This is a genomic window from Agrobacterium sp. 22094, from assembly GCF_052046015.1.
GTDB lineage: Bacteria > Pseudomonadota > Alphaproteobacteria > Rhizobiales > Rhizobiaceae > Agrobacterium > Agrobacterium cavarae.
In genome coordinates, this window is sequence record NZ_JBQEPX010000001.1 from 2,218,589 (window position 1) to 2,273,128 (window position 54,540).

The following is a 54,540-nucleotide window of genomic DNA, read 5'->3' on the forward strand; positions in this document are numbered from 1 at the left end:
CACGATCCCAGCGGCGAAGAAGGGGATGTCGGTATGAAGCCCCTCAGCTACCGACTTCCCATGCCGATCGTCGATATCGATCAACGCTTCAGCATGGTCTCCGACTTGGAGCATGCCTTGTCATCGCTCCACGAGCGCATGGTATGGTTCCTGTCCACGCGTTCCGGAGCGGAAATCGACGAGGAGTACAACGAACTCGCTGTCTACGTCTGGACTGTTAAACTCGACGGCGAGTACGTCACGCACGTTGAGCTTGCAGAGCGTCGCCACGCGTTGTCGCACTATCCAGAAGACGCTCTGTCGCTGTCCTTTGATGGGACGTGGGCACTTCGCCGCATCGAGGAAGCCGTCAAGTCCGATAACTGGATCGCTTCGTTCCTTACGCTCGGTGTTGATCAGTTTCTCGCGAAGTCCACAGAGGGGAGCATCCATTGAGCCGCAATCCAACACTTGATGCTGTACGCGCGGCAAACAGGGCGTTTCTGGCGCGACTGGAGGGCGATCCTACAGCCGACCCCGTTGAACTTCTCTCAAAGCCCTACGAAGTCGTTATTGAGTGCGCTTACGACAACGAAGCATGGACCGTGCACCGCGACGGCGGCAGTGAACTGCGTGAATGCACGGCGTATACGTCGCCGCTACCCGACAGCGTTCGGACACGCGGCGAACTCGTCAAATATCTGAAGAGCAGTGAGTGGAACTGGGTTCTTTTTACACTCCATCAGGACTTCGACGCTTTTCACGGCCCCAATCCGGTTAAACTCGACTGACCCCGAAGCCCCCTTAGCCGGGGGCTTTCATTTTTTCTTCGCGGTCGTCTCGAAGCTTGCAGACGACCAGGCAACGCTCCTTGTCAGACACCGATCTGAGAAGAGCGAATGCCCCCAAAACCTTCGACATCGAAAGCCAACCCCATGTCCTTCCCGGGCACGGTGAAGCGCGCGCTGTCGTCTGCTGACATCTCTTCTGTTCCGGTTTCGGTCAACGCAGAAACCGTAAGCTTTACGGTCGTCATGATCACCGGCACCCGGGTGCGCAGGATGATCGAAGACCCGCGCAATCCCGGCCAGAAGGTTCTGGTCGATGAGGTCATTGTCCCCGAGGGCGTGGATCTCTCTCGTGCGCAGCGCATGCCTATAATTGACGGCCATCGTACGGACGCTGGGATCGGAGCAATCCTCGGCAAGATCGACAACGTCAGACTAGAGAACGGCCAGATCATCGGCGAAGCGATGTTTGCCTCCGATCACGAGTACCGTCTGAAAGAAGTGCAGCGTGGATTCTACAGGCAGGGATCCATCTGCGCCGACATTCTGGAATGTCGAATGGATCGGCCGCGTTGACAACATCCCGCTCGTCTTGATCACGCGCTCCCTCGCGACTGACTACTCGCTGGTCGCTGTCGGAGCTGATCCCAATTCCATCATCCGCTCAGCGGCAACCAATGCGCCCCCCAAAGGTCACCGTCCGTGCGGCCGATCCGGCGACAACCCCATCACAGGAGACCCCTATGGAGACCGAAGAAATCGCCCGCGCTGCCGAAGCCGCCATCGCTGCCGCAGATGCTGCAGTTGCGGCGGAAGGCACAGCACCCGAGCTTGTTGAGCGTGTTCGCGCCCTCAAGACTTCGCGCGCAGCGGAAGACGAAGGCACTACTGCTGCAGATGCCGGCACCCCGGAGGCAGTCGAGCGCGCGGCCAAAGACGGCGAGTCCGAAGAGGACAAGGCTGAGACCGAGACCATTCGTACGGTCGCCCGCAGCTAAAGGTAGCCGATCAATGTTGACTTGGCTGTCCTCGTCGATCGGAAAACTGGTGGCCAAATGGGCGGCATTCGCTGCCGTGGCAATCGCCGTCTACTGGAACATCTATGCCGACGGCCGAGCTGACCAAGGTGCGAAGCAGGTCGCGGAGCAGATGCATGCTCCGGGAGAGCGGGAGAAGATCAATGACCAGGTTTCGAAGCTTCCTGCTGATCGCGTTCGTGACGAGCTCTATCGCTGGGTGCGCAACGACGGCTGATTGGTGCACATCCAATAGACCGATTAGACCGACGACCGAAGATGTAGCGACGATGTCTGACGGGACTGCCCGGCAGCTTCTCGAGCATAACGGGATGGGCGCGAAAGCCTGCGGATGGAAGCCATGAAGAAGGCCCCGAGGATCAACTCCTGGGGCCTTCTGCACTCTTGATCGAAGCTACCATTTCCGCAATTTGATCCGCAACTCAGCGGCTTCTTCTTCGCTCATAACTTGCCAAGGCTTTCTCGGCTCAGGCGCGGCAAAGACGATTTCATCAACATGGTCCTCTGGCTCTTCAGGAGCCAGAAGCTTTGCCGCCATCTCGCGCTCTCGTGCCTGCCGTTCTGCAATCTTCTTGCTGAAATGCTTTCTCCGGGTGTTATTGGTCACTGAAAAAGATCTTTCTGTCCGGCATTCTCGCGCTGCTCGATCTCGTCGATCGATCCCTCTCGATGATGGTTGCCGTCCGGTCGAGACATGTAGCCTTTCACACGTGATGTGCAGAGACACTCGTTTTCGTGATCCCAGCTATGCCAGACCCAGTCCGGCAGCGCTGCTCTTCGTTTGAGACGCATCGCCTCGTTGTAAGCAGCAACCTTGGCCGCTTCCTTCGCCGCTCTCGTCATCGTTCGTCCTCGTCTTCGTCGTCGCGGAGTTCGTCCATTCTCGCTTCATCGAGCTTCTCCAACGCGCTTACGATAGCCAGCCGATCGTCCGTGCTCAGTGCTCGTTTTGCGCCAACTGACCACGACTTCACGGCCGAGTTCCAGACAACGAAGCTATCCTCAAGCCACGAGGGGCCACATTCCTTAAATAGCTTTTTCGCGGTCGCGGCGACGGTCGCGTCCTTCATCACTCGCGTCATCAGAAATCCTCCAGGTCAGCCATCGCTCTCGCAACAGCGCTTTCGAATGGCTGGATCTCGTCCCCGCGCTCGATGTCGGCGACGGCCGCCTCAAGACGCTCGACTTGCGATCTGCTTAGTTCTGTTCTCCAAGGCCGATATTCCGTCGATAGAGTCCAGAGCGTGTAACGGCAGCAGTCCCCGATCTCGCAGAGAACGGAATCCGCATCGCGGCGACCGAGGCATTCAAATTGATCCCTAAGCTGCCAGACACCGATCCTCCACCTGCTTCTGAGGGCTGCCTCACCTTCGAGAGGCGGTACCGAAATGTGTGGATTGATCGCCCAGTAGACGCGCACGTGTCCGCCCAGCTTGTCTGCAACTTCTTGAGCACGCAGCGGGTGCGGATGTCGATCACGGACAAGTCCGGTGTCATCATGCGCGGTGTAGATCGGGGTCAGATGAGCGCGGTCTTCGCCGCCGATCTCAATCCGGTACGGATGCGCAGCAGCGCGCCAGTAAGCGTCGACCGCCATATCGCGGAGCCGATCGAGGGTGTCTACTGGGATGCGACGATGCGAGGCCGTTGCGATGCCCCGGCTATAGGCCTTGAGAGTGATCGCAGAGATGCCCAGTGCCGCCGAAGCCGCGTCCCGGTCGATGCCGTGCTGTGCGAGCAGAGCCTCGGCAGCGCGCACTGCGGAAGCCAGATCGCTGTCGTTCATGTGATAGAATGCGCATGATGTCGGCGCTTCGATTTCGATTTGTAGTTCCATTCGCTTTCTCCTCGTTGAAGCGTTCCCACGGCTGTTTTTGTTTTGGCTACCGCGACCCTCTGAGAGGGTTTCGCCGCCAGCCACGGCGGCATCGTCAGGCGGCTAGTCCGAGAAGCTGACGGAGCCGTCGGCGTATTCGCAGCCAACATCGTAGCCGTCTTCGAGCGAGAGCTGCGCGCGCACCTGTTCGGCATAGTGCGGATCCGTGTTTTCGAGCGGGATACGCCGCTCGTAGCGGCCGCTGGGGCCGGAGATGATGAGAGCGACTGCCAGGTCACGGGGATCGGTGTTGATTTGCATTTGTTCCTCCTCTTATGTGGGTTTGGTCGGAGCCAGGGCAGCCGTAGCTCCCCGTTCATCAGGCGGCGATAGGAAGCTCAACCTCGACGAAGTCGCGCATTGCTTGGAGAATCTGCTTGTGAACTTCATTTGACGGCCTGACGGCGCCACTTCCCTGTGCATCTTCGATGCCGCAGACACTCATGTGAGAATCTGCACTCGTGCAGATCTCATCTTCGTCGAGGTCATAATACTCAGACGCAATGTAGTTTCGGTCATCGATAGAGATGCGCGCGACGATCATCGTGTAAGAGTCTTCGTGAAGCCACCCAACCGACTGCACAGCGACCGTTTCGACGGCTTCGACTTCCAGATCAGACAGGAATTCGTCGGCGGTCTTTCCGAGCACAGCCGCAGCCTCGTCGAGGCTCGAGTAGCCAAGGTCGATTGCATAAGCGAGGACTGCTGCGTCTTCGTCGGTGCCTTGGTAGGTGCCCATTGGGGTGCCGTTCGCGGCGATCGAGAAAAGCTTGAGTGCGGTCATTGTAGTTCTCCTCTTGTGTCGGCAACACCTCGCTGCCGATGTCTAATGATGTGTCCACGGCGGGACACAACGCAAGAGTCTTTTTTAAAAAATTCATTGTCAACAATTAGTTAGCTTAATTTAGCGATCTTTGTTCACGTATTTTGTCGTGAGTTTTCTGCCGGCGTTGCGGCGAGTTGGTCGCTTTCGGCCGACGACCGGAAGCTCGGACATCACAACAAGGAGGTGTCACATGGAACCGAAGAGGAAATCATGGATGGATCTGTTCAATCCGTTCACATGGCTAGCCGCGCTATTGAGCCCGCTCTTGCGCTTTCTGGGACTACTGCCGCCCCCGAGAACAGATGGCTTCGAGAACATCAGCAAGGCCGATGTCGATGAAGCAGCCGAGGCGGCCAAGACAAGCGAAGAGGCTATCGATGCGATCATGCGCGATATGTCGCCCGCAGAAATCGTAAAGGCGTACGCCTCGGCAGCTCCGGAAGCGCGCGCAGAGATGGATCTGTCGGTGCTCGATTTCGATGCTCAAGCATGGCTGCTGAAACTGACTGACGACGAGTTGACGCTACTCGCGATGTCTACGACGGCCGGATGTGCGCGGAGCCTGGAAGCGAGAGAAGTGAAGCCAATCTTTCCGAAGAGGACGGCTGCAGAAACGGCTACAGCCGAGATCCTGAGGATCCCGGCCGAGGCCGATGAAGAGGAGCGAAAGCGTCTAGAGATAATGGAGCGTTTCCGGCAAGTCCGGAGAGAGCTTTGGCTAGCTCCGGGAGTGCCCAATCCGCAGCCGCGTCACATCCCGCGTACGCTGCACTGACACCCAGTCAGATTTAACACTGAAACCGCCCGATACTGCCCTCGCGCGGTTTTCGATTTCGAACGTCCGCAGCGCATCCCAAAGCTCGGGGATCTCGTGGAGAATGTCGCCCCAGCGCAGCGCCATGGCTTCGTCAGAGAGATCTGTTCGGGGATCCATCATGCGGCACCACGCTGGCGGTCGATGTGCGCCTGTCGCTGCTGCAGAGCGACCTTCAGACGACGGACTTCGGCTTCGAGAGACGCAACGTGGCGGACTGCGCGGATAGCAACGCGACCCAGCTCATCAGCGCGGCCCCGTGCCTCGACGAGTTCGCATGCGTATTTGTAAGCCGCGCGCTTTTCTTTCCGCTCTTCGGCTGCCTGACGACCTGCTGCGTGGGCACTAGCCATGGTCGCAGCGATGCCTGTCACCAGGAGCGTGAGTTCGCCTGCTGCTCGGCCTGCCGGATCGCGGGACGTGAAGATGGACATGGTGGCACTCCTGGCTGATGGATCGGAGCGCAATCGATACCGGGTCCAGGAATCGCTGTGAGCCCCAGATTTCCCGGGAAGGTTAAGAGAGTGCGATCGGAATCAGCGCGGCAGCTTGCGGAGCGAGAGCCGATGCCCGTGGCGGGTGCGGCAGACGGTGCACAGGAGCCTCGGTTCGATGTCGTCTAGGCACGCATCGTAGCCGAGAACGCGACCGACGTTCCGGCGCTCGATCTGACCATAACGTCGGCAGCGCTGGCACCAGCCCAAGAGCACATACCATTCCGGCAAGAGGTCTAGCCTCTGCTGATGAGGCTGCCCAGGTGACTGAGTCCCGCTTTCGAAAACGCGTGGGACAGCGAGCAGGTCGATGCTGCGCCGATGCTTCATTCAACGCGCTCGTACTTTGGCCTCCAGCCTCGGCTGATGCCCTTCGACATCAGCGAAGATGCGATATAGAGCTGGTCGCGAAGGAAATCGGCATCGTCGAGCAGAGACCGGATGGCAGCGAGTGCGTCACCGTTATGGGCGGTGAGTACGGACTCAGCCAGATCGACTTCCGAAGCCGACTGGGTGTCAGTTTCGGCTTCGTCGACTTCAGGGATATCGAGAGCGAGCTGTTCAGACATGAGAGACTCCGTAGGAACATTATCCGGTCGGCGGACAATGTTCCTATTTTGTTCTCGATCTGGAGTCAAGTCAGGAGTCGGAGACGGTAGCGACGACGCGACGATTAGTCAGAATGAGATCGCTAAGTTCGGCATCACCGTTCAGCGCTGACAAAAGCTGGCTCAGGCTTGGGCGTTCGAGATCATAAGCATATACATGTGACGGCGGCAGTTCCTTCACGTCGTCTTCCAAAACGATCTCAGCGCGCACTTTCCGAAGTGTTTTCTCTGCCGCTTTACGGTCGTTCGTAAACCCGGCCGCACGAGAGACACCAGGCTGTATCTCATATGCGAACACTTCGAATGTCAGGAGTTTCGATTCAGGCCACACCTTTCGGCCCATTCTCTCAACCCAGTGCGCTCGATAGCTGGACAGGTATACGTATGCACTGGCTTTCCCAGTGGGCATCTTCATCACGAATGCAAGCTGCTCATCGACATGCAGATCGAGAAACTGGCCGTAGTCGTATTCGAGCGCCGGATCGAAATTCTCATCATCCAGAGGAAGCGCTATAACGCGAAGGCGCTCCATCATCGCTTTCGCGTCGCGTTTGGTCATTTTCATTTCAGCAGTCCTGGTGTCTATCAGCACGATTAAACGAGCGCGCTTGTTAGCTCGCGATGATTTCGGCGTCGATCTCTAATCTTGCAGTCCGGCGTGTTGAGATGTCAGCGGTATAGAAAACGGTATGACCAAATACGACCAGTTTGTTTACAAACGCTGATACCGCCGCATGAAACCAAAAACGGTATGGAAACGGTATAAGTCGTATAAGGCATATGTAGCTAGAGCCGAATAGCTACCACAAAACCTTGTAAATATCTGTAATCGTTAAGGAAAAATGGTGCCCGGAGGCGGATTTGAACCACCGACACGCGGATTTTCAATCCGCTGCTCTACCAACTGAGCTATCCGGGCACTACAGGCTCTTGAAGAACCTTCGCTTTTTTGAAGCGCCGGGGAGTGTTCCGCCCCGGAAGTGAGCGGGGTTATAGCATCTTGTTCGGACATGGCAAGCGCCCGGACGAACTTTTTTGACAGTTTTTCTTCAGCCGGTTTCGAAGCTTCTGACGCTATGAAAAAGAGGGGAGCGAGGAACCACGTGTTCCTCGCCGCCGCTCCATAAAAGGCGTGCTCCGCAGGCTGATCAGAGGCTTATTGTTTCGATCCTGCGGTGAGGCCAAGTGCGAACGGAACGGCCGCTACGAGAAGGGCGATCATCGGCGACGAGGCGAAGATCCGGCTCGCGAGCGAAGTGATGGCGACGGATCGGACGACCGGGAGCCAGTTCGGGGTTTCGTATGAACTCGAGCGAGACGGCACATTTCGCGATGCGCTCAGCTTCTCGACCTCACGACGGACCTCGTCGAGATCACGGCGCAGTTCGGCGACCTGCGCGTGCAGCGATGCTTCTTCCGCGGGTTTTCTTCCGGGCTTTGGAGGGGCTGGACGACGATCGAGCGCTTTCGGTTTTTCGTCTGCCCGCTCTTCGTCCAGCTGAGCCAGTTCGTCTTCCAGGTCGGCCGGCTTGTCGAAACCGTGGGATCGTGCGGGCGCTCTCATTCACATCTCCTTTTGGAAAATCCTTGGGCTCCCGATCATGCTCGGGAGAACTCCTTCTCCAAACGCCGGAGGGGGCAAAAGGATGCAGTGTCGCCTGGAGGAAGCGCGCCGCGCTCGCACAAAAGAAAAAGGCGACCGGATGGCCGCCTTTTCGTTGTTGTGACCTGTTTCGCTCAAGCGGCCTGGGCAGCTTTGGCGTAGGGGTCGAAGCGACCGTAGAAGGTCTCGCCCTTGGCAGCCAGATCCTTCAACAGTGGCGTCGGGGCAAAGCGCGGGCCGTATTCAGCTTCGAGCTTTTCTGCCAGTGCCACGAAGTTAGAAACACCCATGCCGTCGATGTAGGACAGAGCGCCACCGGTATAGGGTGCGAAGCCGAAACCGAGGATGGAGCCGACATCGGCCTCACGCGGATCGGTCACAATGCCTTCTTCCACGGTGCGGGCCGCTTCCAGTGCGACGGTGACGAGGAAGCGCTGCTTCAGCACGTCCATGTCAACGTCCTCTGGCTTCTTCTGCGCGTAGAGGTCCTTCAGGCCGGGCCAGAGGGACTTCTTGGCGGGCTTTGGTGGATAGTCGTAGAAGCCCTTGGAGTTCTTGCGGCCGAAACGACCTTCGTCTTCCACCAGCTTCTTGACCAACTCCATGTGGCGCGGATCGACGGCCTTGTCTCCAAGGTCGGCAGCCGTGGCTTTCAGGATCTTGTAAGACAGATCGATCGCCACCTCATCGTTCAGCGCCAGCGGGCCCACCGGCATGCCGGCGAATTTTGCGGCGTTTTCGATCATCGTCGGCGGCACGCCTTCGATTAGCATTTCATAGCTTTCCGCCATATAGCGCAGCACGCAGCGGTTGACGAAGAAGCCGCGCGTGTCGTTGACGACTATCGGGGTCTTCTTGATCTTGGCGACGTAATCCAGCGCGACGGCGAGCGCCTTGTCACCGGTTTCCTTCCCGAGGATCACTTCGGTCAGCATCATCTTCTCGACGGGCGAGAAGAAGTGAATGCCGATGAAATCGACCGGGCGCCTGGAGTTCTTTGCAAGGCCGGTGATCGGCAGCGTCGAGGTATTGGAGGCAAAGATCGCGCCTTCCGGCAGAACCGCTTCCACCTGTTCGATGACGGCCTTCTTCACATCGCGGTCTTCGAAGACGGCCTCGATGACGAGGTTTGCGGTCTTCAGGGCGTTGTAATCCGACGTCGGGGTGATGCGCGCTAGAATGGCGGCACCCTCCTCCAGCGTCATCCGGCCCTTGTCGACGGAACCCTTGACCAGACCTTCACAGGTGGTCTTGCCCTTGGCTGCGGCTTCCTCATCGCGGTCGATCAGCGTGACGTCGAGGCCTGCGACAGCCGTGACATAGGCAATGGAGGCGCCCATGAAGCCGGCGCCGACAACACCGACATGCTTCAAGTCGCTCTTCGGTTGACCGGCAGGGCGGCGTGCGCCCTTGCCCAGTTCCTGCATGGAAATGAACAGCGAGCGGATCATCGCGAAGGCTTCCTTCGAGCGAAGGATCTCGGTGAAGTAGCGCTGCTCGACCTTCAGTGCGGTGTCGAAGGGCAATTGCAGGCCTTCATAGACACATTTCAGAATGGCGAGCGCGGCCGGATAGTTGCCGGCGCTTTCACGGCGCAGGATCGCCGGTGCGGCCGGCCAGAGTTGCGCGGCCGCCGGCGTCCAGATGCCGCCGCCGGGTGCCTTGAAGCCTCTTTCGTCCCATGGGGCGATGGGTTTCAAACCGTCCTTGATCATCTGCTTGGCAGCGGCAATCAACTGATCCGGCTCCACGACCTGATGCACGAGGTTCATCGCCTTGGCGCGCTGGGCAGTCAGAGACTGGCCGGTCGTCATCATCTGCAACGCCGACTGCGCATCGGTCAGACGCGAAACGCGCTGCGTGCCACCGGCGCCGGGGAAGATGCCAACCTTGACTTCCGGAAGCGCGATTTTGACGCTCTTTGCGCTCGAAGCCACGCGGCCATGGCAGGCGAGCGACAGTTCGAAGGCGCCGCCCATGCAGGTGCCGTTGATGGCGGAGACCCAGGGCTTGCCGTTGGTTTCGATCTTGCGGAAGAGACCATTCATCTTGCCAACGAGATCGAAGAGCTTCTGGGCTGCCTCATCCGGGTTCTTCGTCTTCTCTTCATGGTAGAAGGAGAACATCGACTTGATCATGGAAAGATCGGCGCCGCCAGAGAAGGTGCTCTTGCCGGAGGTGAAGACCACGCCTTTGACGGCTGCGTCCGCAACCGTCGCATCGACGATGGCGTTCAGCTCTTCCATCACCTCGGCGGTGAAAACATTCATGGATTTTTCCGGCATGTCCCAGGTCACGAGGGCAATGCCGTCTGCATCGGTTTCGATTTTGAAATTGGTGTAAGTGCTCATTGTGGGATTCCTCTTCCCTGACTCGTAATGGCCGCTTCGCTTTCCTCGTCATCCTCGGGCTTGACCCTAGGATCCAAGCGCCGGGGATGGATCCTCGGGTCAAGCCCGAGGATGACGGAGGGGCCGGCTAAGTTTCAGCCTCAGCCTATCAAACCCGCTCGATCACCGTCGCGGTGCCCATGCCTGCACCGATGCAGAGCGTGACCAGCGCGGTGTTGAGATCGCGGCGTTCCAGTTCGTCGAGAACCGTGCCGAGGATCATGGCGCCCGTGGCACCGAGCGGATGACCCATGGCGATGGCGCCGCCATTGACGTTCATCTTGTCGTGGCTGATGTCGAAGGCCTGCATGTAGCGCAGAACGACGGCAGCAAAGGCTTCGTTGAGTTCGAAGAGGTCGATGTCGGCAATCGACATGCCAGTCTTTTTCAGAAGCTTTTCCGTCACGTCCACGGGACCGGTCAGCATCAGGGCCGGATCGGACCCGATATTGGCAAAGTGCCGGATGCGCGCACGGGGCTTCAGACCCATGCTTTCGCCACCCGCCTTCGAACCGACCAGAACAGCGGCCGCACCATCGACGATGCCTGACGAGTTGCCGGCGTGGTGGACGTAGGTGATCCGCTCCACTTCGGGATGGGCCATGATGCCGACGGCTTCGAACCCGCCCATTTCACCTGGCATCTGGAAGGAGGCGTTGAGCGAGGCGAGCGCCTGCATATCTGTGCCGGGGCGCATATGTTCGTCACGGTCGAGAATGGTGATGCCGTTCTGATCCTTGACCGGAATGACGGAATTCTTGAAGTAGCCGTTTTTCCAGGCGTGCGCGGCACGCTTCTGGCTTTCCACCGCATAGGCATCCACGTCGTCACGCGAGAAGCCGTATTTGGTTGCGATCAAATCGGCCGAGACGCCCTGCGGCATGAAATAGGCCGGGAAATTGACCGACGGGTCCATGTACCAGGCACCGCCCGACATGCCCATTCCGACGCGAGACATGCTTTCCACGCCGCCTGCAATGACGATCTCGTCCGATCCTGCGGCAACCTTGCCGGCGGCGAAGTTGACGGCATCGAGACCCGACGCACAGAAGCGCGAGATCTGCATGCCCGGCGCCTTGGTGGAGTATCCCGCCTCGAAGGCAGCTGCCTTCGGGATCACCGCACCGGCATCCATGACCGGATCGACACAGCCCATGATGATGTCATCAACGGTCGCCGTATCGAGTCCATTACGGTCGCGGATCGCTTCAAGCGTCTTGGCGGCAAGACGAACAGACGGCACCTCGTGCAGGCTACCATCCTTCTTGCCGCGTCCGCGCGGGGTGCGGACGTGGTCATAAATAAAAACGTCGGTCATGTCTCATCTCCCTGTGGCAGGTGACTGCCTGAAAATTGTTGGAGGCCGCATGCAGCCTCCTGATCCGAGTCAGAACGCTTCGGCAGCGAGCTCCATCATCGTGTCGCTGCCAGCTTCGATGCGGGTCTTGCGCAGCGCCGTTTCCGGCATCAGGCGTTCCATGAAGAAGCGGGCCGTGACGAGCTTGGCCTTCAGGAATTCCTCGTCGGAAGAACCGGAGGCCAGCGAAGCGTGGGCCGCCTTCGCCATACGCGCATGCATGTAGCCGAGGACCACCAGACCGAAGAGATGCATATAGTCGGTGGAGCCGGCACCGGCATTGTCCGGCTTTGCCATGGCGTTCTGCATGAACCACATGGTTGCAGCCTGCAGATCGTTCAAGCCCTTCTTCAGGCCCTTGGTGTAGACGACCAGATTTTCGTCCGCGCGGTTTTCTTCGCAGAAATCGCCTATTTCCTTGAAGAGCGCCATAACGGCGCGACCACCATTGAGACCAAGCTTGCGACCAACGAGATCGAGCGCCTGGATGCCGTTGGCACCTTCGTAAATCATGGTAATGCGGGCATCGCGCACATACTGGCTCATGCCCCATTCTTCGATATAACCGTGACCGCCATAGACCTGTTGAGCAGCAACTGCGTGGTCGAAGCCCTTGTCGGTCAACACACCCTTGACGATAGGGGTGACGAGGCCGAGCAGATCGTCTGCCGCCTGGCGTGCCGCCTCGTCGGTCGAACGATGTGCAATGTCCGATTGCAGCGCGGTCCACAGCAGGAAAGCGCGGCCGGCTTCGTTATAGGCGCGGATCGTCAACAGCGAACGACGGATATCGGGGTGAACGATGATCGGGTCCGCCTTCTTGTCCGGATGCTTGGCGCCGGAGAGCGAACGGCCCTGAATGCGGTCGCGGGCGTAGTTTGCAGCGTTCTGGTAGGCGATCTCGCCGATCGAAAGACCCTGCAGACCGACGCCGAGGCGCGCCTCGTTCATCATCACGAACATCGCGGAAAGGCCCTTGTTCTCCGCGCCGATCAGGTAGCCGGTCGCATCGTCATAGTTCATGACGCAGGTGGCGTTGCCGTGGATGCCCATCTTGTGCTCGATCGCGCCACAGACTGCGCCATTGCGCTCGCCAAGCGAGCCATCGGCATTGACCAGAAACTTCGGCACGATGAAGAGCGAGATGCCCTTGGTGCCTTCCGGTGCGCCCTCGATACGGGCGAGCACCAGATGGACGATATTGTCCGTCATCGAATGTTCGCCGGCGGAGATGAAGATCTTCTGGCCGGAGATCTTGTAGGTGCCGTCACCCTGCGGCACGGCCTTGGTGCGCAGCAGGCCGAGATCGGTGCCGCAATGCGGCTCGGTCAGGTTCATGGTGCCGGACCATGTGCCAGCCACCATGTTGGGCAGATAGGTCTGCTTCTGTTCATCCGTGCCGTGAACGAGGATCGCGGCGATCGCGCCCTGCGTCAGGCCGGGATACATCATCAGCGACAGGTTGGCAGACGACATGAATTCGCCAACGGCGGCGTGCAGCGTGTAGGGAAGCCCCTGCCCGCCATACTCGGCAGGCACGGCCAGACCGCTCCAACCGCCTTCGCAGTAAGCGTCATAGGCCTGCTTGAAACCGTCCGGCACGGAGACCGTGCCATCTTCGGCGCGCTTGCAGCCTTGCTGGTCGCCGGAAAGATTGAGCGGGAAGAGTTGCTCTTCGGCAAGCTTTGCAGCCTCGCCGGTAATCGCCTCGATCATATCGGGCGTTGCGTCTTCGAAACCGGGCAGGTTGTTGTAGCGCTCCAGACCCAGAACGTCGTTGAGAATGAAAAGAGTGTCCTTAACAGGGGCCTTGTACACAGGCATTACCGATGTTCCTCCGCATCGTTCGCCGGACCTTATCCGGCCTCAAGATGAGCTCACAATATTTGACGTGCGCGTAAACGTCAAATGTCTTTGGCGAGAATTTTCCCCTCATCACCATTTGCAACAATATCGTGTATCCCGCATCAAGTTTCGCGCAAGGATAATCATGAAGAAAGTATTAAAGCAGTAAATTCTAATTAACTCTTAATTAACCATAGATAGGCAATTGTCCTGTTTTAAGGAGGTGCTTCGGAAACGACGCAGTTCCAGAGGAGACGAACGGCATACCCCTTTCCAGTCGGTGGAAGGGTCAAACGGCAAAGACGAAGCGAGCAGCAAGATGAGCGGATTGCGATCGAATTCCCGAGGACAGAGTGACAGATCGTCGCTGGACGCGCTCAATCGCACCATCGAAGGTCTGGAAGCACGGCTTGAAGACCTGCTGGGCGGCCCGATGGAAAGAAGCCGTCGCGAACCACCTGCCGAACGCCCGCCGGAGCGCGCGCCCGCACCGTCTCGTGCCCAGCGCGAACCAAGCTCTCGCCGATTCGATCCCGTCGATGAAATTCGCCGCCGTCAGCAAGCGCTCGATGACCGCTGGAGCCGCGACGCCTACGAAGCGCCGCAGCCTGCCCGCAGCGCGATGCAGCAGGAACAGCGCCGTTATGACGATCAGGATTACCGTGCCTCCACCGCCATTCCGGCCTATCGCACGCGACCGGTAGCCCCAGTAGAAGCGCCGCGTGTCGAGCGCAGCCGCCCTTCACGCGCACCAGCCGCCCCAGCACCGGCCTCGCAGGGCGATGCGGCGTTGCGCGAAGTGGCCGAGGCACTCGTCAACCTGCGACAGGAATTGAAGAACGAACTCTCCGAAGGCGTTGCGCGCGAGATGCAGGGTGTGCGCAGCGAATTGCGCAACATCCGCTCCTTTGCCGAAAACCAGGATTTCGCCGAAGATATTCGCGAAGACGTTGCCCGTCTTGCCGCGAGCATCGACCGCCTCAGCACGACGTCCGGACCGGAATCCCAGGCACTGCGCTCCGAGGTCGAGGAACTCCGCTCGCTGGTCGAGCAGATGGCGCGCCAGGACAGCATGCACAAGATGGAGCGTCGTTGGGACGAGGTCGAAGACACGCTACGCGGTTTCGACCAGACTGCGCTGAAGGAAGAGATCGTCGCGCTCGCCTATCGTCTTGACGACATCAAGAGCGACCTTGGCAATGCCAATAACAACCCGGCCATCCGCGCGCTGGAGGACAAGCTCATCACCATGGCGGGCTTCGTCGAGCAGTTGGGCCGCCGCATTCAGCCGAACGAGAATGTTCTCACCGAGCATTTTTCCGGTGTCGATCAGCGTCTGGACGAAATCAGCCGCGCGATCGCCGCGACCTCCAATCGTGCTCACCATTCGCCAGATGCCGCGTTGATGGAACGGCTTGAGACCCGCCTCAACGGTCTTTCGGGCCAGCTTGACCAGCTGAAGGACATGAGTGCTGAGAAGGACAAGCCGTCCGAGGCCCTGACGGGCCGTCTCGACGCGCTGGCAAACCGCATTGAGGAGCTGTCATCAGACCGCCACATCTCGAAGCTTACCGAGCAACTCGACCAACTCTCTGCCTATCTGGAGCAATCCAAGCGCACGCCGGCGCAGCCTGAACTGACGTCGTTCCTCACCGATATTTCCAAGAAGATCGATCTGCTCGGCAATGGTGCGGTGAATGACAAGCTGGCCGAGCGGCTGGACAAGATTGCCCGGCGTATCGACGATATCGATACGCGTCCGGCATCCGGCAAAAACGCGGCCTATGATTCTGCCTTCCTTCGCCTTGAAGACCGCCTCGGCAAGATCGCAGCCAAGCTCGACGAAACAACCCGCTCCAGCAATACCGATCCCGGCGCGCTTGCGAGCCTCGAGAGCCACATCGCCAATCTGTCCTCGATGCTAAACGAGCAGAGCCACGCCCAGCCCATGGGCATGCCGCCTGAGCTTGATGCGCGGATGAGCGCAATCGAAGACTATATGGCGTCCAATGACGAATATATCATCGAGGCTGCACGACAGGCAGCGGAAGCGGTGCTGGAAGCTCACACGCGCAACAACCTGGCGCAGACCGCGAGCCCAGCGGACATGGTGCTGCTTTCGGAACTGGCAAACGACCTTCGCAAACTCGAGGGCCTGAGCCGCAATACCGATGAACGCACCCACCGCACCTTCGAGGCTCTACACGAAACCCTGTTGCAGATCGCAAGCCGTCTGGATGCGCTGGATGATCGCCGCGCGCCCGAGCCTGCCTATGAGCAAGAGCATTCGGCCTCCAATTCTCCAATGCCTTTCGCCAGCTTCTCGGAGGAAAGTCTCTCCTCGCTGGCAGCTGCGACCGCCACATCTTCCTTCGATACGGATACGGCTACCGCCTTTGCGCCTCCCGCAGCGGCCAAACCTGTCGCCGAAGAAAAGCAGGGCCTCCTTGCCAGCCTGACCCGCCGGTTCAAATCGGGCGCAGCCAGATCCGAGGGTGACGCGTCTGCCCCTGCAAACGGGCGCACCAACGTCAACCCGGCGCCGGCTCTCGATCCGATCGATTTTCTCTCGTCCGACGATGAGAATGAGCTTCTGGAGCCCGGCACCGGCGCCCCGGACGTGAAGAAGATTCTGGAGCGGGTTCGCGCCAGCCAGAACGCTCAGCGTGCCGGCGACAAGGACGGCGACAACCGCGCCGATTTCATCGCAGCTGCACGTCGTGCGGCCCAGGCCGCCGCACTCGAAACCATGCCAGAAAGGGCGACAAACTCCGGGTCGGCAAAAAGTGGCCGCAGCCCCAAGGGCGCGTCCATGCTGGCGCGCTATCGTCGCCCACTTCTGCTCGGCATTGGCGCCATTCTTCTGGCGATGATGGCCATGCCCATGGTCAAATCGCTTGTTGGTTCCGACACACCGCCCGCTCAACGGGTGACGACGAGCACGAACGACGCTGAGCCCGGCGTTGTATCGTCCGCAATTCCGGACGTTACCAATCAGGCCGTTACAGAGCCCTCCACCGCCCCGGTTGACGAAACCGCTCAGGCGGCAGCCGACCGGATGCAGAGCGATGCCGACAGACAGGGGCATTTGATCGACACGCGGCCGATTGGCGGCGCACCTCTGCCGCAAGAGGCGCCTGCCATCAATGTCGCAGCACCTCACGGCGAGATGGCTGTGGCCGAGCAGCTAAAGCAAAGTGTGACACCACAGACCGACACCGTTGGCGCCCACTCCAGCGAGGCCGCACCGCAGACTGAAACGACCATTGCCGTCCCGGCGGGCCTCACGCCGGCTTCTCTGGCAGAGGCCGCAGGCAAAGGCGACGCGCTGGCGCTCTTCGAAATCGCAGTACGCTATACTGATGGCGTCGGCGTTCAGGCGGATCGCGCAGAGGCAGCCAAGTGGTACAAGCTTGCGGCGGACCGTGGCTTCGCACCGGCGCAATATCGTCTCGGCAACATGTATGAGAAGGCAAATGGCGTCGAACGCAATCTGCCGGAAGCCAAGCGCTATTACGAAATGGCCGCCAGCCAGGGCAATGCCGGCGCCATGCACAATCTCGCCGTCCTGCTGACATCCGACGCGGCAGGCCAGCCCGACTACAAGGCCGCTGCAGACTGGTTCATCAAAGCGTCCGATCTCGGCGTTCGCGACAGCCAGTTCAACCTCGCCATCCTGTACGCGCGCGGCAGCGGCGTTCAGCAGAGCCTGGAAGAGTCCTACAAGTGGTTCGCCATTGCTGCCCGCGATGGTGATGCCGATGCAGCCCAGAAGCGCGACGATGTGGCCAAGGCGATGAAGCCGGAGCAGCTTGCCAGCGCCAAGGCCAAAGTCGACGCCTGGAAAGTGACGCCGCTCGATGAAGACGCCAATTCGGTGAACCTTCCCGACGAGTGGACCAATGCCGGCGGCGTGAAGACCTCTTCGGTCGACATGCAGAAGGCAATCCGCAACATTCAGGCCATCCTCAACAATAACGGCTTCAAGGCCGGTGTGCCGGACGGAAAGCTTGGCAAGACCACGGTCGCGGCCATTCGGGATTTCCAGAAATCCGTCGGCCAGACTCCGGACGGTCGCATTACCGACGAACTGGTGACGGCGCTGCTCGCCCGCAACAAGTAATCGAACGAAAAACAGAGCTATTGGAAGGGCCGGGACGACAATGTCGCTCCGGCCCTTCTTCTTTTCAAATTATCAACGTATTTGCCGTTGAATGATTGACAGGTCGTGGCCTGCCGGGCATGACCAACGAAGGCCCTTAAAGCCTTCTTTCAGGACAGAGATTTGAATTGGCGGACAGGTGGCTTCGAGCCGACCGGGACGCCCGGAACCATTGCCAGAGGTCCGATTGTGACTGTCTATCTGCCCATCGCGGAATTGTCGGTGAATGTCTTCATCATCCTCGGCATGGGCGCGGCTGTGGGGTTTCTCTCCGGCATGTTCGGGGTGGGCGGCGGCTTCCTCATCACCCCGCTTCTGATCTTCTACAATATTCCTCCGGTTGTGGCGGTTGCCACGGGGGCAAACCAGGTCGTCGCTTCCTCGGTCTCCGGCTCCATTACCCATTTTCGCCGCGGCACGCTGGATGTGAAGCTCGGCTCCATGTTGCTGATCGGCGGCCTCTGCGGGGCGACCGTCGGTGTGTGGCTGTTCACTCTGTTGCGCAGTATCGGCCAGCTCGATCTGATCATTTCGCTTCTCTACGTCATTCTGCTGTCGACCGTCGGCGGGTTGATGCTGAAGGAGAGCATCTCTGCCATCCGCCGCACGGCGCGCAATGAAACCATTCCGCTGCGCCGTCCCGGCCACCATAACTGGGTGCATCGCCTGCCCTTGAAGATGCGCTTCAAGAAGTCGAAACTGTATCTCAGCGTCATCCCGATCATCGCGCTCGGCTTTGCCATCGGTATCCTGACATCGGTGATGGGTGTCGGCGGCGGCTTCATCATGGTGCCGGCGATGATCTATCTCCTGCGTATTCCGACCAACGTCGTTGTCGGCACATCGCTCTTCCAGATCATTTTCGTCACCGCCTATACGACGATCGTGCAGGCGGCGACGAACTATTCGGTCGATATCGTGCTGGCCTTCATTCTCATGCTGGCGGGTGTCATCGGCGCCCAATATGGCGTGCGTGTCGGGCAGAAGCTGCGCGGCGAGCAGCTGCGCGCACTTTTGGCGCTTCTGGTGCTGGCTGTCGGCATCCGCCTTGCCATCGGGCTTGTGGTGCGACCGGAAGATCTCTTTTCCGTTGCGGTCGGAGGGCTTGGCTATTGATGCGCGCTGCCCTCCTTGCATCATTGGTGGTTTTCTGCGCCGGTGCAGCTCTGGCGCAAACGCCCCCGCTCGCGGTCTCTCCAGACGCTCAGGGCAAGCCGCGGACGCTTCAAGAGAACATCGAGATCGGTGCATCGACGAATGAAATCTCGATCGCGTCGGATTTTCGCGGTGCGGATTTCACCATGTTCGGCGCGCTCAACAATGCCGACCAGTTGCTGCTTGCCATCGGGCAATACGACATCGTCGTCACGCTGGAGGGCCCGAACGAATATACGACCGTGCGTAAAAAGAGCCGGGTGGCGGGAATCTGGATCAATACCAGCGCCATCACATTCGCGCCCCTGCCGGAATCCTATTCCATGGCCAGCACCCGCAACATCAACGACATTGCCTCTCCCGGCACGTTGAAGGCCATGGGCCTCGGCGTCGAGCATCTTCCACTGAACAGCGCGGTATTTTCCGGCGTGCCGGACAATGTCTATGATTTTCAGGAGGCCTATCGCCGCCTGAAACTTGCCAGCGGCATCTATCGCAACGACACGACCGGGGTGCGGCTGGAGCGAACCGGCCTCTTCTGGGCAACGCTTCGCCTGCCCGCCAACGTGCCGAATGGCGTCCATACCGCCAGAGCCTACCTCTTCAAGAGCGGCATGCCTGTTGCCCAGCGAGAACTCAAGTTGCGCGTGGTAAAAACCGGCATGGAGCAGGCGATCACGAATGCTGCCCATCAGACGCCGGTCGTCTACGGTATTCTCTGCGTGCTGACGGCTGTGATCACCGGCTGGGGCGCAAGCCTGTTGTTCCGCAGGGACTGATTGCCACCTATCCCAGCAGGCTTCCAAACCGAACCGAATAGATCCGGTCGCGTCCCATCAGATGCGCAATCAGGTCCGCATGGTCAAAGAGGCCGCGCATGGCTTTATGGCGCAGATCGAGGCCGCCGCTCATGACGCCGAAGGCGGGCATCAGCAAGCGTGCGCCATCGGTGGCGAAGCATGGGCGGCGTACCGTCTTGTCGCGGCGGCGCACCGTGGCCGATGGATGAAGGTGGCCGGCGATTTCGCCTTTCGTGTCTATACCCTTCAGCTTCGGCTCATGGCGGAAGACAAGGTTGGCGTAGAACATCTCATCGACCGACGAGCCCGGCAGATCCACCGTTCCATCCGGATCATGGTTGCCGTTGATCCAGATCCATTCGCGGCCTCTTGCCATCTCCTTGATAATGTCGCGCAGCGGCAGCGGCAGATGTTCCGATCCCTTGCGGTCATGGAAATTGTCGCCGAGGCTGACGACAATCTTCGGATCGTAGCGGGCAATCAGCGAGGCGAAGATCTTCAATGTCGCGATCGTATCATAGGGCGGCAGCATCATACCGCGCCGCGCGAAGGCCGCACCCTTTTCCAGATGAAGGTCGGAGACGACGAGCAGCGACAGATCCGGCATGTAAAGGCCGCCCAGCGGATCGCACAGCGCCGCAACGCCATTGATGGCGGTTTCGGCTCCGAAGCATTCAAAGCCGGTGGACAATCTTTCACTCAAGGCAAGGCGGCTCAGCACGGCGTCTCGAATTCCCTGAGAGCAATCTTACTGCTCTCTCTTTTGTTTCCACGTATCTTCCGGCGCGGCCTTCGAAAGAAGCCTACGCCATCGCCTCGGCAATCAGCTCGTCGGCGGCTTCGGCCAGCACATCGTCTTGCGCCTGTCCCACAACCGTTTCGCGGCCGATTTCCAGCATAACGGGAACGGCAAGCGGGGAGACATGGTCCAGCGCACGGTGATGCGTGTGGCCTTTGATTCGCCTTAGCATATCGCCAAGTCGAGCAATGTCCAAAAGTCCGGCCGACGCATCGCGTCGCGTGGCTTCCAGCAGGATATGGTCCGGCTCATGGCTGCGAAGAACGTCATAAATAAGATCGGCCGACACCGTGACCTGCCGTCCGGTTTTCTCCTTGCCAGGATGACGGCGTTCGATCAGTCCTGCGATGACCGCACAATTGCGGAAGGTGCGTTTCAAAAGATAGGATTCATCCAGCCAGGCTTCGAGGTCGTCGCCCAGCATATCCTCATCCAGCAGGTCGGCAAGCGACAGCCGGCGCGATTGCAGGCGTTTGCCCATATCCTCCATCGCCCAGACGGCGAGTGAATAGTCGGTCGCCACAAATCCCATGGGCTTTGCCCCTGCCCGCTCCAGCCGGCGGGTCAGAAGCATGCCAAGCGTTTGATGCGCAAGCCGCCCCTCGAACGGATACATGACCATGAAGAAGCGCTTGCGAAACGGAAAGGTCTCGACCAGCAACTCGTCCCGCTTCGGGATGATCGACTTCTCCTTCTGGATCGCCAGCCAGTCGCGCACCTGATCGGGCAGCGTATGCCAACGCGAGGGGTCGGCGAGCATGGAGCGCACCTGATCTGCCAGATAGGTGGAGAGCGGAAACTTGCCCCCGGCATAGGAGGGGATCTTCGGGTCCATCGAAAATGCCTGGCTGACAAGGCATTCATTTTCTCGGATACCTTCGAAGCGCAGCACCTTGCCGGCAAAGAGAAACGTATCACCTTGGACCAGTTGCTCGAGGAAATGCTCTTCCACCTTGCCCAGCGACATGCCGCCACGGCCGACCGTGCCCTTGGCGTTGCGCTTCACCATCCGCACGTTCAGCTCTGCCGCCTCGACGATGGTGCCGAGGTTCAGGCGATATTGTTGCGCGACTTGCGGATTGGAGACACGCCAGCGCCCGTCCTTCATCTGGCGAATGCGGGCGTAGCGTTCATAGGTGCGCAGCGCATAACCGCCGGTTGCGGTGAAGTCGACCACGCGGTCGAACATCTCGCGTGACAGGTCGGCGTAGGGCGAGGCGCTGGTGACCTCGCGATAAAGCTCATCCGCATCGAAAGGCTCGGCGCAGGCCATGCCGAGCACGTGCTGCGCCAGCACATCCAGCGCGCCTTCTGCAATCGGGGGAGTATCCTGCGCGCCGATGTAATTCGCATCGAGCGCCGCGCGGCATTCCATCACCTCGAAGCGATTGGCAGGAACGAGGATCGCCTTGGAGGGCTCATCCATGCGGTGGTTGGCGCGGCCGATACGCTGTGCAAGGCGGCTTGCGCCCTTCGGAGCGCCGACATGCACGACGAGATCGACATCGCCCCAGTCGATGCCGAGATCGAGCGTGGAGGTGGCGACGACGGCGCGCAGCTTGTTTTCGGCCATCGCCTGTTCCACCTTGCGCCGCTGCCCGGCATCCAGCGAGCCGTGATGGAGCGCAATCGGCAGGTTGTCGTCGTTGATCGTCCAGAGTTCCTGGAAGATTCGCTCGGCCTGCGAGCGGGTATTGACGAAGATCAGCGTCGTCTGATGGTCTTTGATTTCAGGATACAAATCCTGCATGGCGTAGCGGGCCGAATGGCCCGACCATGGAATACGCTCCTCCGTCTGCAAAATCGCAATATTCGGTTTCGCGCCGCCCTCGACGGTGATCAGCCCCGCCGGTGGTTCGCCTTCCACCTGTGGTGCGAGATAGCGCTGTAAATCCATCGGATCTGCCACCGTTGCCGAAAGACCAATGGTGCGCATGGCAGGCGCATGGCGGCGGATGCGGGCGAGCGCCAGCGACAAGAGATGGCCGCGCTTGGAGGTGACGAGCGAGTGCAACTCGTCCAGCACCACATATTTCAGATCCTTGAAGAAGCGCTCTGCCTCTTTGTTGGCGAGCAGCAGCGAGACCTGTTCGGGCGTGGTCAGAAGAATATCCGGGGGTTTGAGCTTCTGTCGCTGGCGCTTGCCCTGAGGGGTATCACCGGTCCGGGTTTCCACCGTAATCGGCAGGCCCATTTCCGAGACCGGCTTCATCAAGTTGCGCTCGATATCGACGGCGAGCGCTTTCAGTGGCGAGATATAGAGCGTGTGGACGCCGACAAAGGCAGAGCCCGGTGGCACCTTGCCACGCTCGGCCAGATCGGTCAGCGATGCCATGAAACCGCCAAGCGTCTTGCCGGCACCGGTCGGCGCAATCAACAGCATGTTTTCCCCGCCCCGTGCCTGGGCGGACAATTCCAGCTGATGCGCACGCGGACTCCAGCCCTTCTCCGCAAACCATTTCTGGAAGGGCAAAGGCAGTGTTCCGGCGCTTTTCGCTAAGATTGGCGGATCGATGTGTTTCACCCCTCTAAGGTAGTGAAACTCTTCCAAAAAAGAAGAGCCTTTAGACGCCGCTTGACAGAGCCACATAATCGCGGATAAATAATATCCATGATTATGGAGGTGACCCGATGAAGATGAGCGATGGCGTCGAACAGGCCATCCACAGCGTTGCAATGCTTGCCTCGCTTTCGCCCGACGGCGTACTGTCAGCGGCGGCATTGGCAGAGTTTCATGGCGTCTCGACCAGCTACCTGCTGAAGCACCTTCAGTCGCTCTCAGGTGCTGGTATTCTTTCGACAGTGCCCGGGCCGAAAGGTGGCTACAGGCTGGCGAAAGAGCCCGAGGAGATAACGCTTCTCGATATCGTGCTTGCGGTGGAAGGCCCGGCACCGGCTTTTCGCTGCGCCGAAATCCGGCAACGAGGTCCAAACCCGCTGCCTGACCGCTATTTCAGCAAGCCATGCGGCATCAATGCCGCCATGCTGAAAGCGGAGAGAGCCTACCGGGCAGAGCTTGCCAAGACCACCGTTGCGGATATTCGTACTGACCTCGCCCGCGCAGACGATGGCGGCATTGCCGCACGCGGCTGCGCCTTTCTGGAGCTGAACGAGCGCAAGACGACGCGCTGAGACAAGCACTTCTTTCAATTCCATGACGGACAGGCCACCGCCTGTTCGAACGATGACGCATGACCAAAAGCAACTAAGGAGAAACGACTATGGAAACGAGACTGAATCACACCAAGGCATCCCCCGAATCCTACAAGGCTCTTCTGGCGCTCGAAACATTCGTGCAAAATTCCGGGCTGGAGCGCCGCTTCATTCACCTCATCAAACTGCGCGCCTCCATCATCAATGGCTGCGCCTATTGCGTGGACATGCATGTGAAGGAGAGCCGCCGCGACGGGCTTTCGGAGCAGTGGATCAACCTGATGAGCGTATGGCGGGAATCGACCGTCTACACCGCACAGGAAAGAGCCCTGCTCGGCTGGGTGGATGCGGTGACGAAGATTGCCGAGACTGGCGCGCCGGATGGTGATTTCGACGCGTTGAAAGCGCATTTCAGCGAAGAGGAGATCGTCAAGATCACGCTTGCCATCGGCACGATCAACACCTGGAACCGCATTGCCGTCGGCTTCAGGATGCAGCATCCGGTCGATGCCGCCGCCAAGGCCGCCTGACCCTCTCAATCGAAACGACTGCTACATGGCGATGTAGCGGTCGTTTCTGTGATTGATGGCGATGACCAGGTTCATCACCAACGCGCCAAGAACCGAGCAAAGAATGACGAAGGGCGTGGCGATGAAGAACGATGCCAGCAACACCATGCCATCGAAGGCCAGTTGGATGAAGCCCGCCCGCCAACCGAAACGATCCTGCAGATAGAGCGCCAGAATACCGAAACCGCCGAGGCTGGCGCGGTGGCGGAAAAGCGCCAGCATGCCTGCTGCGACCGTCAATCCGCCGAATAGCGCAGCGGCGATGGGATTGATCGATTGGAAGGCGAAGAGCCGCGGCATCATGTCGGACAGCACCGCCGTCAAGGCGATGGCGCTAAAGGTCTTGACCGTGAATGCAGGCCCAAGGCGACGAAAGGCAAGATAGTAGAAGGGCAGGTTGACCAGGAAGAAGACAAGACCGAAACGGATGTCCGTCGCATAGTGGACGAGGAACGCGAGGCCGACGGTTCCGCCTGTCAGCAGACCGGCGGCGGAAAACAGGGTGACGCCGAGAGACGCCAACATGGCTCCGGCAAGAACGCCCTGAACATCTTCCAGCAGAGAATGCCGGTCGGGTGTCGTGGCCCACAGCCTTGCACGGTTTTTCCAGATCATATCGCGCATTGCCACCCCCCCGATTTCGACAGCTTTCCTTGCGCCACGCCGGGCCAGATTTCAAGCGTCAGCGCACCACGATGTAGCGGTCGGACCGGTGATTGATGGCGAGGAACATGTTGAGGAAGAAGGCACCGACGATGGAGTAGAGCACCGTCTTCGGTTCGATGACCGCAAAGGCGGCGATCATCACACAGGTGTCGAAGGCAAGCTGGATCAGACCGGCACGGATGCCGAAACGATCCTGGATATAGATGGCCAGAATGCCGATGCCGCCCAGGCTGGCACGGTGGCGGTAAAGCGCAAGAAGACCGTAACCGAGGAGAAGCCCGCCAAGAATGGCAGCCCAAAGCGGATTGACGCTGTCGATCACCATCCAGCGCGATTCCAGTTCCGTCAGGACCGATACCAGCCCGATTGAGATGAACGTTTTCACCGAGAAGGCAAGGCCGAGGCGGCGGAACGAGAGGTAGTAGAACGGCAGATTGACGAGGAAGAATAAAAGGCCAAAGCTGATGCCAAAGGCGTAATGGATAAGAAACGCGACGCCTGCTGTGCCACCGGTCAGGAGGCCGACCTTGTTGAGGATGTAAAAGCCGAGCGCCGAGACAATACTCCCGGTGACGATGCCCTGGACGTCCTCGATCGGTGAATGCTTGGCCGGGTCCACACTCCACATGCCATAGACGCTTCTGGTGAATGCCATGCGAAATCCCCTCGACAGGACCTGATTTTGTTGATGGTCTCCATGTCGCTATCACAAAGTATCAGCGGCAGAGACGCGGCTATTTTGCACTGCAAAATGGCGCTCGACAACCGCCATATGTCAGCCTTCCTGACCAATCGATAAAATGGCAAGAAACGAAAAGCTTAGGCGGGTTTTGCGGCAAGAAACAGAATGCCGGAAAGTGGTTTTCCGGCATCCTTGCGAATGGTTGTTTTTTGGATTTGCAGGATCTCCATGCCGAAGGCGGCAAGGAGATTGCTCACATAGGTTTGTGAGTGCGCGTAGCGGAGCGACGGCTGAAGGACGAAACCCTCCTCCTCGCCCGCATCTTCGACCGAAAAGGCGAAAAGGCCGCCCCGCTCAAGCAGGGACAGAACCAGTGGCATGACCGTCTCGAGACTGCCGAGATACATCATCACGTCGGCAGCGGCGACGAGATCGGCGCGGCCCTTTTGAAGCCCATCGGCAAAGAGGCCGGATGTCTCCTCATCAAGAGAAAGATCGGCCTGCGAGAGATGGTGGTAGATGCCCTTCTCTTCCGCCTTTGCCAGCATGTTTGTGGAAATGTCGAAGCCTTCCAGGCGTTCGGTCCAGTCGCGGATTTCGACACCCAGCAATCCCGTGCCACAGCCGATATCGACCGCGCAGCGAAAGCGCTTGCCACTGGGGCGCGCCGTTTCGATGAGAGCCGCCAACTTCTCCGGCACGCTGTAATCGAGCTTCTTCACCAGCGAGGTTTCGAACCGGTCAGCATAGTCGTCGAAAAGGCCCTCCACATAGCGGCTCGGTGGCTGCTCCGGCGTTTCGGCTGCGCCCAGCACGGCAAGCTTGAGGGGTGCGGCGAATATCCCCTCCTCGTCAAGCTCGGCGACCTTTTCATAGGCCTTCACCGCATTGTCCTGCTGGCCCGCCTTTTCGCTGTACTCGCCCAGTCGAAACCAGCCTGCTGCCCAAAGTGGGGCGAGTTCCAGTGCCTGTTCGATCAATTCCGCGGCAGCCTGGTGGTCGCCGCTTTCTGCCAGCATGCGGGCGTAATCGGCACGACGATCAGCAATGACGTCGCCGGAGGAATGCTGGTTCTGGGCCATTCACGGATTTTTCCTGAAAGAGGTGGGCTCTCTTTCATCAAGCCATAAAAAAACTCAAGTCCTATTTCATCGCAAAACCCGGATCGACGGTGTAAACACCGCGATGCTTGCATCGAAGCGCCGCGCTTCATATGTCTTGATCAAGGTTTGAAGGTGTTTGTCATCCTCCCGCGGATGCGGGTTTGTTCGATGACAGGCTTTAGGAGATTTGCTGATGGCCGGTGAGGTCAACAAGGTGCTGGGTGACAGCGTTGGGCGCACGATCGTCAAGCTGCTGGTGATATCACTGATCGTCGGATTTCTGATGGCCGTCTTCGGGCTGACGCCGTGGAGCATCATCTATGGTGTGCGCGACTTCGTTCTGAACATCTGGTATTCGGGCTTCCACGCGCTTGGCAGCATCGGCGACTATCTTCTGGCGGGCGCGGTCATCGTCATCCCCGTCTTCATCGTCCTCAGACTTCTAAGCTTGCGTTGATATGACCGACCATTCCCTGACGAATTTTTCCCGGCGCGGCTTCGTGCTGCTGTCCGCTGGCTCGGTTTTATCGGCCTGCGTTTCCGTTCCCACCAACAAGGGCCTGCCACCCGGCACCCGCGACGAGACGGCCGCGGCGTTGCCGATGGTCAACGAACTTCGCCGCTCGAAAGGTCTCTCGACGCTTTCTGCCAACCCGGCGGCGCAGCAGGCGGCCATTTATCAGGCCAACCGCATGGTGAAGGCGCAGAAGATGGCGCATCTCATCGGCATCACCGACAGCTTTCTGATCCGCATGAAAAACGGCAACGTGCCCCTGCCTGCTGCAGAAAACGTCGCCGCAGGTCAAGACACAGTCGAGCGGGTGGTCAAAGCCTGGATCGGCTCACCGCATCACCTGGAAAACATGCTGGGTAATTATGGCGGGCTTGGCGTTGCTGTCGCCTATGACAGCGCGGCGAAGAACCGTCCCTATTGGGCGATGGTGCTTTGCGCCTGATAGAGGCGTGTTCGCGCTCTATGCGAGCTGACATTCATCACAGTCTCTGTCGTGATCCTTGCCATTGAAGCGAGGATGGCCACAGCGAAAGGGAGCGGGCCGTTTAAATGGACCGCGCCGCCCAGCTTTCCACTGAACTGTCGCGCAAATCCCGGATATTCCTGATCCCGTCCCGCTGCAGCCTCTCCGACAGGCCGCGGATAATCGTGCCGGGCAGGCCCGGCCCTTCGTAGACCATGCAGGAATAGAGCTGGACCAGGTCGGCCCCTGCCCTGATTTTTTCCAAAGCAGTCTCTGCCGACGACACACCGCCCACGCCGATGATCGGCAGATCCGGTCCGACGCGTTTGCGCATTTTTGCGAGTACCGTGGTGGAGCGTTCGAAGAGCGGCCTGCCGGAAAGGCCACCGGTCTCCTGGTTGTTGCTGCCCGGCGCCAGTCCGTCGCGGGAAAGTGTGGTGTTGGAGACGATCAGGCCGTCCAGCCGGTGCGACAGGACCTCGGCGGCAATGTCGTCGAGCCCTTCCTCGGTCAGATCAGGGGCAATCTTGAGGAAGACGGGGACGTGGCGCGACAGCTTTTCCGCCTCGCGATCGCGTTGCGCCAGCACCGCGGAAAGAAGTGCCGAAAGGCTTTCGCGTGCCTGAAGATCGCGAAGGCCTGGCGTGTTGGGAGAAGAGATGTTGGCCGTGAAATAGGAGGCAACGGTGGAGAAGGTTTCGATGCCCTTCACGTAATCGGCGATGCGGTCGTCGCTATCCTTGTTGGCGCCAATGTTCACACCGACGATGCCGCGCAGGCCAGCGGCAATCAGGCGCGAAAGTGCCGCCGCATGCCCTTCATTGTTGAAGCCAAGGCGGTTGATGACGGCCTCGTTTTCCACCAGTCGGAAGATGCGCGGCTTTGGGTTGCCCGCCTGCGCGCGCGGCGTCACAGTGCCGATCTCGGTAAATCCGAAGCCGAGCTTGAGAAGTGGGCCTGGAACTTCCGCATTCTTGTCGTAGCCCGCGGCCATGCCGAGCGGATTAGGGAAGACCAGTCCCGCCACCGTCTGCTGCAGGCGCGGATCATGCGGTACGTTGCAGGTGGGGATGAAGCCGCTACGCAAAGCTGTAATCGACATGCCATGCGCGACTTCGGGATCGAGCAGGAAGAGGCCCTTGCGTCCAAGGGAGGAAAACAATCCGCTCATGCTCAAACCTCCGGAAACTGGTGGGCGCCATCGTCGCCCAGCGTCAAAGGCGTTTCCCATAGCACGGCATTGAGCGGAAGCTCGCCATAGAGATGCGGAAAGAGATCGCCACCACGGGAGGGCTCGAAGACCAGCTTGTCGCCGAGAGCGCCACCATCAACCGCGATGAGAAGCAAGTCCTGCTGATCGGCGAAGTGACGGGCTGCCGTTTCCTTCACCTGTTCGGCCGTAGAGAAATGGATGTAGCCATCGGTCAGATCGATTGACGCCCCTTTGAAAACACCCTCGTGCTTTGCTGTCTGCCACAGGGCATCCGGCACGATCTTGTAGATGACAGGGGGTGTCTGGCTCATCGGGCATCTCCTTCACGTCAGGGCGGTTTGCCGCAAATGGTTCCCGTTGTCCATCGCTTCACACAGATTTTTATCCTCGACCGGGAGGTAGTGAGGCTTGGCTGCAATTGAAGACTTGTGTTGCTCACGATTTGGCGCAATCTTAACGGCGCAGTCGCCTGTCGGCCTGCGGGAGGAAGAGTCGCATGAAATGCTCTTGGGAGGGGGCGCGGCATGGCAGAACTCACGATTATCATTGCGGATGACCATCCGCTGTTTCGCGGCGCTCTGCGTCAGGCGGTGGCTGGTCTCGAAGGTAACAATAGCTTCATCGAAGCGGGCGATTTCGACGATGCGAGACGTTGCGCGGAAGAGCAGCCGGATGCTGATCTCATGCTGCTCGATCTTGCCATGCCGGGTGTCAGCGGCTTTTCCGGCCTGATGGCATTGCGGGCGGAATTTTCCAGCCTGCCGATCATCATCGTATCGGCCACCGACGACCCGGCCACCATGCGCCGTGCCATCGAGCTTGGCGCGTCCGGCTTCATTTCCAAGTCGTCCGGCATCGATGATATCCGCACCGCCATCCGCACCGTGCTGGAGGGCGACGTCTGGATCCCAGCCTCCTGTCAGTCCAGTCGCGATCAGGATGCCGACATGGCGGACCTGATCAACAGACTGAGGACGCTGACGCCGCAGCAAAGCCGCGTGCTCGGCATGCTTGGGGAAGGCTTGCTCAACAAGCAGATCGCCTATGAACTCAACGTCTCCGAAGCGACGATCAAGGCACACGTCTCGGCTATATTGCTGAAGCTCAATGTGGATAGTCGGACGCAGGCAGTGATTCAGCTATCCAAACTGAACCAACCTGCTCTCGTGGCATAACAGGCTGACACCGCCTTATTGACTGTCTGAAGTCAGAAAAGTCCGTAAGGGAAATAGCGTCGGTAGATTTCCTCGAGGCGCCCGTTGCGCGAGAGGGCTGCAAGCGCCTGGTCGAAGGCGGGTACGAGCTTGTTTTCGGGATCGACCGTCATGATCGAGAGCCCCTCGCCCAGGAATTTGTCCGACATATAGGGGCCATCGAACATGGCGCAGCAATTTTCCGAAGCGGTGCCGGCGACCCAGAAGGGCAGACGCAAACTGTCGGCAAAGACCGCATCAACCTTGCCGGTTTTCAGCGCCTCGTACATCGGCTCGTAGCCGGCAAAACCGGTAGGAACGACGTTCGGGAAGAACGATTTCAGCATTGCTTCATGGCGCGAATTGCTGACGACGCCGACCTTCTTGCCGGTCAGAGCAGTGGCCGCAGATTGTCCCTCCACCTTGGCAGCTTTCGACACGGCGAAACGCGCTGGCAGCAGCAGATAAGGCCGCGTGAAGCTGAAGCTTTTGCGCAGATCCGACGTCGAGGCAACGCCCGACATCACGGCCTCTCCCTCGCCGAGTTCCAGGGCCGCCTCCAACTCATCGAAGGGGAGCGCCTGGACCTGGCATTTGCTTTCGATCTTCAGCTGCGCGCAGATCTCGCGGGCGAGATCGACATGGAAACCCACCAGCCTGCCGTCCTGATCGGTGAAATTGAAGGGCGGGAAATCGACCGACATCAGAAACCGGACGCGGGGAATGGACGAGAGATCTGCCCCTGGCAGACGTTCCTGCTTGTCGAAGAGCACCGGCAGGTTCCCGCTTTCGGCACGTGCGACGCCACTTAACGCAAGTGCGGTCATGCACACAATGGAAGTTCGAAGACCGAGATTTTTCAATCGTGCCATCAAAGAGCGCATTCAGATGATCCGGCCCGGTATGAAGTGAAAGCGCCATCGCTCAAGGGCTGGCACGATGGTGCAGGTCAGTGCTTACACGTGTGATTATACATAAGATTCGCGCAAAGCCATGCCGTTGGGGCAAGAAATTGCAGAGCATCGATGTGCCTGCCGTAACAGCTCGGTGATGATCCCTTCGATGGTCGATGACGGTGCGGCCACGAAGACCCGTCATCCAATATTCAAGAAAACGTCCGCGACCTGTCATACAGCATTGTTAGGACGGCGCCGGTTTTGCTCGCCGGGCCGAAAAATTCCGCGACCAGGCCATCGTTTCTTTCCAACGAGGCTCCCCTCATGAAAACGTCGACCCTTTCTTCCTTCGTGGCATCGCTTGCTGTCGTCGCCGCGCTCGGCACCACGGCCGCTCGTGCTGAAAAGACAAAATTCGAGTTCTGGTACGGCCTCTCCGGCGATCTCGGCGAGCGTGTGCAGGACGCCTGCAAGAAGTTCAACGCGTCGCAGCCGGATTATGAAATCGTCTGCACCTCGCAAAACAGCTATGACGCAACGCTGCAGAACACGATTGCAGCTTACCGCGCCAAGAAGCACCCCGCCATCTCGCAGATTTATGATGCAGGCACGCTGGACATGATGTTGTCCAAGGCCTTCGTTCCGGCCAAGCAGCTGATGGCCGACAATGGCTACAAGATCGACTGGAGCAACTATTTCCCCGGCATTGCCAACTACTACGCAACGGCCGCTGGTGAGCTGAACTCCTTCCCGTTCAACTCCTCCACCGCCGTTTTCTATTATAACGTCAGCGCCTTTGAAAAGGCTGGCGTGACCGGCAAGCCGGAAACCTGGGAAGATGTTGCCGAGGCCGCCAAGAAGCTGAAGGCTGCCGGTTACGAATGCCCGCTGGCGTTCAACTTCGATACCTGGCCGCTAATCGAACAGTTTTCCGCCATCCACGACCAGCCGATTGCCACAGAGGGCAACGGCTATAAGGGCCTGAATGCGGAACTCGTCGTCAACAAGACCAAGGTCGTCGACGAATTGAAGTTCTTCAAGAAGATGCAGGACGAGAAGCTCTTCGTCGTCAAGACCAAGACGCTCGGCATGGACACGGTTCCCTCCTTCACCTCGCAGACCTGCCAGATGGTGATGAGCTCGATTGCCGACCACGGCACCGTCGGCAAGACGCTGCCGGAAGGCGTGAAGTGGGATGTTGCCATGCTGCCAGTCTTCAAGGGCACCGAGCGCAAGAAGTCGCTGGTTGGCGGCGCTTCGTTGTGGGTCATGGCTGGCCGTCCGGATGCTGAATACAAGGGCGCTGCGGCGTTCCTCAACTTCATTGCCCAGCCAGACATGGTCGAATGGTGGTCCACCGTCACCGGCTACATCCCGGTCACCAAGACCGGTTTCGAGAGCATGAAGAAGAACGGCTTCTACGACAAGGCGCCGTACAAGGGCCGTGAAGTCGCCATCGAAAGCCTGACGCTGACCGAGCCGACCGATACCACACGCGGTATCCGCCTCGGCAATTTCACGCAGATCCGCAAGGAACTCTCCACGGCACTTGAGGCGATCTACATGCAGAATGGCGACGTTCAGCAGGAACTCGACAAGGCCGTCGAGCGCTCCAATGTCGGCCTGCGCCGCTTCGAAAAGACCTTCTCGGGCGTCTCCATCAACTAAGCGCTCATACCAGTGCCACCCGTGAACGCGGGTGGCACGACAATCCAGACTGTCTATTGGAATTTCCATGGAAAAGCGCTCCGTCTTCAAGAGCACCTGGCTACCTCTGCTTTTTGCCCTGCCGCAGTTCGCTCTCATTGCCCTGTTCTTCTATTGGCCTGCCGTGGCGGTGGTGAACTGGGCCTTCACGCTGGAGCCGCCTTTCGGCGGAGCTGCGGAATTTGTCGGGCTTGCCAATTTCTACGAGACCTTCGCCGATCCGCTTTATTGGAACTCGGTGACCGTCAGCCTGATCTTCGCGATTGTCGGCCCGTTCTTCGCCATTCTCATCGGGCTCACGCTCGCGCTGGCGGTCGATCGGCAACTGCCGGGCTCCGGTTTCTTCCGCGTCCTCTACATCCTGCCCTTTGCGATTGCCGGTCCGGCAGCGGGCATGGCGTTTCGCTTCATCCTCTCGCCCGAGCGCGGCCTTGCCGCCTCGCTGAACGCGATCTATCCCGATATCTGGAATCCGGCCAAATTCGGCAGCCATGCGCTGGCGCTGGTCATCATCATCTTCATCTGGAAATGGGCGGGCTACACCTTCATCTTCCTGCTGGCCGGATTGCAATCGGTACCGCGCAGCCTAACGGAAGCGGCTGCGATGGACGGCTCCGGGCCGATCCGCCGCGCAATCGATATTCAGGTGCCGCTGCTTGCGCCCACGCTGTTCTTCCTGACCGTGACCATGATGACGGAAGGCTTTGTCGGCTCCGACACCTTCGGCATCGTCCATCACACGACCGGCGGCGGGCCGAACCATGCGACCGAGGTCATGGTGTTCCGCATCGTGCAGGAGGCGTTCCAGGGGCTCAACTATTCGGGTGCTTCGGCCCAGAGCATCATTCTGATCGGCCTGATCATGGTCTTCACCTTCATCCAGTTCCGCTTCATCGAGCGGCGCGTGCATTACAAGTGAGACGGCGATGATCCAGCGCACCCCTTACGCAGACGCCTTCACCTACGGCCTGATGATCATCGGTTTCCTGCTGCTGATCGGCCCCTTCATCGTCATCATTTCCGGTGCCAGCCAGTCGCTGCAGCAGATCAACAGCGTGCCCTTCAGCTTCATGCCAAGCGATCGCCTGTTCGAGAACATGCATGCGGCCTGGAACCGTGCCAATCTCGGCAATGCCATGCTCAACAGCTTCATCATGGCCTCGCTTGTTACCGTCGGAAAGGTGGCGCTGTCGGCCTGCACGGCCTTTGCCATCGTCTTCTTCCGCTCGCCGCTGCGACACCTGTTCTTCTGGACGGTGTTCATTACGCTGATGCTGCCGCTGGAAGTGCGCGTGGTGCCGACCTACGCCGTGGCCGCCGACATGTTCCATCCCTTCGCGCTCCTGATCAACGCCGTCTCCGGCATCGATATCAAGATCGAATGGAACCTGTTGAACTCCTATGCGGGCCTGACCTTGCCGCTGATCGCCACGGCCACCGGCACATTTCTCTACCGTCAGTTCTTCATGACGTTGCCGGACGAGCTGGCCGAGGCGGCGCGCATGGATGGCTCCGGACCGATGCGCTTCTTCGTCGATATGATCCTGCCGCTGTCACGCACCAACATGCTGGCGCTGACGACGATCATGTTCGTCTATGGCTGGAACCAATATCTGTGGCCGCTCCTGATGGTGACCGACCCGTCCTACAAGACGGTGATGATGTCGCTCTCCAGCCTTCTTCCTTCCGAAAACGGCACGCCTGACTGGAATGTCACGCTTGCCGGTTCCCTCATCATCATGTTGCCGCCGCTTCTCGTCGTCGGGCTTTTGCAGCGCTGGTTCGTGCGTGGCCTCGTCTCCACCGAGAAATGACAGTTATAGAACAGGAGTGCCAAACCATGGCGCAGATCGACATTCGTCAGGTGCATAAATCCTACGGCAAGACCAAGACGCTGCATGGTGTCGACCTCATCTTTCCGTCCGGAGAATTCGTCGTTATCCTTGGCCCTTCCGGCTGTGGCAAATCCACCCTGCTGCGCATGATTGCCGGACTGGAAGACATCACTGCCGGCGAAATCGCCATCGCCGGCAAGGTGGTGAACCGCCTGGAGCCGCGTGAACGCGGTTGCGCCATGGTGTTCCAGAATTATGCGCTCTATCCGCATATGACGGTTGCCGACAATATCGGCTACGCGCTGAAGGTCGCCGGCGTGGCCAAGGTAGAGCGCCGCCGCAGGATCGAGGAAACGGCGAAGATCGTCGGCCTCTCGGACTATCTGGAGCGCAAGCCTGCGGCGCTGTCCGGCGGTCAGCGCCAGCGCGTTGCCATGGCGCGCGCCATCATTCGCGAGCCGGATGTCTTTCTCTTCGACGAGCCGCTGTCCAACCTCGATGCCAAGCTCCGCGTCACCATGCGCGCTGAAATCCGCAGGCTGCACCAGCGCCTGTCCGCGACATCGGTCTTCGTCACCCATGATCAGGTGGAGGCCATGACGCTGGCGGATCGGCTGGTGATCATGAACAAGGGCAATGTCGAACAGGTGGGGCAGCCGCTCGACATCTATAACCGACCGGCCAGCACCTTTGTCGCATCCTTCATCGGCTCTCCCGCCATGAACCTCTTCAATGCCAAGGTGGATCGTGAGAGCGCTACGGTCAGCTTCGGCAACTGGTCCAGTCCAATGCCAGCGGAGATCGCGCGCACCCTATCGGGTGAGGACGTGATTGCCGGCATCCGGCCAGAGCAGTGCGTCGTCTCCCGTCAGGGCGACGGTATTTCCGCCGTGGTGGATTTTGTCGAGGAACTCGGCTCCGGTCGCATCGTCTATGCGGACATTCGCGGCCAGATCTTTGCTGCCGCGATTGGTGAGGATCTCACCGTCCGCCCCGGCGACAGGGTTATTCTGCAGTTCCCCGCAGCGCATCTGCACTTTTTCGATCCCATAACGGAACGGCGGATCGACTCAAGCCTCGCGTCAGCCGATCAAGCCGGCTTCACCAACCTGGATGTTCTGGCCCATAGTGCCTGAAGATCTCCCGCCTTCATTGACTGCATCAAGGAAACGCACATGACCTCCATCATTTCCGCCGTCGGCTTTTGCAATGCCACCGGGCGCGGCGATCTTTCCACCCTGGACTCGTCCCTGAAGATCATTGCCGATACCGGCGCAAGCGCCTGCGAAATCGGCATCTATGGCGAGGAGATCATCTCCGGCGGTCGCATCATCGAGGACCGCGCACAGCGCGTCCGCGATATCGTCAAGCAGTATGCGTTCAAGAAGCTCTCTCTGCATGGCCAGATCGTCTCCAACTTCATGGATCGCGAGCACCTGCATCTGCAGAAGAAGGTCGTGCATGCCATGCTCGAACTCTGTGACCGGCTGGGCGCTGGCGTGCTCGTCCACCACAGCGGCAATGCAATCCTCTCCGATGGCATGAGTGGCAGCGATCTCGACCAGATGGAGCGTGAGGCTCTTTTCGAAATGGCCGAGATTGCCAAATCCTATGGCGTGCGCATCGTTCTGGAAAACATCTTCACCACGGAAGACGGCCAGTACCGCCAGACGCCATCGCAAGTGGCAGAAACCGTGAAGGCCGTCGGCCACGACAATCTCGCCGCCCTGATCGACTTCAGCCACGCCTATATCGAATCCACCTTCAAGGGTCTGGATTTCCGCGAAGAACTGCGCGCCATGGCGCCGGTTACCGGCCATCTGCATGTGCATGACAGCTTCGGCCTGCCCTACACGATGAAGAAGTTCTACCACCCCGCAGAAGCCACCGCACTCGGCATCGGAGACCTTCACCTGCCGATCGGCTGGGGCGATATCGACTGGGAGGACATTTTCTCCGAACTCACCTTCCTGCCCGACACCACCCTCATCATGGAAATCGGCGCAGAACGCTTTGCCGACCAGCAGCCCGCTTGCCTGGAGCGGGCCTTGAAGCTGGCAGATGCTGTGAACAAGCGGTAACGGCCAATCAACAGAGCGAGGGGCCGCATGCGACGGCCCCCTGCTCCAACGATCCCTGCTGAGGCACGATGTCGTGACAGGATTGAAGTGCCGGTCCTCCCTTCATACCTAGACCGCCTGGACGGTGCCATAACCGGCACAGTCCTTGAACGACGCCGCGTCGCCTGCGGTCGTCTGGTCACTATGAAGGACATCGCCGTTATGAAGATTTTGGTGGTCATCGCCCATCCGCGGGAAAACTCCCTGACACATCAAGCGGCGCGCGCTTTTGCCGAGGCAGCGCAAGCGAACGGCCACGAGGTCGAGTTCGCCGATCTGGTGGCCGAGAATTTCGACCCGGTGCTCAAAGCCGAGGACGAGCCGGATTGGAGTGGACGAGATATAGACTTCGCTGAAGATGTTCGGAGAGAGATGGAGCGCGTGGAACGCAACGATGCCACTGTCCTCTTCTTTCCCGTGTGGTGGTGGTCCATGCCGGCGATCCTCAAAGGATGGATCGACCGCGTGTGGGCTCAGAACTGGGCCTTCGGAAGTAAGACCTATCCACATGCCAAGGTGCTGATGGTCGGCATCGCCGGTGCAACGGAGGATGACTACCGCAAGCGCGGCTATGACATCGCCTTTCGCACACAGCTGAAGGTGGGGATCCTCGATTATTGCAGTGTGAATGAAGGCAAGGTCGAGATTTTATATGGATCGCTGGAAGGCGAGGCCCAGGCGGCTGCGATTGTATCAAGCGCGAAAGATCTGGGAGCCAGGTTCTAGCGCGCCAGGAACGTTCATCGCCAATCTTCCAGTCGAAACGTTTGCTGGTTTCGCGTCATAAGGCACATGGTCGGTGAAGAGCTACAAGCATATGAACGCGACAACTCCCCTCCCATCACTGAAGGTGAAACGGCGCTCCTTATCGGAATAGGACCCCGCGCCAACGCCGCTCGATCCTTGGGAAAGAAAAGTGACGCAATCCCCCGAAAGCACAACCAAAAGACGAACATCGATAAATGTGAAAACTTTTCGTTGACTGCGGTGATGAACTCCCCTATAGATAGGTCATCGATCTTTTGCTTGCCGAGCTTTGTCTACCGCGCGATTGGCACCGCGCTCTAAGCGAACTTCTCTTTCAAAAATAGTCGGTTTTTATCCGCGTGGCATCCGTTACGCGGTCCTTCACTCTATGCTTTGAAAGGGTTTATTATGACCACTGGCACAGTTAAATGGTTCAATTCCACAAAAGGCTTCGGCTTCATTCAGCCTGACAATGGCGGCGCTGACGCGTTCGTTCACATTTCGGCTGTCGAGCGTGCAGGAATGCGCGAACTCGTCGAAGGCCAGAAGATTGGCTTCGAACTCGAGCGCGACAACAAGTCGGGCAAGATGTCTGCGACCAATCTGCAGTCCGCATAATTGAGATCCGCTTCCCTTTGACCACGGATGTACTGGCACTGCCGGGAGCAATTTCATTCGAGGCCAGGCATTGCGCCTGGCCTTTTTCGTTTCGGCATATGGCCGGAGAGGCAAATACCCCATGACACAAACACACAGCAAATCTCGCCAGCAGGCGGAGCTTGCCTTCGGCAAGCTTCAGACGCCGTTCTTCGCAAAAAATCACGCTGTCGATGAACTGCAAGCTGCCGTCGACGCGCGGGACGCGAAAACAGCCAGACTAAAGGCGGCCCGCCTTGCAAAAGAACTGGCCGATCGCAAATCCACAGTGGCCGCTCTGGTGACCAAACGCACCAAGAAGACGCCGTCGGCTTGTCCGACGTCTTAAAGCGTGTTGCGATCTTTTAGATTCGCTCTTACGCTTTAAGTCCTTGTTCTCGCATGTCGTTATCGCAGAACCGCTGCACAATTTTGCACGGACCATGCTTTAAAATCGCGTCGCGGTCGTTCAGACTCGCTCCTTGCGCTTCACGCCTTCGTTTTATCGCATGTCGCTTTCGCAAAGCCGCATTGCGCTTTTGCGCGATATCGCCGGTGAGAGCCAAGAAATCCAGCAACACAGGTGGGATGCATGTCAACGACAACCAACGAACTCAATGCGACCAACACTGCCTGGCAGATCGCGATGCAGGAAATCCTGCGGGTCGTGATCCGCGATCTTTACCAGGCCAAGGGCGAAGCGCATTTCAAACAACATATCGAGCGCATCGAAATGGCAGCGGTCGATAGTATCCAGACGGATCTCAGGTTTCGCGGAACGGACGAATGGACGGAAGTCCTCGTCAAGGAAAAAGCCAGCAACTTCGTCACGTCCTTGCTGACATCGTTCACCTACGATCGCGCCTGAATAACGGCTCGCTCAGCGCATTACATCCGTACGCTGATCTCAGGTGCGATAAAAAATACGCAATAAAAACAATAGCCTTTGCAAGATAGCTGGAGCGGGTGAAGGGAATCGAACCCTCGTATTCAGCTTGGGAAGCTGCTGCTCTACCATTGAGCTACACCCGCGCGCTTAAAAACTTCCGATAGAACGATGCGGCTGTCAAGCCGCGCCGCAAGGCATTCCGCTATCGCACCGCGGCCTCTGGCCGATCACTCTGCGAGGAAATGCTTGGAGAGCTTCAGGCCCTGGGCCTGATAGTTGGAGCCGAGGCCCGTGCCGTAGAGACCTTCGGGTTTGGCCAGCATATGTTCATAGACAAGGCGCCCGACGATCTGGCCGTGCTCCAGGATGAAGGGCACCTCGTGGCTTCTGACTTCTAGGACGGCGCGGCTGCCGGTGCCGCCGGCGCTGGCGTGGCCGAAGCCGGGGTCGAAGAAGCCGGCATAGTGGACGCGGAACTCGCCGACCAGAGGATCGAACGGTGTCATCTCGGCAGCGTAGAGCGGTGGTACATGCACGGCTTCTCGCGAGACGAGGATGTAGAATTCATCCGGATCGAGGATCAGTTCGGCGCGGCCGCGCGCGTAGAGCGGCTCCCAGAAATCCAGAACGTCGTGGGCTGCTTTCTGGTCCACATCGACAACTGCGGTGTGGTGCTTGCCGCGATATCCGATGAGGCCGCTGTCACCGAAGCCTTTGAGGTCGATGGAGAGCGCAATACCGCCGCCGGATACGTTTGGCGTGTCACTGGCGACGAGGATTTCACTCTCGTGAAGCGCCTGCAACTCGCCCTCGTTCAACAGCGAATGACCGATACGGAAGCGGATCTGCGACAGGCGCGAGCCCTGGCGCACGACGATCGGGAAGGTACGCGGGCTGACTTCCAGATAAAGCGGTCCCTGATAGCCTGCGGGGATCTTGTCGAACTCCTGCGCGTGGTCGGTGATGACGCGGGTGAAGATATCGAGACGGCCGGTGGAGCTCTTCGGGTTGGCCGAGGCGGACATGTCGGCGGGCAGCGCCAGCGTTTCCATCAGCGGCACGATATAGACGCAGCCGGTTTCCAGCACGGCGCCTTCGCTGAGATCGATTTCGTGCAGACGCAGGCGGTCCAGCTTTTCGATGACCTTGGTGCCCGGGCCGGGCATGAAGCTTGCGCGCACACGGTAAGCCTTGGCACCGAGACGCAGATCAAGGCTTGCCGGCTGCACCTGGTCTCCATCCAGCGCTCGCTCGCTCTTCAGGTGGCCGGAAGAAAACAGCGCCCGTATCGCGCCATCGGCCAGAATACCCGTGGTTCTCATCATCGTCAGTGCCCCTGTTCCGCGCCGACAAAATCAAAAGCAGGCCATTGACGCAAGTTGTTAACGGCAGTAAGGCAATCTTATCCCGTGGTGATTTGGCCGGTCGGCTTGCAGCCACGTTAAACAAGTGGCTAAAAAGACCGGGTGCTTGGAACCGGTCTGCTTTTGCGACCGGTTTTTTTGTTTGAAGGTGATCAAATGAGCAAGAAATGGCGCCCGGCAACTCAACTCGTACATGGCGGCACGTTGCGCTCCCCCTACGGTGAGACGTCCGAAGCACTCTACCTGACCCAGGGCTTTGTCTATGAAAGCTCGGAAGCGGCAGAAGCGCGCTTCAAGGGAGAGACGGACGGTTTCATCTATGCGCGCTATGCGAGCCCCACCAATGACATGTTCGAAAAGCGCATGTGCCTGCTGGAAGGTGCCGAGGATGCGCGCGCCACGGCATCCGGCATGGCCGCTGTCAGCGCTGCCATTCTCTGCCAGCTGAAAGCTGGCGATCACATCGTTGCGGCCCGCGCGCTTTTCGGTTCCTGCCGCTGGGTGGTCGAGACGCTGGCGCCGAAATACGGCATCGAATGCACGCTGGTCGATGGCCGCGATCTTGCCAATTGGGAAAAGGCGATCAAGCCGAACACCAAGCTGTTCTTCCTGGAAAGCCCGACCAATCCGACGCTGGAAGTGGTTGATATTGCAGGCGTTGCCAAGCTTGCTAACCAGATTGGTGCCAAGGTCGTTGTCGACAACGTGTTTGCGACGCCGCTCTTCCAGAAGCCTCTGGAACTTGGTGCGCATATCGTCGTCTATTCCGCCACCAAACATATCGATGGTCAGGGACGCTGCCTTGGCGGCGTGGTGCTGTCGGACAAGAAGTGGATCGAGGAAGAACTTCAGGATTACTTCCGCCACACCGGCCCCGCACTGTCTCCCTTCAACGCATGGACATTGCTGAAGGGCATCGAGACCATGCCGCTGCGCGTCAAGCAACAGACGGCGAATGCCGGCAAGATTGCGGATTTCCTGGCGGACCAAAGCAAGGTCGCGAAGGTCATCTATCCAGGTCGTGCCGACCATCCGCAGGCCGATATTATTGCGCGGCAGATGTCGGGCGGTTCGACGCTTGTCTGCTTTGAATTGAAGGGCGGCAAGGAAGCGGCGTTCAAGCTGCAGAATGCGCTGGAGGTCGTCAAGATTTCCAACAATCTCGGTGATGCCAAGAGTCTGATCACCCATCCCGCCACCACGACCCACAAGAACCTGACGGACGAGGCACGCGCCGAACTCGGCATCTCCGGCGGCACGCTTCGTCTGTCCTGCGGCATCGAAGACACCGACGACCTGCTGGAAGATTTCGCCGCAGCGCTTTCGAAGGTTTCTGCCTGATATCAAATGCCCGGTGAGCCATCATCGGGCAATTTCTTTCTCGATTTCCGGATGTTCTGCGCGCAACACGCGTAGAGTGCCAACCCTAGTTTATTTTAGACAAATTGCGTTTTTTCTACTGTCTCTTCACGATTTTGTGCGTATTGAATTGAGAAACAAACCTGATACGCAACGCTTTAGCCTCTTAACGCATTCAAACAACTCAGCTCCAATCAACGGACTTTCCCGTCCTTCATTCGGTGTAGTAGAATAAAATGCTAGAGGCAGAGACAGCCAAGGTCGCGAACATGTATCGTGCATCGACAAAAGAGATAGAGGTCACCGTCGACCCATATTATCTCGATGAGCAATCGGACCCGGACGATAGCCGTTATGTCTGGGGCTATACGGTCGTGATCACGAACAACTCCAAGCAGGCCGTGACGCTCGTCAATCGCTACTGGCACATCACCGATCAAAATGGCGTGGTGGACGAGGTTTCGGGCCCGGGTGTCGTTGGTGAGCAACCCCATTTGCAACCAGGCGACAGCTACGAATATTCCTCCGGATGCCCGCTGGACACCCCGTCAGGCATGATGTTTGGCCATTACGAAATGGAAACGGACACGGGCGAGGTCTTCACGGTAGACATTCCCGCCTTCTCGCTGGACAGCCCTGGGCTTGCCCGCGTGCTCAACTGAGCGGGGCTCTCACCCCGCTCCTTATCCTTATGCCGACAGTTCTTCGACCGGGTAACGGTAGGTCGTCGAGCAGAACTCGCAGCTCACCGACACCACGCCGTCCTCCTGGCTGTCCTCGATCTCCTCTGCCGAAAATCCGGACAGCACGCCCTTGATCTTCTCCCGCGAGCAACTGCATTTGTCGATGATCGACTGAGGCTCGTAGACGCGCACGCCCTGCTCATGGAAGAGGCGGAACAGCAAACGCTCCACCGGAACCTGGGGATCGGTCAGTTCATCCGTATCCACCGTGTCGATCAGCGCCACCGCTTCCGTCCAGGCATCGTCTTCGGCTTCACCGAACGAGCTTTCGTCGCCATCGCCGCCATGAAGGTCACGGGTGCGTAGACGCTCCGGCGCCTGCGGCAGGAACTGGGCAATAATGCCGCCCGCACGCCAGCCACGACGTGGCTTGCCTTCGCTATCACGGTCGAAGAACTCCGCCACACCAAGGCGCACCCGCGTCGGCAACTGCTCAGACTGGCGGAAATACACGCTGGCGATTTCCTCCAGCGAAGAGCCATCCAACGGCACGATGCCCTGATAGGGCTGCATGCCCACACCCTGATCGATGGTGAAGGCGAGGATGCCGGTGCCGAGAAGCTCTTCGGGCGAGGTCTGCCCAGCAGCAATCGCCTGTGCCAGACGCTCATCGTCGAAGCGGGCATATGCGCGCATGTTCTCAGGTGCCGTAAAATCGGCCACCAGGAGATCCACCGGGCCATCGCCCTTGGTTTGCACCGTGAGCTTGCCGGAGAATTTGAGTGACGTGCCGATCAGTGCCGTCAGCACCAAAGCTTCCGCCAGAAGCCGGGCGACGACAGGCGGATAATCATGGCGCTGCAAAATGGCATTCAGCAACGGACCGACCTGCACGGCGCGGCCGCGAACGTCGAGCCCTTCCACCTGAAAGGGGACGACCTTGTCGTCGCCGGCAAAGTTCATATCTTCCAGTTCTACGGTTACGTCCGCCATGGTTTTGCTCCTTCGAACCCGCCTTCCGGAATTTGGAAATGATCGCCACGCTTTCGGCCGCGACCAGCAGGTCTCTTGTCCGGTTTTCGCAAAGATAGAGCGGAGAATGGCAAAACGAAACCATCCCCGGCCCAAATGTCGCGATAAACGATTGATGAAACGCCGCCGTGAACCGGCAGCACTGGTTGGCGTAAAGATGGGGCGCCGCGCTTGAAATTCAAGCTCCCGGCTTAGCCCCCATCCTCAGCTCGGCCCTGCTATCAGATAACGCCCATGCACCAGGCGATCACGGCCTTTTGCGCGTGCAGGCGGTTCTCCGCCTCATCGAAGACCACCGACTGCGGACCGTCGATCACCGCATCGGTCACTTCCTCGCCGCGGTGCGCGGGCAGGCAGTGCATGAAGAGCGCCTCGCTATTGGCCTTCTTCATCAGCGCTTCATTCACCTGATAGGGCTGAAAGATGTTGTGACCGCGTGCCTTGTGCTCCTGGTTCATGGAAACCCAGGTGTCGGTGACGATGCAGTCCGAACCGGCGACAGCACGTTCGGCGTCATGGCAGAGCATGATCTCGCCGCCATTGTTGCGGGCCCAGTTGAGGTACTTGTCGAGCGGCTCCGAACCCATGGGCACGGCCATGTTCATCTTGTAGCCGAAGCGGGCGGAGCCCTCGACCAGCGAATGCAGCACATTGTTGCCGTCACCCGTCCAGGCGATGGTCTTGCCCTTCACCGGGCCGCGATGCTCTTCGAAGGTCATGATATCGGCCATGATCTGGCACGGGTGCGTCTCGTCCGTCAGGCCGTTGATAACCGGAACGGTGGCGTGTTCGGCAAGTTCCAGCAGGCGGGAATGATCGGTCGTGCGGATCATGATGGCATCGACATAGCGCGACAGGACCTTGGCGGTATCGCCAATGGTTTCGGCGCGGCCGAGCTGCATTTCGGTGCCGGAGAGAAACAGCGTTTCACCGCCAAGCTGGCGCATGCCGACATCGAACGACACGCGGGTGCGCGTCGACGGCTTTTCGAAGATCATCGCCAGCATCTTGCCAGCCAGCGGCTTTTCCGCCGTTCCGTTCTTCGTTGCGATCTTGCGGCTCTTGGCGTCTTCAAGAATGAGCCGCAGGTCTTCCGAGCCGACGGCCGAAAGATCGAGGAAATGCTTTGCCATTTTAATTCAGTCCCATCAATGCGGGCCACCCTTTACGCCGGCCCTGATGCGCCTCGTCAGGCGCTCTTTGCCAGTTTGGTGGTGAGTGCTTCGGCAGCCTTCTCGACGCGCGCAAGCCCATCACGCGCCTCTTCTGCCGTAACCACGAGCGGCGGCAGCAGACGGATGACGTTATCGCCTGCCGGAACGGCAAGAAGATGCTCCGCGCGCATGGCCTGGAGCAGATCGCCGGATGGAACCCGCGCCTTGATGCCGAGCAGCAAACCTTCGCCACGGATTTCCTCGATCACATCCGGATAACGGTCCTTCAGCGACGCCAGTCCCTGGCGGAAGATCAGCGCGACATCGCGCACATGCTCGATAAAGCCATCGGCCAGAACGATATCCAGCACGGCGTTGCCGGCCGCCATGGCCAGCGGATTGCCGCCATAGGTCGTGCCATGCGAGCCCGCCGTCATGCCGGACGCGGCTTCTGCCGTTGCAAGGCATGCCCCGAAGGGGAAGCCACCGCCAATGCCCTTGGCAACGGCCATGATATCAGGCGCGACGCCTGAGCGTTCATAGGCGAAGAACTTGCCGGTACGGCCAACGCCGGTCTGCACTTCGTCGAAGATCAAAAGCAAGCCGTGCTCTTCGCAGAGCGCACGCAGCGTGCGCAGGAAATCAGGCTGAACGACACGGATACCGCCTTCGCCCTGGATCGGCTCGATCAGAAGGGCAGCCGTTTCCGGAACGATCGCCGCCTTCAGCGCTTCGAGATCGCCGAATGGCACCTGGTCGAAGCCTTCCACCTTGGGGCCGAAGCCCTCGAGATATTTGGCCTGGCCGCCAGCCGCGATGGTGGCGAGTGTGCGGCCATGGAATGCACCTTCGAAGGTGATGATGCGGAATTTTTCCGGATGGCCGTGCGTGTACTGATAACGGCGTGCCGTCTTGATGGCGCATTCCAGCGCTTCCGCACCGGAGTTTGTGAAGAACACCTTGTCGGCGAATGTTGCATCCGTCAGCCGCTTTGCCAGCACTTCCTGGCCTGCAACCTCATAGAGGTTGGACAGGTGCCAGACCTTCTCGACCTGTGCCTTGAGGGATTCAACCATATGGGGATGGCTATGGCCGACCGAGGTCACCGCAACGCCTGCACCGAAATCGAGATATCGCTCGCCGCTTTCCGTGATCAGCCAAACGCCCTCGCCTCGTTCGAAGCGCAGGGGGGCTTTGGAAAACGTATCGAACAACGGCCCGGATTTGGGGGCAGTTTCGGCCATGGCGACATCACTCCTTACGTCAAGTCGGGACAGACGACTGTCAATAGGGCTCGCGGGTTATCCCTGCCCTGAAAATCAAAAATGCCGCCTCGCGGCGGCCTGCATGCTGTCTTCATTGCGAGAGCACTATTGTCACTTCCCCGCCTAATGTCAACAAATCTCGGCACTTCCGGGCATTTACAAGCCTTGGTAGGTGCTTGCCGCGCAGGCCCGAGGTGTTGCCTTTCTGACTCACAGGGGAAGCAAGTTGGGGAAAACCGGAAAATCGATTCCAGATGATTCCTGCGACTCTTGTCACGGAGTCAACCGACGATTAGGTTAACCGTCAATTACTAGACTGCAATGCGGCGGAACTAGTCACCTACAATCTGGCGAATGGCCTGCGCGTGGTTCACTCCATGGCATAGTAGGTGGATTCTGCCCGAAAACAACGCGACGAGCGGAGAAGCGGCATGAACTGGACGGACGAACGAGTAGAAAAGCTCAAGAGATTATGGTCCGAAGGGCTTAGCGCAAGCCAGATCGCAGCACAACTAGGCGGTGTGAGCCGCAATGCCGTCATCGGCAAGGTTCACCGCCTCAACCTGCCAGGTCGCGCCAAGGCCGGCGGCACGGTCGCCACGTCGCGTCCTGCGCCCAAGCGTCCCGCAGCAGCGCCGCGTCCGGCAAGCTATGCGGCTCCGGCCCGCGCTGCGACCAGCCGTCCAGCACCGGCCCGTAGCTCTGGTGCCCTCGCTTTCAAGGAAGACATGGACATCGACACCGTCGAGCCCATGGAATATGTTCGTTCTTCCAACAATGTCGTTATCCCGATCTCGCGTCGCCTGACGCTGACGGAACTGACCGAGCGTACCTGCAAATGGCCGGTCGGCGACCCGCTCAAGGACGACTTCCATTTCTGCGGCTGCGAGGCGTCTGAAGCCTCGCCCTACTGCAAGTTCCACGCGAAGATGGCCTACCAGCCGGTCAGCGAACGCCGCAAGGCGTAAGGTCTGTCTCAGAACCAATTCAGAAAGCGGGCTTCGGTCCGCTTTTTTATTGGGCAGTCTCCAGCTTTGCCAAATAATCCAAGCTTGCCTGCAGCAATAATCGCGCCCAGACTATCATCATGGACGCGATCGACACACTGCACGACTATATCTCGGCGCTATGGGCCAGGGCCGTCGACACGCCCTTCCCGCCAATCCCGCGCAGCACCCGTGGCGACGGAACCGTTTACGTCGAATGGCGACGCGGCAGCTACTGGCTGATCTGCGAGGAGCGCGGAGAGGAATATTGGCGTCGGGAAGCCACGGACATGGACGATGCCGCCTTCCAGTTGATGTCGATCGTGACGGGAGAAGTGGTGCGCGATCGCGAGCTTGCGGTTCGGGAAAAAGCGCGCCGCCAGTCGACCGGCCCGGACGACTATTCGCGCTGGAACTGGATGTACCAGGAGATCGAACTGATGAGCGCGATCAAGGAGAGTTATGGTGCTCGAACCCGAGCCAATTATGCCGAGGTGCTGACGCGCAGCCCGTTGTCGAGGGACGAGATAGACGCCGCGCGATATCCCATTCCGTCAACATTGATTTGACGCCGGGAAGCCACGGGCTGTCCGCTCTGACGCCGCAAGAATAGGAGCGCTTGTACCTTCAAGCAAAGCGCTCCCGAAGCCGATCAGGCTTCCATGGAATAGCCGGCACCGCGAACGGTGCGGATGACATCCTGCATGCTGGAGAAATTCAGCGCCTTACGCAGACGACCGACATGGACGTCCACCGTGCGCTCATCCACATAGATATCGTGACCCCAGACACCATCGAGAAGCTGGGAACGGGAAAACACACGACCAGGCGAGGTCATGAGGAATTCCAGCAGACGGAATTCGGTCGGCCCGAGACGGACTTCGCGGCTCTTGCGATGGACGCGATGCGTCTCACGGTCAAGTTCGATATCGCCGCATTTCAGCACCGAGGACAGGACCTCCGGCTTGGCGCGGCGCAGCATCGCCTTGACGCGTGCCATCAGTTCCGGCGTGGAGAAGGGCTTCACGACATAGTCGTCCGCGCCCGTCGCCAGGCCCCGAACCCGTTCGCTTTCCTCGCCGCGCGCCGTCAGCATGATGATCGGCAGACGCTCGGTTTCCGGACGCATGCGCAGGCGACGGCAAAGCTCGATGCCGGAGACGCCCGGCAGCATCCAGTCGAGGATCAAAAGATCCGGCGTGCGCTCCTGAAGGCGGATTTCCGCCTCGTCGCCACGCGGAATGGTGTCCACGTCATAGCCTTCGGATTCGAGATTGTAACGGAGGAGGACGCTCAGCGCCTCCTCGTCTTCGACAACGGCGATTTTTGGCACCATGGCTCCAGATCCTATCTGTCGCTTACTCGGTCACAGCGCCGAGCGTGTTGGAACTATCGTCCTTCGGACGCTCACCTTCCGGCTGGCTGCCAGTGGTCATGTAGTAGATGGTCTCGGCGATGTTGGTGGCGTGGTCGCCGACACGCTCGATGTTCTTGGCACAGAACAGAAGATGCGTGCAGGTGGTGATGTTGCGCGGATCTTCCATCATGTAGGTCAAAAGCTCGCGGAAGAGCGAGGTGTACATGGCGTCGATTTCCTCGTCGCGCTCGCGGATGGCCTGGGCCTTTTCCGCCGATCGCGTGGAGTAGACGTCCAGCACTTCCTTCAACTGCACAAGCGCCAGTTCCGACAGATGCTCAAGGCCACGTGCCAGTTTGCGCGGAACGCCGGTGCCGGCAACAGCGATGACGCGCTTAGCGGTGTTCTTGCCCAGATCGCCGACGCGCTCCAGGTCTGCGGCAATGCGCAACGAACCAATGATTTCGCGAAGGTCTGCTGCCATCGGCTGGCGCTTGGCAATGGTGACGATCGCCTTGTCGCCGATTTCGCGCTCGGCGTGATCGAGGATCGTATCGTCCGAGATAACCTTTTGCGCCAAGGCTGCATCGGAATTGACGAGCGCACGCACGGCATCGGCGCACATCTGCTCGGCCAGGCCGCCCATTTCGGCGATCCGGCGGCTGAGGAACTTCAGCTCCTCATCATAGGCGGACATGATGTGGGAATGTGTCGACATGTTCGTAGTCTCCAGTTTCGAAACGCCCTGTCGCAAGCCTTTTTAGTGGCTCGAGCGACAGACGCGGTGGAATGTGCAAGCAGCAACAGGATCAGCCGAAACGACCCATGATATAGTCCTGGGTGCGCTGGTCATCCGGGTTGGTGAACATCTTGTCCGTATCGTTCTCCTCAACCAGGTGGCCGAGGTGGAACATGGCGGTACGCTGCGAAACGCGAGCGGCCTGCTGCATCGAGTGTGTCACGATGACGATGGTGTAGTTGGCACGAAGCTCGTGGATCAACTCTTCCACCTTGGCGGTCGCGATCGGGTCAAGCGCCGAGCATGGCTCATCCATGAGGATGACTTCCGGTGAAACGGCGATGGCACGTGCGATGCACAGGCGCTGCTGCTGGCCGCCGGACAGACCCGTGCCGGATTCTTGCAGGCGGTCCTTCGCTTCGTTCCAAAGACCTGCCTTCTGCAGGGCGGACTCGACGATCTGGTCCATATCCGCCTTGTTGCGGGCAAGACCGTGGATGCGCGGGCCGTAGGCAATGTTTTCGTAGATCGACTTCGGGAATGGGTTCGGCTTCTGGAACACCATGCCGACGCGAGCGCGAAGCTCGACGACATCGATGGCAGAATCGTAGATATCCTCACCATCGAGCGTAATCTCGCCGGTGACGCGGCAGCCATCGATTGTGTCGTTCATGCGGTTCAGCGTGCGCAGAAAGGTGGATTTGCCACAGCCCGAGGGGCCGATGAGAGCCGTCACCGTGTTTTCGCGAACGTTGAGCTTCACATCGTAAAGGGCGCGCTTCTCACCGTAATATACGGAGACGTCCTTGCCGATCATCTTATAGGAAACTTCATTCATTTTCTTGTCCAGCGCCTTTTCAACTGCTGCTTCCGACAACATGTTCATTGTTCCGTTCTCCCTTGCTTCTTATCGCATTTCCGAGCAGAAAACCGGTATCCACATTTCCTGGAGATGCTTTACCAGCGCCGTTCGAAGCGGCGACGCAGCAGGATTGCGCCCACATTCATCACCAGGAGGAACATAAGCAGGATGATGATAGCGCCGGATGTTCTTTCGACAAAGGCGCGTTCGGCTTCGTTCGCCCACATGTAGATCTGAACCGGCAAGGCCGTTGCAGGATCAAGCGGGGTCGTCGGGTAATTTGCCACAAAGGCCACCATGCCGATGAGAAGGAGCGGCGCGGTTTCGCCAAGCGCGTGTGCAAGGCCGATGATGGTGCCGGTCAGGATGCCCGGCATGGCAAGCGGCAGCACGTGGTGGAAGATGGTCTGCATCTTTGAGGCACCGAGACCGAGCGCTGCGGCGCGGATCGAAGGCGGCACGGCTTTCAAGGCAGCGCGTGTGGCGATGATGATGGTCGGCAGCGTCATCAGCGTCAGCACCAGACCACCGACCAGCGAGGCCGAGCGCGGAAGGCCCATGAAGTTGATGAAGACCGAGAGACCCAGCAGACCGTAAACGATGGACGGCACCGCTGCCAGGTTGTTGATGTTGACCTCGATGAGGTCCGTCAGGCGGTTCTTCGGCGCAAACTCTTCCAGGTAGATGGAAGCGGCAACCCCGATCGGCAGCGACAGAACGAGCACGATCAGCATCATGTAGAAGGAGCCGATCAGCGCGACGCCGACACCGGAGGCCTCAGGACGGCTGGATGCGCCATTGAAGAAGATACCGGTGTTGAACTTCTTTTCCAGCGCACCCTTGCCAACCAGTTCGTTCATCCAGCCGACCTGCTGGTCGGAGATTCGGCGGTTCTGCTCCTCGCCCGACATATCGACCTGGCCCTTGAAGGCGCTGTCGACATCGCCGGATGCCAGGAGCGACACGGTGCGCGTCGTGCCGATGACGTTTGGATCGGAGGTGACGATGTCGCGAAGCTGCGTGCGGACACTGTCAGAAATCAGTGCGTTGACGGCGCGCAACGCCGTGCGATCCTCCAGCGAAACGCCGAGCACCTTGGCAAGCGAGTTGCGGGCGACGACAGGGTAGTTGGCCGTCATCAGCTTAGACGGGTTCTGCGCGCGCACATTGTCCGGATCGATGATCTGCTGCGAAAACTCGACCGGGATCGTGATCATCGTCTGCTGAAAGGCCGTGTAGCCTTTGCCGATGACGGACCAGAGAAGCAGGAAGAGAAACAGCAGGCCGAAGGAGATCGCGGCGACACCATAGGCGCGGAAGCGGCGCTCTGCAGCGTAACGGCGCTTGATGCCGATATCGCGACGGACCTTCTTCGTTGCGGCAGGGGCGGAGATGCCCGGAGTAACGACGTCGGTCATTCATACTGCTCCCGGTATTTGCGCACGATGTAGAGCGCGTAGATATTGAGGCAAAGCGTGATGGCAAAGAGCGTGATGCCAAGCGCAAAGGCAACAAGCGTCTGCGGCGAGGTAAACTCAAGGTCACCGGTCAGCTGGCTGACGATCTTGACGGTCACCGTCGTCATCGGCTCGAAGGGGTTGAGCTGCAGGCGTGCGGCGACACCAGCGGCCAGAACCACGATCATGGTCTCACCGATAGCGCGTGACGCGGTCATCAGGATCGCCCCGACGATGCCCGGAAGCGCGGCCGGGAGGATGACCTTCTTGACCGTCTCGGAGCGCGTCGCGCCAAGACCGAGCGATCCGTCGCGAAGCGAGCGCGGCACCGCGGTGATAATATCATCCGACAGCGAGGAGACGTATGGGATCAGCATGATGCCCATGACGAAGCCGGCGGTGATGACGCTCTGCGCCTGGATGAAGCTGGCATAGTCGCCCGTTGCCAGACCATTGATCTGGGCAGAGATGTCACGCAGGAACGGCCCCACAGTCGTCAGCGCAAAGAAGCCGTAGACGATGGTCGGAATGCCGGCGAGCACTTCCAGCAGCGGCTTGGCAATCGAGCGCAAACGGGGGCTTGCATATTCGGCCATGTAGATCGCCGAGAACAGACCGACCGGTACCGCGACCAGCATGGCGACGAAGCCAATATAGAGCGTACCCGCCAAGAGCGGAATGAGGCCGAACTGACCGGAGCTGTCTGTCGAACCAGCCGCAGCAAAACGCGGATCCCACACCGTGCCGAAGAAGAACTGATGCGCCGGAACCATCCGGAAAAACTGCGTGGCTTCCGTCAGCATCGACATAACGATGCCGATCGTGGTCAAGATCGCGATCGACGATGCAAGAACGAGCGCGCCGAGAATGACCTTTTCCACCTGATTGCGGGCACGAAAGCGCGGTGCCAGGCCGCGGAGCGCCTTGAAGGCCCCAGCGATGGCCGTGGCAAGCACTACGAATACCATGGCGATACGGCTGACCGCCGACATGTTATTGAGCTTTTCTGCGGACTCGATCATGAAGGGCTGCGGATCGCCGGCGATGGCCACACCTTTAGAGGCGAGGACCGCGCGTGCCGTCGCGGGATCGGCTTTCAGCGCGTCATATTCCTGCGGCGAGACCTGGGTAAGGCCGCGGGCAATGGAGACGACCATGCCATAGGTAAGGCTCTGCTGGGCTTCCGGCAGAGCCTTGATGTCATCCGGGAAGCTTTCATGCACTGCAGAGTTGACGATGATCGGGCTGATGATCAGCCACGCCGCCAGGATCAGCGCGGAAGGAATAAGCGCCCAGATGAGGACGTAGGAACCGTGATAGCCAGAACGGGAGTGCATGCTGGAGGGGCGTCCGCCCGCAAGCGCCATGGCCCGACGTTTGCCAAGCACGTAGCTGGAGACGCCGATCAGCGCCAATATCAGCAGAAGGATGGATATGTTCATGGAGAGTTTCCTCGGCGCGCCACGCGGCACGATGCGGCATCATTTCACCAAGAGCGCAGCACCGACGGCTGATCACCGCACGATACCGGATCTGTATTCAGTTCACGCATTCCGGGTTGATACATCATATTTATCGGCGGGGTCGTCTTACGATAAATAGGAACTGTCAACCCTTCGAGATGTCGCAAGGCCCGACAAACCGACTTTGCCAACAGGAAGAGGTGAGAAAGCGCAGCGTTTCAGCACTGCGCTTTCTTAAGTTATATTACATGGTCTTGCCGGATTCGAACTGAGCGCGGATTTCCTTGCGCTCTGCTTCTGGGGCAGCAACCAGACCGTAGTTGGCGAGCGGGGAGTCAGGGCCGATCATCTCGTCAGAGGTGAAGAACTCGACATATTCCTTCAGGCCAGGGATCACGCCGAGGTGAGCCTTCTTGACGTAGAAGAACAGCGGACGCGAGACAGGGTACTTGCCGGAAGCAACGGTTTCGGTGGACGGAACAACGCCACCGACGGTCGCGACCTTCAGCTTGTCCTTGTTGTTGTCGTAGAAAGCGAGGCCAAAGACGCCGACGCCGGACTTGTTGGCATCGATACGAGCGAGCGTCTCGGTGTAGTCGCCGTCGATATCGACAGCCTTGCCGTCCTTACGGATGGCAACGCACTTGGCAGCAGCCTGCTTGGCGTCGGAAACCAGACCCTTGATCACGTCTGTTGCGCCAGCTTCCTTGCAGCCGTCAGCCATGATCTTCTCTTCGAAGACTTCGCGCGTGCCGTGCTTGGAGCCAGGGATATAGGCAGCGATCTCTACGTCAGGCAGTTCCTTGTTGATTTCGGACCACTTGGTGTAGGGATTGGCAACCAGCTTGCCATCCTTGACGACCTCAGCGGCGAGAGCGAGGTACAGATCCTTCGGCTCGAACTTGACGTCCTTGTTGGACTTGTCCATGGCGAAGACGATACCGTCGTAACCGATCTTCACTTCCTGAACGTCAGCAACGCCAGCGGACTTGCAGGCTGCCAGTTCGTCAGCCTTGATCTTGCGCGATGCATTGGCAATGTCGATCGTGCCTTCGCCCACGCCGGAGCAGAATGCCTTCAGACCACCGCCCGTGCCGCCGGACTCAACAACCGGTGCCTTGAAGTTCGGGAAAGCTTCGGCGAAGCTTTCAGCAACGATCTTTGCGTAAGGCAGAACCGTGGAGGAACCAGCAACCTGGATCTGGTCGCGAGCAGAAGCGGCACCCGCGAAGGCAACGGACGCCACCAGAGCTGCTGCAGACAATTTAAAGAAGTTCATTATGACTCTCCCGTCGTGGGGCCCTTTTTCGGGCTTTCGTGAACTGTGCCGGCAAGAGGCTTGATCCTTAAGCCCGTCTGGGCTGTCCCGGCGGCCTCTTCATAACCAGTCTTGCCACACCCTTTTATGTCACTTCGGTGAAAGATTTGTGACACGTTAATTTATTGATTTAATATGACATTTTAAAAATCAGATGAAAACGACCCGGCTTCTGTGTCAAAACCTCACCGTAAAGTCCGTTCCGACGCCAATCTCGGAGCGGATAATGAGCCGGGCGCGGTGGCGGGTCAGAATATGCTTGACGATGGCAAGGCCGAGACCGGTGCCTTTTTTTGAGCGACTGTCTGCGACACTGACGCGGTAGAACCGCTCGGTGAGGCGTGGAACATGCTCGGCAGGAATACCCGGACCCTTGTCCACGACGCTGACTTCGACAGGCTTGCCGGCGTCCGGACGCAAAAACACATCGACGGCCCTGCCATCCTGACCATATTTGCAGGCGTTTTCGACAAGGTTCTGGAACACCTGCACCAACTCGTCCCGGTCACCATTCACCTCTACGGGTCTTTCCGGCATGTGCAGCTTGATCTCGACATCCAGATCGCCAGCCAGCGGCAGCAG

Annotated in this window: 60 protein-coding genes, 2 tRNA genes and 1 riboswitch (2 of these 63 only partly in view); of the genes, 28 read left to right on the plus strand and 34 right to left on the minus strand. The window is 59.2% G+C overall.

All coding sequences use genetic code 11. The annotated features are described in order from the left end of the window. The 6 genes from ACTJK5_RS10805 to ACTJK5_RS10830 form a co-directional block, all read left to right on the plus strand. Positions 1–37, plus strand: partial view of a hypothetical protein gene (locus ACTJK5_RS10805; protein ID WP_440612399.1) — the final stretch only. It extends 146 nt beyond the left edge of the window; the window shows 37 of its 183 coding nt (coding positions 147–183); its start codon lies beyond the left edge, outside the window; it ends in the stop codon at positions 35–37. Further along, positions 34–435, plus strand: a complete 402-nt coding sequence (locus tag ACTJK5_RS10810; RefSeq protein WP_440612400.1) for a hypothetical protein — start codon at positions 34–36, stop codon at positions 433–435. Before ACTJK5_RS10805 ends, ACTJK5_RS10810 begins: the two co-directional genes overlap by 4 nt. Next, a complete protein-coding gene (locus tag ACTJK5_RS10815) occupies positions 432–770 on the plus strand; it encodes a hypothetical protein (RefSeq protein ID WP_440612401.1) in 339 nt (112 codons plus the stop codon). Before ACTJK5_RS10810 ends, ACTJK5_RS10815 begins: the two co-directional genes overlap by 4 nt. 108 nt (positions 771–878) lie before the next feature. Beyond that, on the plus strand, positions 879–1,343 hold the full coding sequence (locus tag ACTJK5_RS10820; RefSeq protein WP_440612402.1) for a hypothetical protein: 465 nt from the start codon (positions 879–881) through the stop codon (positions 1,341–1,343). A gap of 167 nt (positions 1,344–1,510) precedes the next feature. Continuing rightward, a complete protein-coding gene (locus ACTJK5_RS10825; protein WP_440612403.1) occupies positions 1,511–1,765 on the plus strand; it encodes a hypothetical protein in 255 nt (84 codons plus the stop codon). Between the two features lie 13 nt (positions 1,766–1,778). After that, positions 1,779–2,021, plus strand: coding sequence for a hypothetical protein (locus tag ACTJK5_RS10830; RefSeq protein ID WP_440612404.1), 243 nt, complete (start codon positions 1,779–1,781; stop codon positions 2,019–2,021). Between the two features lie 177 nt (positions 2,022–2,198). Here the strand turns inward: ACTJK5_RS10830 and ACTJK5_RS10835 are convergent, their stop codons facing one another. The 6 genes from ACTJK5_RS10835 to ACTJK5_RS10860 all read right to left on the minus strand — a co-directional run bounded on the left by ACTJK5_RS10835 (position 2,199) and on the right by ACTJK5_RS10860 (position 4,464). Further along, positions 2,199–2,342, minus strand: coding sequence for a hypothetical protein (locus ACTJK5_RS10835; RefSeq protein ID WP_440612405.1), 144 nt, complete (start codon positions 2,340–2,342; stop codon positions 2,199–2,201). A gap of 65 nt (positions 2,343–2,407) precedes the next feature. Beyond that, entirely contained in the window at positions 2,408–2,647 is a 240-nt protein-coding gene (locus ACTJK5_RS10840) for a hypothetical protein (RefSeq protein WP_440612406.1), read from the minus strand. Beyond that, positions 2,644–2,874 (minus strand): hypothetical protein, encoded by a 231-nt coding sequence (locus tag ACTJK5_RS10845; protein WP_440612407.1) that lies wholly within the window; start codon positions 2,872–2,874, stop codon positions 2,644–2,646. Before ACTJK5_RS10845 ends, ACTJK5_RS10840 begins: the two co-directional genes overlap by 4 nt. An 11-nt stretch (positions 2,875–2,885) precedes the next feature. Beyond that, positions 2,886–3,641 (minus strand): hypothetical protein, encoded by a 756-nt coding sequence (locus tag ACTJK5_RS10850; RefSeq protein ID WP_440612408.1) that lies wholly within the window; start codon positions 3,639–3,641, stop codon positions 2,886–2,888. 102 nt (positions 3,642–3,743) lie between these two features. Then, complete coding sequence (locus tag ACTJK5_RS10855; protein ID WP_440612409.1) at positions 3,744–3,941, minus strand: hypothetical protein; 198 nt, start codon at positions 3,939–3,941, stop codon at positions 3,744–3,746. Between the two features lie 58 nt (positions 3,942–3,999). Continuing rightward, entirely contained in the window at positions 4,000–4,464 is a 465-nt protein-coding gene (locus ACTJK5_RS10860; protein WP_440612410.1) for a hypothetical protein, read from the minus strand. A 232-nt stretch (positions 4,465–4,696) separates the two neighbouring features. On the opposite strand from ACTJK5_RS10860, the gene ACTJK5_RS10865 reads away from it, so the two are divergent. Next, on the plus strand, positions 4,697–5,281 hold the full coding sequence (locus tag ACTJK5_RS10865) for a hypothetical protein (protein WP_440612411.1): 585 nt from the start codon (positions 4,697–4,699) through the stop codon (positions 5,279–5,281). A 158-nt stretch (positions 5,282–5,439) separates the two neighbouring features. Here ACTJK5_RS10865 and ACTJK5_RS10870 read toward each other — a convergent pair whose 3' ends face one another. The 8 genes from ACTJK5_RS10870 to ACTJK5_RS10905 form a co-directional block, all read right to left on the minus strand. Continuing rightward, entirely contained in the window at positions 5,440–5,754 is a 315-nt protein-coding gene (locus ACTJK5_RS10870) for a hypothetical protein (protein WP_440612412.1), read from the minus strand. A gap of 386 nt (positions 5,755–6,140) precedes the next feature. Continuing rightward, complete coding sequence (locus ACTJK5_RS10875) at positions 6,141–6,383, minus strand: hypothetical protein (RefSeq protein ID WP_440612413.1); 243 nt, start codon at positions 6,381–6,383, stop codon at positions 6,141–6,143. Positions 6,384–6,453: 70 nt separating this feature from the next. Beyond that, positions 6,454–6,987: a hypothetical protein gene (locus ACTJK5_RS10880; RefSeq protein WP_440612414.1), complete on the minus strand. Its 534-nt coding sequence runs from the start codon at positions 6,985–6,987 to the stop codon at positions 6,454–6,456. Positions 6,988–7,265: 278 nt separating this feature from the next. After that, a tRNA-Phe gene (locus tag ACTJK5_RS10885) sits at positions 7,266–7,341 on the minus strand. A 237-nt stretch (positions 7,342–7,578) separates the two neighbouring features. Further along, complete coding sequence (locus ACTJK5_RS10890; protein WP_440612415.1) at positions 7,579–7,986, minus strand: hypothetical protein; 408 nt, start codon at positions 7,984–7,986, stop codon at positions 7,579–7,581. A 173-nt stretch (positions 7,987–8,159) separates the two neighbouring features. Further along, positions 8,160–10,376, minus strand: a complete 2,217-nt coding sequence (locus ACTJK5_RS10895; RefSeq protein WP_440612416.1) for an FAD-dependent oxidoreductase — start codon at positions 10,374–10,376, stop codon at positions 8,160–8,162. Positions 10,377–10,524: 148 nt separating this feature from the next. After that, positions 10,525–11,733, minus strand: a complete 1,209-nt coding sequence (locus ACTJK5_RS10900) for an acetyl-CoA C-acetyltransferase (protein ID WP_440612417.1) — start codon at positions 11,731–11,733, stop codon at positions 10,525–10,527. 69 nt (positions 11,734–11,802) lie between these two features. Continuing rightward, positions 11,803–13,596, minus strand: coding sequence for an acyl-CoA dehydrogenase C-terminal domain-containing protein (locus ACTJK5_RS10905; protein WP_440612418.1), 1,794 nt, complete (start codon positions 13,594–13,596; stop codon positions 11,803–11,805). Positions 13,597–13,936: 340 nt separating this feature from the next. On the opposite strand from ACTJK5_RS10905, the gene ACTJK5_RS10910 reads away from it, so the two are divergent. The 3 genes from ACTJK5_RS10910 (at position 13,937) to ACTJK5_RS10920 (ending at position 19,713) form a co-directional block, all read left to right on the plus strand. After that, on the plus strand, positions 13,937–17,740 hold the full coding sequence (locus tag ACTJK5_RS10910) for a peptidoglycan-binding protein (protein WP_440612419.1): 3,804 nt from the start codon (positions 13,937–13,939) through the stop codon (positions 17,738–17,740). Positions 17,741–17,968: 228 nt separating this feature from the next. Then, positions 17,969–18,895, plus strand: coding sequence for a sulfite exporter TauE/SafE family protein (locus ACTJK5_RS10915; protein ID WP_062427292.1), 927 nt, complete (start codon positions 17,969–17,971; stop codon positions 18,893–18,895). Then, positions 18,895–19,713, plus strand: coding sequence for a TIGR02186 family protein (locus ACTJK5_RS10920; protein ID WP_062427014.1), 819 nt, complete (start codon positions 18,895–18,897; stop codon positions 19,711–19,713). Before ACTJK5_RS10915 ends, ACTJK5_RS10920 begins: the two co-directional genes overlap by 1 nt. Positions 19,714–19,720: 7 nt before the next feature. Here the strand turns inward: ACTJK5_RS10920 and pdeM are convergent, their stop codons facing one another. Both pdeM and ACTJK5_RS10930 read right to left on the minus strand, forming a co-directional pair. Next, the gene (gene pdeM / locus ACTJK5_RS10925; protein ID WP_113259890.1) at positions 19,721–20,455 is read right to left on the minus strand and encodes a ligase-associated DNA damage response endonuclease PdeM; all 735 of its coding nucleotides are present in this window, start codon (positions 20,453–20,455) and stop codon (positions 19,721–19,723) included. A gap of 82 nt (positions 20,456–20,537) precedes the next feature. Then, positions 20,538–23,123 (minus strand): ligase-associated DNA damage response DEXH box helicase, encoded by a 2,586-nt coding sequence (locus ACTJK5_RS10930; protein WP_274100923.1) that lies wholly within the window; start codon positions 23,121–23,123, stop codon positions 20,538–20,540. A 41-nt stretch (positions 23,124–23,164) separates the two neighbouring features. Here ACTJK5_RS10930 and ACTJK5_RS10935 point away from each other — a divergent pair, with 41 nt between their 5' ends. Further along, a complete protein-coding gene (locus ACTJK5_RS10935) occupies positions 23,165–23,665 on the plus strand; it encodes an RrF2 family transcriptional regulator (protein WP_274100924.1) in 501 nt (166 codons plus the stop codon). Positions 23,666–23,754: 89 nt separating this feature from the next. Next, complete coding sequence (locus ACTJK5_RS10940) at positions 23,755–24,216, plus strand: carboxymuconolactone decarboxylase family protein (RefSeq protein ID WP_062445511.1); 462 nt, start codon at positions 23,755–23,757, stop codon at positions 24,214–24,216. Positions 24,217–24,237: 21 nt separating this feature from the next. On the opposite strand, the gene ACTJK5_RS10945 is transcribed toward ACTJK5_RS10940, so the two are convergent. From ACTJK5_RS10945 to ACTJK5_RS10955, 3 genes are all read right to left on the minus strand, one after another. Further along, positions 24,238–24,870, minus strand: coding sequence for a YitT family protein (locus tag ACTJK5_RS10945; RefSeq protein ID WP_440612598.1), 633 nt, complete (start codon positions 24,868–24,870; stop codon positions 24,238–24,240). Between the two features lie 67 nt (positions 24,871–24,937). After that, on the minus strand, positions 24,938–25,549 hold the full coding sequence (locus ACTJK5_RS10950) for a YitT family protein (protein ID WP_062427294.1): 612 nt from the start codon (positions 25,547–25,549) through the stop codon (positions 24,938–24,940). Positions 25,550–25,740: 191 nt separating this feature from the next. Next, entirely contained in the window at positions 25,741–26,685 is a 945-nt protein-coding gene (locus tag ACTJK5_RS10955; protein ID WP_440612420.1) for a methyltransferase domain-containing protein, read from the minus strand. Between the two features lie 214 nt (positions 26,686–26,899). Here ACTJK5_RS10955 and ACTJK5_RS10960 point away from each other — a divergent pair, with 214 nt between their 5' ends. Next, positions 26,900–27,163 carry a DUF6460 domain-containing protein gene (locus tag ACTJK5_RS10960; protein ID WP_062427020.1) on the plus strand — a complete coding sequence of 88 codons (264 nt, stop codon included), beginning with the start codon at positions 26,900–26,902 and terminating at the stop codon, positions 27,161–27,163. Between the two features lies 1 nt (position 27,164). Next, complete coding sequence (locus ACTJK5_RS10965; protein WP_440612421.1) at positions 27,165–27,662, plus strand: CAP domain-containing protein; 498 nt, start codon at positions 27,165–27,167, stop codon at positions 27,660–27,662. Between the two features lie 103 nt (positions 27,663–27,765). Here ACTJK5_RS10965 and ACTJK5_RS10970 read toward each other — a convergent pair whose 3' ends face one another. Both ACTJK5_RS10970 and ACTJK5_RS10975 read right to left on the minus strand, forming a co-directional pair. Then, on the minus strand, positions 27,766–28,854 hold the full coding sequence (locus ACTJK5_RS10970; RefSeq protein WP_440612422.1) for a quinone-dependent dihydroorotate dehydrogenase: 1,089 nt from the start codon (positions 28,852–28,854) through the stop codon (positions 27,766–27,768). A 2-nt stretch (positions 28,855–28,856) separates the two neighbouring features. Continuing rightward, positions 28,857–29,207: a DUF952 domain-containing protein gene (locus ACTJK5_RS10975; RefSeq protein ID WP_440612423.1), complete on the minus strand. Its 351-nt coding sequence runs from the start codon at positions 29,205–29,207 to the stop codon at positions 28,857–28,859. A gap of 213 nt (positions 29,208–29,420) precedes the next feature. Here ACTJK5_RS10975 and ACTJK5_RS10980 point away from each other — a divergent pair, with 213 nt between their 5' ends. After that, positions 29,421–30,071: a response regulator transcription factor gene (locus ACTJK5_RS10980; protein WP_113225977.1), complete on the plus strand. Its 651-nt coding sequence runs from the start codon at positions 29,421–29,423 to the stop codon at positions 30,069–30,071. 32 nt (positions 30,072–30,103) lie between these two features. On the opposite strand, the gene ACTJK5_RS10985 is transcribed toward ACTJK5_RS10980, so the two are convergent. Then, complete coding sequence (locus ACTJK5_RS10985) at positions 30,104–30,868, minus strand: transporter substrate-binding domain-containing protein (RefSeq protein WP_440612599.1); 765 nt, start codon at positions 30,866–30,868, stop codon at positions 30,104–30,106. Positions 30,869–31,309: 441 nt separating this feature from the next. Between ACTJK5_RS10985 and ACTJK5_RS10990 the strand changes: the two genes are divergently transcribed. From ACTJK5_RS10990 to ACTJK5_RS11030, 9 genes are all read left to right on the plus strand, one after another. Further along, positions 31,310–32,653: an extracellular solute-binding protein gene (locus ACTJK5_RS10990; protein ID WP_112955724.1), complete on the plus strand. Its 1,344-nt coding sequence runs from the start codon at positions 31,310–31,312 to the stop codon at positions 32,651–32,653. 67 nt (positions 32,654–32,720) lie between these two features. Continuing rightward, complete coding sequence (locus tag ACTJK5_RS10995) at positions 32,721–33,611, plus strand: carbohydrate ABC transporter permease (protein WP_112955722.1); 891 nt, start codon at positions 32,721–32,723, stop codon at positions 33,609–33,611. Between the two features lie 7 nt (positions 33,612–33,618). After that, complete coding sequence (locus ACTJK5_RS11000) at positions 33,619–34,506, plus strand: ABC transporter permease subunit (RefSeq protein ID WP_062445532.1); 888 nt, start codon at positions 33,619–33,621, stop codon at positions 34,504–34,506. Positions 34,507–34,532: 26 nt separating this feature from the next. Continuing rightward, positions 34,533–35,663, plus strand: coding sequence for a sn-glycerol-3-phosphate ABC transporter ATP-binding protein UgpC (ugpC, locus tag ACTJK5_RS11005; RefSeq protein WP_440612424.1), 1,131 nt, complete (start codon positions 34,533–34,535; stop codon positions 35,661–35,663). A 39-nt stretch (positions 35,664–35,702) separates the two neighbouring features. Further along, positions 35,703–36,608, plus strand: coding sequence for a sugar phosphate isomerase/epimerase family protein (locus ACTJK5_RS11010; protein ID WP_440612425.1), 906 nt, complete (start codon positions 35,703–35,705; stop codon positions 36,606–36,608). A gap of 183 nt (positions 36,609–36,791) precedes the next feature. Then, positions 36,792–37,373 carry an NAD(P)H oxidoreductase gene (locus ACTJK5_RS11015; protein ID WP_440612426.1) on the plus strand — a complete coding sequence of 194 codons (582 nt, stop codon included), beginning with the start codon at positions 36,792–36,794 and terminating at the stop codon, positions 37,371–37,373. Between the two features lie 429 nt (positions 37,374–37,802). Further along, positions 37,803–38,012 (plus strand): cold-shock protein, encoded by a 210-nt coding sequence (locus tag ACTJK5_RS11020; RefSeq protein ID WP_034806062.1) that lies wholly within the window; start codon positions 37,803–37,805, stop codon positions 38,010–38,012. A gap of 121 nt (positions 38,013–38,133) precedes the next feature. After that, on the plus strand, positions 38,134–38,379 hold the full coding sequence (locus ACTJK5_RS11025; protein WP_440612427.1) for a hypothetical protein: 246 nt from the start codon (positions 38,134–38,136) through the stop codon (positions 38,377–38,379). 243 nt (positions 38,380–38,622) lie between these two features. Beyond that, a complete protein-coding gene (locus ACTJK5_RS11030) occupies positions 38,623–38,898 on the plus strand; it encodes a hypothetical protein (RefSeq protein WP_062427033.1) in 276 nt (91 codons plus the stop codon). A gap of 90 nt (positions 38,899–38,988) precedes the next feature. Here the strand turns inward: ACTJK5_RS11030 and ACTJK5_RS11035 are convergent. After that, positions 38,989–39,062 (minus strand) — tRNA-Gly (locus ACTJK5_RS11035). Between the two features lie 84 nt (positions 39,063–39,146). Next, complete coding sequence (locus ACTJK5_RS11040; protein WP_440612428.1) at positions 39,147–40,244, minus strand: 2'-deoxycytidine 5'-triphosphate deaminase; 1,098 nt, start codon at positions 40,242–40,244, stop codon at positions 39,147–39,149. Between the two features lie 74 nt (positions 40,245–40,318). Beyond that, positions 40,319–40,397, plus strand: a riboswitch (SAM riboswitch). Positions 40,398–40,439: 42 nt separating this feature from the next. Between ACTJK5_RS11040 and ACTJK5_RS11045 the strand changes: the two genes are divergently transcribed. Both ACTJK5_RS11045 and apaG read left to right on the plus strand, forming a co-directional pair. Beyond that, complete coding sequence (locus ACTJK5_RS11045) at positions 40,440–41,624, plus strand: O-succinylhomoserine sulfhydrylase (protein ID WP_062599259.1); 1,185 nt, start codon at positions 40,440–40,442, stop codon at positions 41,622–41,624. A 287-nt stretch (positions 41,625–41,911) separates the two neighbouring features. Beyond that, complete coding sequence (gene apaG / locus ACTJK5_RS11050) at positions 41,912–42,304, plus strand: Co2+/Mg2+ efflux protein ApaG (RefSeq protein WP_440612600.1); 393 nt, start codon at positions 41,912–41,914, stop codon at positions 42,302–42,304. Positions 42,305–42,331: 27 nt separating this feature from the next. Here the strand turns inward: apaG and ACTJK5_RS11055 are convergent, their stop codons facing one another. The 3 genes from ACTJK5_RS11055 to ACTJK5_RS11065 all read right to left on the minus strand — a co-directional run bounded on the left by ACTJK5_RS11055 (position 42,332) and on the right by ACTJK5_RS11065 (position 45,755). Next, positions 42,332–43,318, minus strand: a complete 987-nt coding sequence (locus tag ACTJK5_RS11055) for an Hsp33 family molecular chaperone (protein ID WP_440612429.1) — start codon at positions 43,316–43,318, stop codon at positions 42,332–42,334. Between the two features lie 260 nt (positions 43,319–43,578). Continuing rightward, the gene (argF, locus tag ACTJK5_RS11060) at positions 43,579–44,496 is read right to left on the minus strand and encodes an ornithine carbamoyltransferase (RefSeq protein ID WP_440612601.1); all 918 of its coding nucleotides are present in this window, start codon (positions 44,494–44,496) and stop codon (positions 43,579–43,581) included. Between the two features lie 50 nt (positions 44,497–44,546). Then, the gene (locus ACTJK5_RS11065) at positions 44,547–45,755 is read right to left on the minus strand and encodes an aspartate aminotransferase family protein (protein ID WP_113178658.1); all 1,209 of its coding nucleotides are present in this window, start codon (positions 45,753–45,755) and stop codon (positions 44,547–44,549) included. Between the two features lie 452 nt (positions 45,756–46,207). On the opposite strand from ACTJK5_RS11065, the gene ACTJK5_RS11070 reads away from it, so the two are divergent. Together ACTJK5_RS11070 and ACTJK5_RS11075 are read left to right on the plus strand one after the other, a co-directional pair. After that, positions 46,208–46,744, plus strand: coding sequence for a GcrA family cell cycle regulator (locus tag ACTJK5_RS11070; RefSeq protein WP_062427040.1), 537 nt, complete (start codon positions 46,208–46,210; stop codon positions 46,742–46,744). 119 nt (positions 46,745–46,863) lie between these two features. Continuing rightward, entirely contained in the window at positions 46,864–47,331 is a 468-nt protein-coding gene (locus ACTJK5_RS11075) for a hypothetical protein (protein WP_113178660.1), read from the plus strand. A gap of 83 nt (positions 47,332–47,414) precedes the next feature. Here ACTJK5_RS11075 and phoB read toward each other — a convergent pair whose 3' ends face one another. The 7 genes from phoB to phoR form a co-directional block, all read right to left on the minus strand. Then, positions 47,415–48,098, minus strand: a complete 684-nt coding sequence (phoB, locus tag ACTJK5_RS11080; RefSeq protein ID WP_027676016.1) for a phosphate regulon transcriptional regulator PhoB — start codon at positions 48,096–48,098, stop codon at positions 47,415–47,417. Between the two features lie 22 nt (positions 48,099–48,120). After that, entirely contained in the window at positions 48,121–48,837 is a 717-nt protein-coding gene (gene phoU, locus ACTJK5_RS11085; RefSeq protein ID WP_062427042.1) for a phosphate signaling complex protein PhoU, read from the minus strand. 91 nt (positions 48,838–48,928) lie between these two features. Beyond that, entirely contained in the window at positions 48,929–49,744 is an 816-nt protein-coding gene (pstB, locus tag ACTJK5_RS11090; protein WP_062427043.1) for a phosphate ABC transporter ATP-binding protein PstB, read from the minus strand. A 71-nt stretch (positions 49,745–49,815) separates the two neighbouring features. Continuing rightward, a complete protein-coding gene (gene pstA, locus ACTJK5_RS11095) occupies positions 49,816–51,138 on the minus strand; it encodes a phosphate ABC transporter permease PstA (RefSeq protein ID WP_062445555.1) in 1,323 nt (440 codons plus the stop codon). Further along, complete coding sequence (gene pstC / locus ACTJK5_RS11100) at positions 51,135–52,619, minus strand: phosphate ABC transporter permease subunit PstC (RefSeq protein WP_440612430.1); 1,485 nt, start codon at positions 52,617–52,619, stop codon at positions 51,135–51,137. Before pstC ends, pstA begins: the two co-directional genes overlap by 4 nt. Positions 52,620–52,884: 265 nt before the next feature. Next, positions 52,885–53,919, minus strand: coding sequence for a substrate-binding domain-containing protein (locus tag ACTJK5_RS11105; RefSeq protein WP_062445559.1), 1,035 nt, complete (start codon positions 53,917–53,919; stop codon positions 52,885–52,887). Positions 53,920–54,135: 216 nt separating this feature from the next. Then, positions 54,136–54,540: the 3' end of a phosphate regulon sensor histidine kinase PhoR gene (gene phoR / locus ACTJK5_RS11110; RefSeq protein WP_440612431.1), read on the minus strand. 837 nt of this gene lie beyond the right edge of the window; only the last 405 of its 1,242 coding nucleotides appear in the window; the start codon falls outside the window, past its right edge; the stop codon is at positions 54,136–54,138.

What these genes read in the sequence shown, in the direction of transcription:
- ACTJK5_RS10810 (WP_440612400.1), top strand. Translation starts at nt 34, where the DNA reads ATGAAGCCCCTCAGCTACCGACTTCCCATGCCGATCGTCGATATCGAT.
- ACTJK5_RS10820 (WP_440612402.1), top strand. Translation starts at nt 879, where the DNA reads ATGCCCCCAAAACCTTCGACATCGAAAGCCAACCCCATGTCCTTCCCG.
- ACTJK5_RS10825 (WP_440612403.1), top strand. Translation starts at nt 1,511, where the DNA reads ATGGAGACCGAAGAAATCGCCCGCGCTGCCGAAGCCGCCATCGCTGCC.
- ACTJK5_RS10830 (WP_440612404.1), top strand. Translation starts at nt 1,779, where the DNA reads ATGTTGACTTGGCTGTCCTCGTCGATCGGAAAACTGGTGGCCAAATGG.
- ACTJK5_RS10835 (WP_440612405.1), bottom strand. Translation starts at nt 2,342, where the DNA reads ATGGCGGCAAAGCTTCTGGCTCCTGAAGAGCCAGAGGACCATGTTGAT.
- ACTJK5_RS10840 (WP_440612406.1), bottom strand. Translation starts at nt 2,647, where the DNA reads ATGACGAGAGCGGCGAAGGAAGCGGCCAAGGTTGCTGCTTACAACGAG.
- ACTJK5_RS10845 (WP_440612407.1), bottom strand. Translation starts at nt 2,874, where the DNA reads ATGAAGGACGCGACCGTCGCCGCGACCGCGAAAAAGCTATTTAAGGAA.
- ACTJK5_RS10850 (WP_440612408.1), bottom strand. Translation starts at nt 3,641, where the DNA reads ATGGAACTACAAATCGAAATCGAAGCGCCGACATCATGCGCATTCTAT.
- ACTJK5_RS10855 (WP_440612409.1), bottom strand. Translation starts at nt 3,941, where the DNA reads ATGCAAATCAACACCGATCCCCGTGACCTGGCAGTCGCTCTCATCATC.
- ACTJK5_RS10860 (WP_440612410.1), bottom strand. Translation starts at nt 4,464, where the DNA reads ATGACCGCACTCAAGCTTTTCTCGATCGCCGCGAACGGCACCCCAATG.
- ACTJK5_RS10865 (WP_440612411.1), top strand. Translation starts at nt 4,697, where the DNA reads ATGGAACCGAAGAGGAAATCATGGATGGATCTGTTCAATCCGTTCACA.
- ACTJK5_RS10870 (WP_440612412.1), bottom strand. Translation starts at nt 5,754, where the DNA reads ATGTCCATCTTCACGTCCCGCGATCCGGCAGGCCGAGCAGCAGGCGAA.
- ACTJK5_RS10875 (WP_440612413.1), bottom strand. Translation starts at nt 6,383, where the DNA reads ATGTCTGAACAGCTCGCTCTCGATATCCCTGAAGTCGACGAAGCCGAA.
- ACTJK5_RS10880 (WP_440612414.1), bottom strand. Translation starts at nt 6,987, where the DNA reads ATGAAAATGACCAAACGCGACGCGAAAGCGATGATGGAGCGCCTTCGC.
- ACTJK5_RS10890 (WP_440612415.1), bottom strand. Translation starts at nt 7,986, where the DNA reads ATGAGAGCGCCCGCACGATCCCACGGTTTCGACAAGCCGGCCGACCTG.
- ACTJK5_RS10895 (WP_440612416.1), bottom strand. Translation starts at nt 10,376, where the DNA reads ATGAGCACTTACACCAATTTCAAAATCGAAACCGATGCAGACGGCATT.
- ACTJK5_RS10900 (WP_440612417.1), bottom strand. Translation starts at nt 11,733, where the DNA reads ATGACCGACGTTTTTATTTATGACCACGTCCGCACCCCGCGCGGACGC.
- ACTJK5_RS10905 (WP_440612418.1), bottom strand. Translation starts at nt 13,596, where the DNA reads ATGCCTGTGTACAAGGCCCCTGTTAAGGACACTCTTTTCATTCTCAAC.
- ACTJK5_RS10910 (WP_440612419.1), top strand. Translation starts at nt 13,937, where the DNA reads ATGAGCGGATTGCGATCGAATTCCCGAGGACAGAGTGACAGATCGTCG.
- ACTJK5_RS10920 (WP_062427014.1), top strand. Translation starts at nt 18,895, where the DNA reads ATGCGCGCTGCCCTCCTTGCATCATTGGTGGTTTTCTGCGCCGGTGCA.
- ACTJK5_RS10930 (WP_274100923.1), bottom strand. Translation starts at nt 23,123, where the DNA reads ATGTGGCTCTGTCAAGCGGCGTCTAAAGGCTCTTCTTTTTTGGAAGAG.
- ACTJK5_RS10935 (WP_274100924.1), top strand. Translation starts at nt 23,165, where the DNA reads ATGAAGATGAGCGATGGCGTCGAACAGGCCATCCACAGCGTTGCAATG.
- ACTJK5_RS10940 (WP_062445511.1), top strand. Translation starts at nt 23,755, where the DNA reads ATGGAAACGAGACTGAATCACACCAAGGCATCCCCCGAATCCTACAAG.
- ACTJK5_RS10945 (WP_440612598.1), bottom strand. Translation starts at nt 24,870, where the DNA reads ATGATCTGGAAAAACCGTGCAAGGCTGTGGGCCACGACACCCGACCGG.
- ACTJK5_RS10950 (WP_062427294.1), bottom strand. Translation starts at nt 25,549, where the DNA reads ATGTGGAGTGTGGACCCGGCCAAGCATTCACCGATCGAGGACGTCCAG.
- ACTJK5_RS10955 (WP_440612420.1), bottom strand. Translation starts at nt 26,685, where the DNA reads ATGGCCCAGAACCAGCATTCCTCCGGCGACGTCATTGCTGATCGTCGT.
- ACTJK5_RS10960 (WP_062427020.1), top strand. Translation starts at nt 26,900, where the DNA reads ATGGCCGGTGAGGTCAACAAGGTGCTGGGTGACAGCGTTGGGCGCACG.
- ACTJK5_RS10965 (WP_440612421.1), top strand. Translation starts at nt 27,165, where the DNA reads ATGACCGACCATTCCCTGACGAATTTTTCCCGGCGCGGCTTCGTGCTG.
- ACTJK5_RS10970 (WP_440612422.1), bottom strand. Translation starts at nt 28,854, where the DNA reads ATGAGCGGATTGTTTTCCTCCCTTGGACGCAAGGGCCTCTTCCTGCTC.
- ACTJK5_RS10975 (WP_440612423.1), bottom strand. Translation starts at nt 29,207, where the DNA reads ATGAGCCAGACACCCCCTGTCATCTACAAGATCGTGCCGGATGCCCTG.
- ACTJK5_RS10980 (WP_113225977.1), top strand. Translation starts at nt 29,421, where the DNA reads ATGGCAGAACTCACGATTATCATTGCGGATGACCATCCGCTGTTTCGC.
- ACTJK5_RS10990 (WP_112955724.1), top strand. Translation starts at nt 31,310, where the DNA reads ATGAAAACGTCGACCCTTTCTTCCTTCGTGGCATCGCTTGCTGTCGTC.
- ACTJK5_RS10995 (WP_112955722.1), top strand. Translation starts at nt 32,721, where the DNA reads ATGGAAAAGCGCTCCGTCTTCAAGAGCACCTGGCTACCTCTGCTTTTT.
- ACTJK5_RS11000 (WP_062445532.1), top strand. Translation starts at nt 33,619, where the DNA reads ATGATCCAGCGCACCCCTTACGCAGACGCCTTCACCTACGGCCTGATG.
- ugpC (WP_440612424.1), top strand. Translation starts at nt 34,533, where the DNA reads ATGGCGCAGATCGACATTCGTCAGGTGCATAAATCCTACGGCAAGACC.
- ACTJK5_RS11010 (WP_440612425.1), top strand. Translation starts at nt 35,703, where the DNA reads ATGACCTCCATCATTTCCGCCGTCGGCTTTTGCAATGCCACCGGGCGC.
- ACTJK5_RS11015 (WP_440612426.1), top strand. Translation starts at nt 36,792, where the DNA reads ATGAAGGACATCGCCGTTATGAAGATTTTGGTGGTCATCGCCCATCCG.
- ACTJK5_RS11020 (WP_034806062.1), top strand. Translation starts at nt 37,803, where the DNA reads ATGACCACTGGCACAGTTAAATGGTTCAATTCCACAAAAGGCTTCGGC.
- ACTJK5_RS11025 (WP_440612427.1), top strand. Translation starts at nt 38,134, where the DNA reads ATGACACAAACACACAGCAAATCTCGCCAGCAGGCGGAGCTTGCCTTC.
- ACTJK5_RS11030 (WP_062427033.1), top strand. Translation starts at nt 38,623, where the DNA reads ATGTCAACGACAACCAACGAACTCAATGCGACCAACACTGCCTGGCAG.
- ACTJK5_RS11040 (WP_440612428.1), bottom strand. Translation starts at nt 40,244, where the DNA reads ATGATGAGAACCACGGGTATTCTGGCCGATGGCGCGATACGGGCGCTG.
- ACTJK5_RS11045 (WP_062599259.1), top strand. Translation starts at nt 40,440, where the DNA reads ATGAGCAAGAAATGGCGCCCGGCAACTCAACTCGTACATGGCGGCACG.
- apaG (WP_440612600.1), top strand. Translation starts at nt 41,912, where the DNA reads ATGTATCGTGCATCGACAAAAGAGATAGAGGTCACCGTCGACCCATAT.
- ACTJK5_RS11055 (WP_440612429.1), bottom strand. Translation starts at nt 43,318, where the DNA reads ATGGCGGACGTAACCGTAGAACTGGAAGATATGAACTTTGCCGGCGAC.
- ACTJK5_RS11065 (WP_113178658.1), bottom strand. Translation starts at nt 45,755, where the DNA reads ATGGCCGAAACTGCCCCCAAATCCGGGCCGTTGTTCGATACGTTTTCC.
- ACTJK5_RS11070 (WP_062427040.1), top strand. Translation starts at nt 46,208, where the DNA reads ATGAACTGGACGGACGAACGAGTAGAAAAGCTCAAGAGATTATGGTCC.
- ACTJK5_RS11075 (WP_113178660.1), top strand. Translation starts at nt 46,864, where the DNA reads ATGGACGCGATCGACACACTGCACGACTATATCTCGGCGCTATGGGCC.
- phoB (WP_027676016.1), bottom strand. Translation starts at nt 48,098, where the DNA reads ATGGTGCCAAAAATCGCCGTTGTCGAAGACGAGGAGGCGCTGAGCGTC.
- phoU (WP_062427042.1), bottom strand. Translation starts at nt 48,837, where the DNA reads ATGTCGACACATTCCCACATCATGTCCGCCTATGATGAGGAGCTGAAG.
- pstB (WP_062427043.1), bottom strand. Translation starts at nt 49,744, where the DNA reads ATGAACATGTTGTCGGAAGCAGCAGTTGAAAAGGCGCTGGACAAGAAA.
- pstA (WP_062445555.1), bottom strand. Translation starts at nt 51,138, where the DNA reads ATGACCGACGTCGTTACTCCGGGCATCTCCGCCCCTGCCGCAACGAAG.
- pstC (WP_440612430.1), bottom strand. Translation starts at nt 52,619, where the DNA reads ATGAACATATCCATCCTTCTGCTGATATTGGCGCTGATCGGCGTCTCC.
- ACTJK5_RS11105 (WP_062445559.1), bottom strand. Translation starts at nt 53,919, where the DNA reads ATGAACTTCTTTAAATTGTCTGCAGCAGCTCTGGTGGCGTCCGTTGCC.